Annotated in this window: 34 protein-coding genes (1 of these 34 only partly in view); 17 read left to right on the top strand and 17 right to left on the bottom strand. The window is 58.7% G+C overall.

The genetic code is table 11. The features are described 5' to 3' along the window. The 3 genes from der to ACIOMO_RS20170 all read left to right on the top strand — a co-directional run. The coding region (gene der, locus ACIOMO_RS20180) for a ribosome biogenesis GTPase Der (protein WP_401243157.1) at positions 1–1,367 on the top strand (1,367 nt) is incomplete at its 5' end. 235 nt (positions 1,368–1,602) lie between these two features. Next, a complete protein-coding gene (locus ACIOMO_RS20175) occupies positions 1,603–2,751 on the top strand; it encodes a pyridoxal phosphate-dependent aminotransferase (RefSeq protein WP_401243154.1) in 1,149 nt (382 codons plus the stop codon). Beyond that, a complete protein-coding gene (locus ACIOMO_RS20170; RefSeq protein ID WP_212548801.1) occupies positions 2,739–3,530 on the top strand; it encodes an amidohydrolase in 792 nt (263 codons plus the stop codon). The genes ACIOMO_RS20175 and ACIOMO_RS20170 overlap by 13 nt, the downstream gene beginning before the upstream one ends. A gap of 271 nt (positions 3,531–3,801) precedes the next feature. Here ACIOMO_RS20170 and leuA read toward each other — a convergent pair whose 3' ends face one another. From leuA to ACIOMO_RS20150, 4 genes are all read right to left on the bottom strand, one after another. Further along, positions 3,802–5,481: a 2-isopropylmalate synthase gene (gene leuA / locus ACIOMO_RS20165; RefSeq protein WP_053123514.1), complete on the bottom strand. Its 1,680-nt coding sequence runs from the start codon at positions 5,479–5,481 to the stop codon at positions 3,802–3,804. A gap of 463 nt (positions 5,482–5,944) precedes the next feature. Next, the gene (locus tag ACIOMO_RS20160) at positions 5,945–6,766 is read right to left on the bottom strand and encodes a peptidoglycan DD-metalloendopeptidase family protein (RefSeq protein WP_282354647.1); all 822 of its coding nucleotides are present in this window, start codon (positions 6,764–6,766) and stop codon (positions 5,945–5,947) included. 3 nt (positions 6,767–6,769) lie between these two features. After that, positions 6,770–8,149, bottom strand: coding sequence for an exodeoxyribonuclease VII large subunit (gene xseA, locus ACIOMO_RS20155; RefSeq protein ID WP_008082520.1), 1,380 nt, complete (start codon positions 8,147–8,149; stop codon positions 6,770–6,772). Positions 8,150–8,279: 130 nt separating this feature from the next. Further along, positions 8,280–9,167 (bottom strand): LysR family transcriptional regulator, encoded by an 888-nt coding sequence (locus ACIOMO_RS20150; RefSeq protein ID WP_401243152.1) that lies wholly within the window; start codon positions 9,165–9,167, stop codon positions 8,280–8,282. 100 nt (positions 9,168–9,267) lie between these two features. Between ACIOMO_RS20150 and ACIOMO_RS20145 the strand changes: the two genes are divergently transcribed. The 4 genes from ACIOMO_RS20145 (at position 9,268) to guaA (ending at position 14,103) form a co-directional block, all read left to right on the top strand. Continuing rightward, positions 9,268–10,035 (top strand): sulfite exporter TauE/SafE family protein, encoded by a 768-nt coding sequence (locus ACIOMO_RS20145; RefSeq protein WP_401243149.1) that lies wholly within the window; start codon positions 9,268–9,270, stop codon positions 10,033–10,035. A gap of 165 nt (positions 10,036–10,200) precedes the next feature. Then, positions 10,201–10,749: a sugar ABC transporter ATPase gene (locus ACIOMO_RS20140; protein ID WP_401243146.1), complete on the top strand. Its 549-nt coding sequence runs from the start codon at positions 10,201–10,203 to the stop codon at positions 10,747–10,749. A 207-nt stretch (positions 10,750–10,956) separates the two neighbouring features. Beyond that, a complete protein-coding gene (gene guaB / locus ACIOMO_RS20135) occupies positions 10,957–12,426 on the top strand; it encodes an IMP dehydrogenase (RefSeq protein ID WP_401243143.1) in 1,470 nt (489 codons plus the stop codon). 99 nt (positions 12,427–12,525) lie between these two features. Continuing rightward, the gene (gene guaA / locus ACIOMO_RS20130) at positions 12,526–14,103 is read left to right on the top strand and encodes a glutamine-hydrolyzing GMP synthase (RefSeq protein ID WP_212545604.1); all 1,578 of its coding nucleotides are present in this window, start codon (positions 12,526–12,528) and stop codon (positions 14,101–14,103) included. A 69-nt stretch (positions 14,104–14,172) separates the two neighbouring features. On the opposite strand, the gene ACIOMO_RS20125 is transcribed toward guaA, so the two are convergent. After that, positions 14,173–17,148, bottom strand: a complete 2,976-nt coding sequence (locus ACIOMO_RS20125) for a membrane-targeted effector domain-containing toxin (protein WP_401243140.1) — start codon at positions 17,146–17,148, stop codon at positions 14,173–14,175. A gap of 254 nt (positions 17,149–17,402) precedes the next feature. Here ACIOMO_RS20125 and ACIOMO_RS20120 point away from each other — a divergent pair, with 254 nt between their 5' ends. Together ACIOMO_RS20120 and tadA are read left to right on the top strand one after the other, a co-directional pair. Next, complete coding sequence (locus ACIOMO_RS20120) at positions 17,403–18,779, top strand: multicopper oxidase family protein (RefSeq protein WP_401243137.1); 1,377 nt, start codon at positions 17,403–17,405, stop codon at positions 18,777–18,779. Then, complete coding sequence (gene tadA / locus ACIOMO_RS20115) at positions 18,779–19,279, top strand: tRNA adenosine(34) deaminase TadA (protein ID WP_053123497.1); 501 nt, start codon at positions 18,779–18,781, stop codon at positions 19,277–19,279. Before ACIOMO_RS20120 ends, tadA begins: the two co-directional genes overlap by 1 nt. 268 nt (positions 19,280–19,547) lie before the next feature. Here the strand turns inward: tadA and cmoB are convergent, their stop codons facing one another. From cmoB to ACIOMO_RS20075, 8 genes are all read right to left on the bottom strand, one after another. Continuing rightward, complete coding sequence (gene cmoB, locus ACIOMO_RS20110) at positions 19,548–20,504, bottom strand: tRNA 5-methoxyuridine(34)/uridine 5-oxyacetic acid(34) synthase CmoB (protein ID WP_401243134.1); 957 nt, start codon at positions 20,502–20,504, stop codon at positions 19,548–19,550. Then, positions 20,501–21,244, bottom strand: a complete 744-nt coding sequence (gene cmoA, locus ACIOMO_RS20105; protein ID WP_007916813.1) for a carboxy-S-adenosyl-L-methionine synthase CmoA — start codon at positions 21,242–21,244, stop codon at positions 20,501–20,503. The genes cmoB and cmoA overlap by 4 nt, the downstream gene beginning before the upstream one ends. 234 nt (positions 21,245–21,478) lie before the next feature. Continuing rightward, on the bottom strand, positions 21,479–22,117 hold the full coding sequence (locus ACIOMO_RS20100; protein ID WP_178124192.1) for a lysoplasmalogenase: 639 nt from the start codon (positions 22,115–22,117) through the stop codon (positions 21,479–21,481). A 2-nt stretch (positions 22,118–22,119) separates the two neighbouring features. Then, positions 22,120–22,512, bottom strand: coding sequence for a protease inhibitor I42 family protein (locus ACIOMO_RS20095; RefSeq protein ID WP_053123491.1), 393 nt, complete (start codon positions 22,510–22,512; stop codon positions 22,120–22,122). 218 nt (positions 22,513–22,730) lie between these two features. After that, complete coding sequence (gene lon / locus ACIOMO_RS20090; RefSeq protein ID WP_282354601.1) at positions 22,731–25,148, bottom strand: endopeptidase La; 2,418 nt, start codon at positions 25,146–25,148, stop codon at positions 22,731–22,733. A gap of 795 nt (positions 25,149–25,943) precedes the next feature. After that, positions 25,944–26,309, bottom strand: a complete 366-nt coding sequence (locus ACIOMO_RS20085) for a DUF6124 family protein (RefSeq protein WP_401243130.1) — start codon at positions 26,307–26,309, stop codon at positions 25,944–25,946. Between the two features lie 506 nt (positions 26,310–26,815). After that, positions 26,816–29,227 carry a glucose/quinate/shikimate family membrane-bound PQQ-dependent dehydrogenase gene (locus ACIOMO_RS20080; RefSeq protein WP_053123485.1) on the bottom strand — a complete coding sequence of 804 codons (2,412 nt, stop codon included), beginning with the start codon at positions 29,225–29,227 and terminating at the stop codon, positions 26,816–26,818. 218 nt (positions 29,228–29,445) lie between these two features. Beyond that, a complete protein-coding gene (locus ACIOMO_RS20075) occupies positions 29,446–30,807 on the bottom strand; it encodes a carbohydrate porin (protein ID WP_401243127.1) in 1,362 nt (453 codons plus the stop codon). Between the two features lie 286 nt (positions 30,808–31,093). Between ACIOMO_RS20075 and ACIOMO_RS20070 the strand changes: the two genes are divergently transcribed. Further along, entirely contained in the window at positions 31,094–31,324 is a 231-nt protein-coding gene (locus ACIOMO_RS20070) for a VF530 family DNA-binding protein (protein ID WP_008088485.1), read from the top strand. Position 31,325: 1 nt separating this feature from the next. Beyond that, positions 31,326–31,952, top strand: a complete 627-nt coding sequence (locus ACIOMO_RS20065; RefSeq protein WP_401243124.1) for a Pr6Pr family membrane protein — start codon at positions 31,326–31,328, stop codon at positions 31,950–31,952. A gap of 147 nt (positions 31,953–32,099) precedes the next feature. Here the strand turns inward: ACIOMO_RS20065 and ACIOMO_RS20060 are convergent, their stop codons facing one another. Next, positions 32,100–32,885: a siderophore-interacting protein gene (locus ACIOMO_RS20060; protein WP_401243121.1), complete on the bottom strand. Its 786-nt coding sequence runs from the start codon at positions 32,883–32,885 to the stop codon at positions 32,100–32,102. Continuing rightward, positions 32,882–33,457: a PadR family transcriptional regulator gene (locus tag ACIOMO_RS20055; protein ID WP_053123477.1), complete on the bottom strand. Its 576-nt coding sequence runs from the start codon at positions 33,455–33,457 to the stop codon at positions 32,882–32,884. Before ACIOMO_RS20055 ends, ACIOMO_RS20060 begins: the two co-directional genes overlap by 4 nt. A gap of 534 nt (positions 33,458–33,991) precedes the next feature. On the opposite strand from ACIOMO_RS20055, the gene ACIOMO_RS20050 reads away from it, so the two are divergent. The 6 genes from ACIOMO_RS20050 to ACIOMO_RS20025 all read left to right on the top strand — a co-directional run bounded on the left by ACIOMO_RS20050 (position 33,992) and on the right by ACIOMO_RS20025 (position 41,009). Further along, on the top strand, positions 33,992–34,483 hold the full coding sequence (locus tag ACIOMO_RS20050) for a CS1 type fimbrial major subunit (RefSeq protein WP_053123475.1): 492 nt from the start codon (positions 33,992–33,994) through the stop codon (positions 34,481–34,483). A 107-nt stretch (positions 34,484–34,590) separates the two neighbouring features. Further along, positions 34,591–37,113: a CS1-pili formation C-terminal domain-containing protein gene (locus tag ACIOMO_RS20045; protein ID WP_401243117.1), complete on the top strand. Its 2,523-nt coding sequence runs from the start codon at positions 34,591–34,593 to the stop codon at positions 37,111–37,113. 28 nt (positions 37,114–37,141) lie between these two features. Further along, a complete protein-coding gene (locus ACIOMO_RS20040) occupies positions 37,142–38,395 on the top strand; it encodes a hypothetical protein (protein WP_401243114.1) in 1,254 nt (417 codons plus the stop codon). A 60-nt stretch (positions 38,396–38,455) separates the two neighbouring features. Further along, on the top strand, positions 38,456–39,193 hold the full coding sequence (locus ACIOMO_RS20035) for a molecular chaperone (protein ID WP_401243112.1): 738 nt from the start codon (positions 38,456–38,458) through the stop codon (positions 39,191–39,193). 33 nt (positions 39,194–39,226) lie between these two features. Continuing rightward, positions 39,227–39,727, top strand: coding sequence for a CS1 type fimbrial major subunit (locus ACIOMO_RS20030; RefSeq protein ID WP_401243109.1), 501 nt, complete (start codon positions 39,227–39,229; stop codon positions 39,725–39,727). Between the two features lie 34 nt (positions 39,728–39,761). Beyond that, a complete protein-coding gene (locus ACIOMO_RS20025) occupies positions 39,762–41,009 on the top strand; it encodes a hypothetical protein (RefSeq protein WP_401243106.1) in 1,248 nt (415 codons plus the stop codon). Positions 41,010–41,063: 54 nt separating this feature from the next. On the opposite strand, the gene ACIOMO_RS20020 is transcribed toward ACIOMO_RS20025, so the two are convergent. Next, complete coding sequence (locus tag ACIOMO_RS20020) at positions 41,064–46,160, bottom strand: NEL-type E3 ubiquitin ligase domain-containing protein (RefSeq protein WP_401243104.1); 5,097 nt, start codon at positions 46,158–46,160, stop codon at positions 41,064–41,066. A gap of 114 nt (positions 46,161–46,274) precedes the next feature. Continuing rightward, positions 46,275–46,325, bottom strand: partial view of a transglycosylase domain-containing protein gene (locus ACIOMO_RS20015; RefSeq protein ID WP_401243101.1) — the 3' portion only. The gene runs 3,063 nt beyond the window's last position; 51 of the gene's 3,114 nt are visible here — the last part of the coding sequence; its start codon lies off the right edge, out of view; its stop codon occupies positions 46,275–46,277.

The raw sequence follows: 46,325 nt of genomic DNA, 5'->3' as shown, positions 1-46,325 counted from the left end.
GTCTGACCCGTGATCGCCAGTACGGTGAGGCCAAGTGGCAAGGGCGTTCCTACATTCTGGTCGACACCGGTGGTATCTCCGGTGACGAGCACGGTATGGACGAAAAAATGGCCGAGCAGTCGCTGCTGGCCATTGAAGAAGCAGATGTTGTGCTGTTCCTGGTAGATGCCAAGGCCGGTTTCACCGCCGCCGACCAGATGATCGCCGAACACCTGCGCAAACGTAACAAGCGTTCCTACGTGGTTGCCAACAAGGTCGACAACATCGACCCGGAAATGGCCCGCGCTGAATTCGCACCACTGGGCATGGGCCACGCGATTCCAATCGCTGGTGCTCACGGCCGTGGCATCACGCAGATGCTGGAAATCGCCCTGGGTGATTTCCCGCGTGATGAAGAAGAGCCGGAAGACGGCGAAGAAGAAATCGTTGCCGAAGGTGAGGAAGCCAAGCGCATTCCTGGCCCGAGTGAAAAAGACGGGATCAAGATCGCCATCATCGGTCGTCCGAACGTCGGCAAATCGACCCTGGTCAACCGTATGCTCGGTGAAGACCGGGTAATCGTTTATGACCAGCCCGGTACCACCCGCGACAGTATCTACATCCCGTTCGAGCGGAATGAAGAGAAGTACACGCTGATCGACACCGCCGGTGTGCGCAAGCGCGGCAAGATCCACGAAGAAGTCGAAAAATTCTCCGTGGTCAAAACCCTGCAAGCGATCAAAGACGCCAACGTGGTGATCTTTGTGATGGACGCCCGTGAAGGTGTGGTCGACCACGACCTCAACCTGCTCGGCTTCGCCATCGAGTCGGGCCGTGCGCTGGTGATCGCGATCAACAAGTGGGACGGCATGACGCCGAGCGAGCGCGACTTCGTCAAGGTCGAGCTGCAGCGTCGTCTGTTCTTCGTTGATTACGCCGACATCCACTTCATCTCGGCACTGCACGGTACTGGCGTGGGCAACCTCTACGCATCCGTACAGAACTCGTTCAAGTCCGCGGTTACCCGCTGGCCGACCAACCGTCTGACCCAGATTCTGGAAGACGCGGTGGGCGAGCACGCGCCACCGATGGTCAACAACCGCCGGATCAAGCTGCGTTACGCCCACTTGGGTGGTGCTAACCCGCCGATCATCGTGATCCACGGTAACCAGATCGAGAAAGTGCCGAAGTCGTATGTGCGCTATCTGGAGAACACTTACCGTCGTGTGCTCAAACTGGTCGGTACGCCGATCCGCATCGAGTTCAAGGGCGGCGAGAACCCGTACGAAGGCAACAAAAACACCCTGACCGACCGCCAGGTCAACAGGAAGCGTCGGATGATGTCGCACAGCAAAAAAGCCGACAAAAAGCGCCGCGACAAGAAGTAAGGTCGCGGGTCATTGATCGTTCCCATGCTCCGCGTGGGAATGTATCCCGTGACGCTCTGCGTCACAAAAGCGGCGGACGCAGAGCGTCCAAGGCTGCATTCCCACGCAGAGCGTGGGAACGATCAACTTGAGAGAAGGGTGCCATCCGGCGCCCTTTTTTTATGGGCGCCGGATGGGCTATCCTCGGGCTCTCCCGCGCCGTCGTCAGAGCCGGGTGTTGAGCAGGGAACCCCCGATGATCACCAGTAAGCTGCCGAATGTCGGCATCACTATTTTCACGCAGATGTCTCAGCTCGCGGCGCAGACCGGCGCGATCAACCTGTCCCAGGGTTTTCCTGATTTCGACGGCCCGCAGTCGTTGCGCGATGCGGTCGGTCGGCACATTGCCAGTGGCCACAACCAGTATTCGCCGATGACCGGTTTGCCGGCGCTGCGCGAACAGATTGCGCTGAAAATCGCGCGCAGCTACGGCGTGCAGGTCAATGCCGACAGCGAAGTGACCGTCACTCCCGGTGCGACTCAAGCCATCTTCTGTGCGATTCAGGCGGTTATCCACAGCGGCGACGAAGTCATCGTGTTCGATCCATGCTACGACAGCTACGCACCGGCGACGGAATTGGCGGGCGGTCGTTGCGTGCATGTGCAACTGAACCCGGATGACTTCTCCATCGATTTCGAGCAACTCGCGGCGGCTCTGAGCCCGCGCACGAAAATGATCGTCATCAACACCCCGCACAACCCGAGCGGCGCCCTGATCACCCGCGCGGAACTGGATCAACTGGCAGCGCTGATCCGCGACCGCGACATCTACCTGATCAGCGATGAAGTCTACGAACACCTGGTCTTCGACGGCGTGCCCCACGTCAGCGTGCTCGCGCACGAAGAGCTGTATCAGCGCGCGTTCGTGGTCAGCTCGTTCGGCAAGACCTATCACGTCACGGGCTGGAAAACCGGCTATGTCGTCGCGCCGCCGGCACTGACCGCCGAACTGCGTAAAGTCCATCAGTACGTCAGCTTCTGCGGCGTGACACCGCTGCAATACGCGCTGGCCGATTACATGGCCGAGCACCCGGAGCACGTCGAAGAGTTGCCGGGTTTTTATCAGGCCAAACGCGACCTGTTCTGCGACCTGCTGGCCCCGTCGCGCTTCACCTTCAGCCGTGTCGCGGGCACCTATTTCCAACTGGTCGACTACTCGCAGATCCGTCCTGATTTGAACGACGTCGAGATGGCCATGTGGATGACCCGCGAACACGGCGTGGCAAGTATTCCGGTGTCGGTGTTCTATCAGAATCCACCGCAAGGCCAGCGCTTGGTGCGCCTGTGCTTTGCCAAGCGCGAGGAGACGCTGCGTGAAGCGGCGGCGAAACTATGCGTGATCTGAGTGCATTACCCGATCTGAATCTGGCGCTGATCCAGACCACCCTGGCCTGGCACGACCGTCAGGCCAACTTCGAGCATTTCGAGCAATTGCTGGAGCAAGCGCGTGGGGCGGATTTGATCATCCTGCCGGAAATGTTCACCACCGGTTTCTCCATGGAATCAGAAACGCTCGCCGAAGCCGAGAACGGCCCGACCAGCAAATGGCTGCGCGTTCAGGCGGCGAAACTCGATGCGGTGATTACCGGCAGCGTGATTATTCAGGCGGCAGACGGCAGCCATCGTAATCGTCTGTTGTGGGCGCGGCCGGACGGCGAAGTGCTGCATTACGACAAGCGTCACCTGTTCCGCATGGCCGGTGAGCACAACCACTACACCCCCGGCGAGCGGCAGGTGCAGTTCGAACTGAAGGGTTGGCGTGTGCGTCCGCTGATTTGCTACGACCTGCGCTTCCCGGTGTGGAGCCGTGATTCGCAGGATACGGATTTGCTGCTGTACACCGCGAACTGGCCGGGTGCGCGGCGTTTGCACTGGAACCGTTTGCTGCCAGCACGGGCGATCGAAAACCTTTGCTATGTGGCGGCGGTGAATCGCGTTGGCACTGATGGCAAGGGCTTCGCTTATACCGGTGACAGTCAGGTGCTGGATTTTCAGGGCGAGAGCTTGCTGGCGGCGGGGGAGGCGGACGGTGTGTTCAAGGTGGTGCTGGAAGCGGCGCCATTGGCGGCGTATCGCGAGCGCTTTCCGGCGAATCTGGATGCCGACACGTTCGAGTTCACCTGATTCCTGCAGCGCCTGACAGGACGCCTTCGCGAGCAGGCTCGCTCCCACATTTGCTGATCGTTCCCACGCTCTGCGTGGAAATGCAGCCCGTGACGCTCCGCGTCACTGGACGCAGAGCGTCCCTTGAGGCATTCCCACGCAGAGCGTGGGAACGATCGCACAGGGTGTACGAAATCCCAATGTAGGAGCTGCCGAAGGCTGCGATCTTTTGATCTTGAACAAAAAGGCCCCGAAGCTTTAGCTTCGGGGCCTTTTGCATTTCAGCAGTCGATTACGCCGCTTTCGCCTCAGGCTGGCTCAGCGAGCGGTTCAGCGCGCTGAACAAGGCCTTGAAGCTGGCCGTGGTGATGTTTTCATCGATACCCACGCCGTGTACCGCACGTTCGCCGTTCACACGCAGCTCGATGTACGCCGCCGCTTTGGCGTTGGTGCCGGCGCCGATTGCGTGTTCGTTGTAGTCCATGATCTCCACCGGAATCGGCAGGCCGGCGACCAGTGCTTCCAGCGCACCGTTGCCCTTGCCGCGCCAGTGCAGGTTGGTTTCGCCCTGACCCTTGCTCGCCACTTCCACTTCAACATTGCTGTTGCCGTTTTCTTCCTGCAGGCGATGGCTGACCAGCGCGTACGGGGTGTTGGCTTGCAGGTATTCGCTGATCAACAGCGAGTGAATCTGCTTGGCGGTCATCTCCAGACCGAGACGATCGGTTTCACGTTGCACGACCTGGCTGAATTCGATTTGCATGCGACGTGGCAGGCTGATGCCGTATTCCTGCTCCAGCAAGTACGCGATGCCGCCCTTGCCCGACTGGCTGTTGACGCGAATCACCGCCTCGTAGCTGCGGCCGATGTCGGCCGGGTCGATCGGCAAGTATGGCACTTCCCACAGTGCGTCCGGTTTCTGCTGGGAGAAACCTTTGCGGATCGCATCCTGGTGCGAGCCGGAGAACGCGGTGTGCACCAGGTCGCCAACGTACGGGTGACGCGGGTGAACCTGAATCTGGTTGCACTCTTCGACGACTTTGCGCACGCCGTCGATGTCGGAGAAGTCCAGCTGCGGGTCGAGGCCCTGGGTGTACATGTTCAGTGCGACGGTGACGAGGTCGACGTTACCGGTACGCTCGCCGTTGCCGAACAGGCAGCCTTCGACGCGATCGGCGCCCGCCATCAGGCCCAGCTCGGTTGCCGCGACGCCGGTGCCACGGTCGTTGTGGGTGTGCAGGCTGATGATCACGCTGTCACGACGGTTGATGTTGCGGCCGAACCACTCGATCTGATCGGCGTAGATGTTCGGCGTTGCGCACTCAACGGTGGCGGGCAGGTTGAGGATCATCTTGTGCTCAGGCGTCGGGTTCCACACCTCGATCACCGCGTCACAGACTTCCTTGGCGAATTCCAGCTCGGTAGCGCTGAAGGTTTCCGGCGAGTATTCGAACGTCCACTCGGTGTCCGGCTGCATCGCGGCGTATTTGACGAACAGCTTGGCGGCGTTCACGGCGATGGCCTTGATGCCGTCCTTGTCCTGGTTGAAGACGATGCGACGGAAAGACGGCGAGGTGGCGTTGTACAGGTGAACGATGGCTTTCTTCGCGCCGCGCAGGGATTCGAAGGTGCGCTCAATCAAGTCTTCACGACCCTGGGTCAGCACCTGAATGGTGGTGTCGTCCGGGATGTGGCCTTCTTCGATGAGGGTGCGCACGAAGTCGAAGTCGGTTTGCGAAGCGGCCGGGAACGAGGCTTCGATTTCCTTCACGCCGACTTGCACCAGGGTTTTCCAGAAGCGCAGCTTCTTCACCGCGTCCATCGGCTCGATCAGCGACTGGTTGCCGTCACGCAGGTCGGAGCTGCACCAGATCGGCGCGGTGTCGATGGTCTTCGACGGCCAGGTGCGATCCGGCAGGTTGATGACAGGAAACGCGCGGTATTTCGAAGACGGGTCTTTGAGCATGCTCATCGGGAAATTCCTTATTGTCTGGGCCGAAAAAAGGCGGCCTGCCGGTGTTACGAATATGTTGGGAAAAGCTCTGGGCGAGGCACAGCGATTCAGCTTGGCAGTCGTGCGCTGACGAGGCACAGGCTGCGGTGCTGGCGAAGCTGAATGAGGGTGTGAGAGGTTTTCATGCCTTCAACCCTAACCGCGAGGGGAGAGGATGGCAAGCAGTCGAAAAAAATTGAGAGGAATACTCGGAATGCGGGGTTTTGCAGGATTTTATTGCGAGTAAATCAGCGGATCTTGTTGAAGTTTGCGTGAGGTTAGATTGGGGCGCAATTGAGGGTGGTCGGGTGTCAGGGGGATTTGTGGGTTGGTCAGGCCGCCTTCGCGAGCAAGCCCGCTCCCACAGTGGATCGTGTTCACAACACAAATCCAATGTGGGAGCGGGCTTGCTCGCGAAGAGGCCGGTCGCCTCAATACATATTTAAGGCTGAAATGCACCAATGAAAATCGCCGGATCCACCCGCGCATCATTCAGGCTGACATTCCAGTGCATATGCGGCCCGGTCGCGCGGCCGGTCATGCCCACCTTGCCCACCACCGCGCCACGCGCCAGTTGCTGGCCGTCCTTCACATCAATCTTCGACATATGGCAGAACATGCTGATAAAGCCCTGCCCGTGGTCGACAAACACCGTGTTGCCATTAAAGAAGTAATTGCCGATCAGAATCACCTTTCCCGCCGCCGGGGTCTTGATCGGCGTGCCTGCCGGTACAGCGAAATCGAGACCGGCGTGCGGATTGCGTTCTTCACCATTAAAGAAGCGGCGCACACCAAACTTGCTCGACAGCGGCCCATTCACTGGTTTGTCCAACAACAGATTGCTCGGCGTATTCGGGCTGAAACTGCGATAGGCCTTGATCTGCACGGCCAGCTCACCCTCGATGCGCTTGAGGTTCGACTGATCCGGATTGACCTGCTGCTTGTTCTTCAGGGTGATGTGCTGTTCCGGGTATTTCTTGTTGCCGACAGTAAACGGCAGATTACGGCCGCCACTGCTGATCTGCTGCGCACCCGGTTTGACCGTCAACGGCACGCCGACGATTGCCAGCCAGTTGTCCTGTTCCTTGACCACCAGCACCGGTTTGCCTTGATAGGTGGCGGTCGGCGCCTGCGCGGCCGTGCCCAGATCAACCACGGCGACGCCACCCGGCACCGGTTTGTTGAGCATGCGGGTGATGTAGCTGTCGGCATGGGCGTTGAAGGTCAGGCAGAGCAAAAACAGTGGAGCCAGAAAACGCGGCATGGATCAGTCCAGTAAAGAAAGGGTGACAGGCGTCAGGTGATTGTCCTCGACGCGCACTTGCAGTTCGCCTTCGCCGAGTTTGGCTTTCAGGCGCTGGCCGGTGTGGGTCTGCGCGGCGTTACGAATCGCATGGCCGCGCTCATCGAGCAGAATGCTGTAACCACGACCGAGCGTTGCCAACGGGCTGACCACGTGCAGCGTCTGCATCTGACTGTGCAATTGCAGACGACGGTTTTTCAGGCCTTCACGCATGGCACGCGGCAGACGCTCGGCGAGGCTGTCTAGACGCTGGCGCAACATCGCCAACTGGCGGCCTGGGTGTTGCCCGGCGAGGCGGGTTTCCAGACGGATCAGCCGTTCGCGACGGGTATTGAGACTGCGCTCGAAGGCCCGGCGCATGCGCATGTCCAGATCATCCAGACGTTGCGCTTGCTGGCGCAGACGTTCGCCGGGATGACGCAGGCGACGCGCCATGCCTTCGAGGCGCAGACGATCACGCATCAAACGGTCACGCATGCGCATCACCAGGCGGCGATGCAGGCTTTCGACCTGGCGGATCAGATGGCTGGAATCAGGCGCGAGCAATTCGGCAGCCGCAGATGGCGTCGGTGCGCGAACGTCAGCAACAAAGTCACTGATCGACACATCGGTTTCATGGCCAACCGCGCTGACAATCGGTGTCACGCAGGCATCGACGGCGCGGGCCACGGCTTCTTCGTTGAAACACCACAGGTCTTCCAGCGAGCCGCCGCCACGGGCGAGGATCAGCGCATCGAAGCCACGGGCATCGGCCATTTTCAGCGCACGAACAATTTGTGCGGTGGCTTCGCGGCCCTGTACGGCGGTCGGAATCAGCGTCAACTGAACCTGCGGCGCCCGGCGGCGGAACACACTGATGATGTCGCGAATCACCGCGCCGGTCGGCGAACTGATAATGCCGATGCGCTGCGGATGCGCGGGCAGCGGCACTTTGCGCTCGGCACTGAACAGGCCTTCGGCGCTGAGTTTTTCTTTCAGCGCATCGAAGGCCAGACGTAGCGCGCCGTCACCGGCAGGCTCCACGGTGTCGAGGATCAACTGATAGTCGCCACGGCCTTCGAACAGCGAGACCTTGCCCCGCACCTTCACCGCCAAACCATCTTTCAGCGCCTGGCGCACGCGCGCGGCGTTCTGCCGGAACAGCGCGCAGCGCACCTGCGCGCCACTGTCCTTGAGCGTGAAGTAGATGTGGCCGGACGCCGGTCGGGCGAGGTTGGAGATTTCGCCTTCGACCCAGATGTTGCTGAATACGTCTTCGAGCAACACCCGCGCGCGGCCGTTGAGCTGGCTGACGGTCAGGACTTCACGGTCCAGGCCAAGTCTTGCAAAAGGATCTTTAATCATGGGGCGCAGTTTAAAGGCATTGTCCCGCTCATTGCACGATCCCCGTAGGAGCTGTCGAGTGAAACGAGGCTGCGATCTTTTGATCTGGTTTTTAAGATCAAGGTCAAAAGATCGCAGCCTTCGGCAGCTCCTACAGGGGAGTGGTGAAGGTCTGGAGGAAGTGGTGGATCAGGGGGCTGGGATTCTGGCGGTAGGCGAGGGCGACGGTGCTTTGGCAGTCGGGATCGCTCAGCGGCAGAAATTGTACGCCGCTCGGTGCAATGTCTTGCATTGATTCCGGCAGCAGGGCAATGCCGAATCCGCCCTGAATCAATTGTAACTGTGTGGTCTTGCGCGACATCACCCGCGCCGCTTTCGGGAAGAAACCCTGGCGCATGCACAGATCGGCGCACAAATAGCTCAGGCCGCCGCGCTGTGGATGGGGAATGGAGATGAAGGCTTCGTCCTTGAGCTGCGCCAGTTCCACCGTATCCAAGGAGGCCAATCGATGATCCGCCGGCACGGCCAGCAACAGGCGTTCACTAAACAGCGGCACGATCTGAATGCCTTCGCGCTGACGCAGCACTGGCAGGCGCAGCAAACCGACATCGAGGCGACCTTCGGCCAGTTCCTCCAATTGCGCCTCGGAAGACAGCTTGCCGATATCCAGCGACACGCCCGGTTGTTGCTGTAGATAAGCGCCGATATCGCTGAGCAAACGCCCACTGATCGGCACGGTGCTGGAATGGCTCAAACGTAGAGTGCCGAGTTGCCCGTTACCGACTTCGGTGGCCATGACGCTGGCCTTGTTCAGTTCGATCAGCAGATTACGCGCTCGCGGCAAAAACGCTTCGCCCGCCGCCGTGAGTCGCGGCTGACGTGCTGTGCGCTCGAACAACGGCGTTTGCAGGTGTGTCTCCATGGTCTTGATCTGCCGGCTTAGCGCCGATTGGGCAATGAACAAGCGCTCCGCCGCCGCACTGAAACTGCCGCATTCAGCGATTTCGACGAAGTAACGCAATTGACGGGTGGAAAGCATCAGGTATGCCTTTTCGAGATGACTTGGCGACTTTGAAGATATTAGTCGCAAGCGTTGGCGCTGGCTAAAGTCATCTCAAGCTTATTAAGGAAGCGCATCAATGAGCGTGGCGGGGTTGTTGAGTGAGTGGCCGTGGGGCGTGCAAGGCTGGGTGATTATCGGCTTGGGCATCGTGCTGGCTTATATCGTCTTCGGTATCGCCGGGTTCGGTACGGCGTTGGTGGCGGGGCCGATTCTGATTCTGTTCATGCCGTTGTCGAAGATCGTGCCGCTGCTGGTATTGCTGGATTTCGTCGCGGCGTTCGGCAATCTGCTGCCGTCGCGGCGCGATGTCGCTAAGCCGGAGCTGTTGCGGTTGCTGCCGTGTATGGCGGTCGGTTGTACGTTGGGGGTGATTTTCCTGCTCAACCTCAAGTCCGACCTGCTGTTGCTGTTGATGGGGCTGTTTATCAGCGCTTACGCGATTTACAGCCTGTGCGTGAAAGCGCGGCCGACGCAATTGTCGGCCGGTTGGGCAGTGCCGATGGGCACGGTGGGTGGGTTATTTGGTGCGCTGTTTGGCAGTGGCGGCTTTTTATATGCGATTTATTTGAACAGCCGATTGCCGAAGGAAGCGGCGCGAGCCACGCAAAGTGCGCTGATCAGTTGCAGCACGGTGGTGCGTTTGAGCTTGTTTGCCATCGCCGGGGTGTATGCCGAGCTACCCTTGTTGATGTTGGCGCTGTGTCTGTTGCCGGCCATGGCGTTGGGGTTGTGGGTCGGGCGGCGGTTGACCATGAAGTTGTCGCGCGAGGCGTTTGTGCGATTGGTGACGTGGCTGGTGCTGGCGAGTGGGCTGGCGTTGATCGGGCGCTATCTCAGCACTTGACCGGATTTTGTCAGGGATTAAGCTGCCGGCCGCAATTCCTTTGTAGGAGTGAGCCTGCTCGCGATAGCGGTGTATCAGTTGATCTTGATGTGTCTGACCCACCGCTATCGCGAGCAGGCTCACTCCTACAGAGGTAAATTTCAGTATCTGCAGCAGGCTTGCACCATGAATTCGCAAAGCATCATCGTCCCGAAAATCTCCACCCTGCCGGTGCACGAACCCCGGGCCCGGGCGATCTTGCGCTGGCTGGTGCGCAAAAACATCGTCAAGGAAGAGCTGAGCACCTGCGGCCGCACTGGCAATCGCATGGCTTACGCGATTGCCGATGGCGCGCGGGCTGTGGTGCTGCACCCGCAGGCGTTGCCGTTCGGCGAGCCCATCAACGGTCTGGAAATCGTCACCAAACGCTGCATCTATACCCCGGCCAAAGGGTTTCTCGGAGAGGCCGGTTGCGCCGAATGCCGTCGCGAGATCGGCGAGGCACTGTTCGAAAGCCTGGAAGACTGGATGCCTGGGCGCACCGACAACTTCACTTGCCCGGAATGCGGGCACGAAGACGACATCAACGGCTTTCTGTATTTGCAGGAGTGCGGGTTTTCCAACCTCGGCTTCATCTTCAACAATTGGCTGGAGGCGGGTTTCAAACAAAGCTTCCTCGACGAATTCGCCGACTGGCTCGATCTCCCCGTCAGTTGGGTAAAAGTAGAACTCTGACCCTCAAATATTCCCTGTAGGAGCTGCCGAAGGCTGCGATCTTTTGATCTGGTTATTAACAGACAACGTCAAAAGATCGCAGCCTCCGGCAGCTCCTACAAAAAACAGGGTTTTCCGTATATCAATTAGACTGAGTTTTACGTTGATCCGAAGGGGGTGTCTGACTATAATGGCGCGCTTCCATTTTCCCGCTCGGGAGCCCCCGCGATGCTGCGTATCAGCCAAGAAGCTCTGACATTCGACGACATTCTCCTAGTGCCCGGTTATTCCGAGGTGCTTCCTAACGAAGTCAGTCTCAAGACCCGCCTAACCCGTGGCATCGAGCTGAATATTCCTCTGGTTTCTGCCGCAATGGACACCGTTACTGAAGCCCGTCTGGCAATTGCCATGGCTCAGGAAGGTGGCATCGGCATTATCCACAAGAACATGACCATCGAGCAGCAAGCTGCCGAAGTTCGCAAGGTCAAGCGTTACGAAGCCGGTGTAGTCAAGGATCCGATCACCATCGAGGCTGATGCCACGGTGCGTGAACTGTTCGAACTGACCCGTCTGCACAACATTTCCGGCGTTCCGGTACTGCACGATGGCGACCTGGTCGGCATCGTCACTTCCCGTGACGTGCGTTTCGAAAACCGTCTGGAAGCCACCGTCCGTGAAGTGATGACGCCTAAAGAGCGTCTGGTCACGGTCAAGGAAGGCGCCGACAAGAACGACGTTCGCGAGTTGCTGCACAAAAACCGCATCGAACGCGTTCTGATCGTTGACGACAAATTTGCCCTCAAAGGCATGATGACCGTTAACGACATCGAAAAAGCCAAAGCCTACCCGCTGGCCAGCAAGGACGATCAAGGTCGTCTGCGCGTTGGCGCTGCTGTCGGTACCGGTAAAGACACCGGTGACCGCGTCGCCGCTCTGGTCAATGCCGGTGTGGACGTGGTGGTAGTCGATACCGCTCACGGTCACTCCAAAGGCGTGATCGACCGCGTTCGCTGGGTTAAACAGAATTTCCCTGAAGTGCAGGTGATCGGCGGCAACATCGCCACCGGCGCCGCTGCCAAGGCTCTGGCCGAAGCAGGCGCTGACGCAGTCAAGGTCGGTATCGGCCCTGGCTCGATCTGCACCACCCGCATCGTCGCCGGTGTCGGCGTCCCGCAAATCAGTGCCATCGCCAACGTTGCTGCTGCCCTTGAAGGCACTGGCGTACCGTTGATCGCCGACGGCGGCATCCGTTTCTCCGGTGACCTGTCCAAGGCCATCGTTGCCGGTGCTTCCTGCGTGATGATGGGCTCGATGTTCGCCGGTACTGAAGAAGCGCCGGGCGAAATCGAACTGTTCCAGGGCCGTTCGTACAAGGCGTATCGCGGCATGGGTTCGCTGGGCGCCATGTCCCAGGCTCAAGGGTCCTCCGAACGTTACTTCCAGGACTCCTCGGCAGGCGCCGAGAAACTCGTTCCGGAAGGCATCGAAGGCCGTGTGCCGTACAAAGGCACCCTGAGCGCGATCATTCACCAACTGATGGGCGGTCTGCGTTCCTCGATGGGTTACACCGGCAGCGCCGACATCGAAGAAATGCGCACCAAGCCTGAATTCGTGCGGATCACCGGCGCCGGCATGGCCGAATCCCACGTTCACGACGTGCAGATCACCAAAGAAGCGCCAAACTACCGCGTAGGTTGATGCTTCAAGCAAATCGTTAGACAACCGGGGCTGTTTTATTCAGCCCCGAGTTGTTTCTGTATCACGACTGTTTCTGAATGACTTAGACGAGACTGAATCATGGCCCTCGATATTCACGCTCACCGCATCCTGATCCTCGACTTCGGTTCGCAATACACCCAACTGATCGCCCGCCGCGTGCGCGAGATCGGTGTGTACTGCGAACTGCACCCGTTCGACATGGACGAAGATGCGATCCGCGAATTCGCTCCTAAAGGCGTCATCCTCGCCGGTGGCCCCGAGTCCGTGCACGTTGCCGACAGCCCGCGCTGCCCACAGGCAGTGTTCGATCTGGGCGTACCGGTTTTCGGTATCTGCTACGGCATGCAGACCATGGCCGAGCAACTGGGCGGCAAGGTTGAAGGTTCCGAGCTGCGTGAGTTCGGTTACGCCCGCGTTGATGTAGTCGGCAAGAGCCGCCTGCTCGACGGCATCGAAGACCACATCGACGCTGATGGCCTGTTCGGCCTCGACGTCTGGATGAGCCACGGTGACAAAGTCACCAAGATGCCGGAAGACTTCCACGTCCTCGCCAGCACCCCGAGCTGCCCGATCGCCGGTATGTTCAACGACGACCGTGGCTACTACGGCGTGCAGTTCCACCCGGAAGTGACCCACACCAAACAGGGCGGTCGCATCCTGTCGCGCTTCGTTCTCGACATCTGCGGCTGTGAAGCCCTGTGGACGCCGTCGAAGATCGCTGAAGACGCCATCGCCAACATCCGCGCACAAGTCGGCACCGACAACGTGCTGCTGGGTCTGTCCGGCGGCGTTGACTCCTCGGTGGTTGCCGCGCTCCTGCACAAAGCCATCGGCGACCAACTGACCTGCGTCTTCGTCGACAACGGCCTGCTGCGTCTGCACGAAGGCGAGCAAGTGATGGCCATGTTCGCCGAGAACATGGGCGTCAAGGTAATCCGCGCCAACGCTGAAGAGCAGTTCCTGAACAACCTGGCCGGCGAAGCCGATCCAGAGAAGAAGCGCAAAATCATCGGTCGCACCTTCATCGACGTATTCGATGCCCAGTCGAACAAACTGGACAACATCAAGTACCTCGCTCAGGGCACCATCTACCCGGACGTGATCGAGTCGGCTGGCGCGAAAAGCGGCAAGGCCCACGTGATCAAGTCGCACCACAACGTGGGCGGCCTGCCGGAAGAGATGAACCTGAAACTGGTCGAGCCACTGCGCGAACTGTTCAAGGACGAAGTCCGTCGTCTGGGTCTGGAACTCGGCCTGCCGTACGACATGGTCTACCGTCACCCGTTCCCGGGCCCGGGTCTGGGCGTGCGGATCCTCGGTGAAGTGAAAAAGGAATACGCCGACCTGCTGCGTCGTGCCGACCACATCTTCATCGAAGAACTGCGCAAAGCCGACTGGTACCACAAAGTCAGCCAGGCTTTCGTGGTGTTCCAGCCAGTGAAATCGGTTGGTGTTGTTGGTGATGGCCGTCGTTACGCCTGGGTCGTTGCCCTGCGTGCCGTAGAAACCATCGACTTCATGACCGCGCGTTGGGCGCACCTGCCTTACGAACTGCTGGAAACCGTCTCCGGCCGCATCATCAATGAAATCGAAGGCATTTCGCGCGTTACTTATGACGTGTCGAGCAAGCCGCCTGCGACGATTGAGTGGGAATAATCCCGGTCTGATTGATCGGTGTTAACCCCGAAAAGCCCCGTGAACGCGAGTTCACGGGGCTTTTTTACGTCAGCTGATTTTGATCGGTTTGAACCCCATGATCCTTAAGGCTGCCGATAGCTCCACAAGGCTCGAATACCGTCGGCCACTGATGGGCCAGGTCGGGCGTTCAACGGTGTACAAGCCGCCCTTGTTGAGGATCGGCGTGCGAACGATGTTGCCATCGCTGCTGCGATGAATCAGCGTGGCGACGTCGTCGATGTTCATCACCGTGCAATCGCCGGGATTGATCAGTGTTTTTTCCAGTGAGTCGGCCAAGGCAACGCTGGCGGGGGTGTCGATTTGCAGGCGCAGGTCGCTTTTGACGGGCGATAACGGGCGGGCAAACTCGTCGGTCGGAATGCGCCCGGGATCCGGCTCTATGCCTCGGGCAGTTCCTGCCGGGGTGCTTTCTATACGCAGGCCGATGCCGCCTTCCAGTTCGCTTAAACCCGGTACGCCTTCCCAGGCATTGGCATGGCTGTCGCCTACCAGCGCGATCCAGCGATGGGCGCCACGTGCGTTCTGATCCGCCGTGATCACCTCATGCGAAAAGTAATTCATCATCTTCTGGCGGAAAGTGCTTTTGTCGACACCGCTCATGCCGGTGCTTCTATAGCTGGCCAGGCAATCGATCGACTGGATACGGATATGGTTTTTTTGCGCCGCTTTGGCCAGTTCGAGGAAAGTGTACTGGCCGCTGGTGTCGGTTTTGAATCCCCCGTCCATGGTCTTCAGGTAGGTTTCCAGCGTCTCTGACATCTTCCCGGTGCGATTGAAAACATCCAGATCGGCTTGATGGAAGTCTGTCAGCACATGCTCCAGATACAGGGTTTTGACCTTCTGTTTACTGAGTGCCGCCATGTTGTCGATCAGAAACTGTTTGCTGCCGACACTGGAGTGATTTTCGCCAATGACCAGCCCGGACGCCGATTTATACAGCTTCTTGATGATCTCTTTCGGCGCGAGTTTCGCCGGCAATTCAGGGATTTCCGGGCGCGGTGGCAGCGTGTGGGACTCCAGAAAGGCATTGGCATCGCGATATAGCGTCTGGCGTAACGCCTTGAACTCAGCGTGCGGATTACTCCCGTCCGTTTTCGGCAAGGTGGCCATGTAATCTTTGAGCTCGTATTTGGTACCCCGGCCTTGAGCGAGTTCGTTCAGCGCATCGCGTGAAGCGGGTGGAATGTCGTAGGCGGTCGGCGGACTGTCCACGTCCGGTAGCGGTGTTCGGGCGCGACCCCATGGCCACAGCCCGATGCACTTGCCGCCGCCCATCAGGCCCGGACGATTGATCGGTTGCCATTCCCCAGCCTCATCCAGACGAATCGGCAAACTGCGATAGAACGAGTGAGGATTTGCCGGATCAATGATCGCCCAGCCCTTGAGCTCTTTGATGAAGCGAACCAGGTAATAACTGTCGTTGATCAGTACGTAGTGCCCACCACCCGGTGGTTGAAAGATCCCTTGATACTGGCCTTCTTGCGAGACAGGCGATAATCCGTCCAGCACTTCATTGGTCTCGAAAGACTCCAGTAAGTCTGTGCCTTGTTGCGCATAAGCGGGGCCCGGGGCATAACGCGCAATTGGCGGGACATCTGCAATATCTGCGGTCGATTCGTCGATGAGTGGTTCGGTAAACTCGTCCTGAACGTTAAACATTTCGCTCGCTTCGCCAACTTCCGCGACTTCTGCTGCTCCACGCAGGTACGACAGGTTGAACAGCACATCGATGCCGCTGGCGATCGCTCCGATGACTCCGGCCTTGCGATCTGCCTTGCTGGTGCCATTGATGGCTTGATCGATGTTCATGCCCATGTCGGCCAGTCCCGCACCGACCACTGCCAGCGCAACGGGCCAGCCCACGGCGGCCATGGAGCCGAACACCCGGAGAAAGGCGTTCAGGTAGCCGATCCACATCTTCTTGCGCAGTTCGCCATTGGAATGCAGCGAAAGGTCAGCATCGCTGTGCATGCGCGCCTTGACCGAGTCGCGTAGCCAACTGAACGCGTCACCTGTGATTGCGGTGGTGTTTTGGTTGATCAAGTGGTGATCGCTGGCGCCCCACGTCGAGTACAACAAGTCGATCATGGCATTCAGACCGATATTGCCATCGTCCTGTTGCTGGGCGGCCAAGGGGAAATGCGCCATGAAGCGTGCGCGATTTTCCGCGTGGTTGTTTTGCATCAACAACCACCAATGCAGATCGGACTCAGTGGCGAGCACATGGAAGCAGTCAAGCTCACCGGGGGTGTAGAGAATCTGCACGCCATTGCTGTCAGCGATGCACAAAATATCCGTGGCGCTGTAGCCGCCGATGTTCAGGGCGCTCACTCGCAGTCCGTCAGCAATGGGCGTTTCGCGTTGCAGAAATGCCAGCGAAACCGGCCAAGTGATATCGCTCGCCACAGCCTTGATCAATGTTTTGAGGTTTTCATTGTTCAGCCGTTCGCCGTCGTGTTCGTCGAGGGCCTTGGCGAGGAAATTCAGTTTGGCCAACGTGCGGAAATCGTCGGCGTGCAGCGTCCAGAACTGCTGCATTTTCGTTCGATAGAGTTCGCTGAAGTTGATCGCCCAAAGGTCTTTCAGCACTTCGCTGGGGCGCAGGCGAACCTCGTTGGTCTCGTTGAAGACCGATGCGTCTGCGCCTTCGCTGTAAAAGCCGCCGTAGCCGTCGAGGAGGTCGGCATTGTCCTGATCGGGAGCGTGAAAGCGTTTGACCACTAGCTCCGCCAGCGTCAGTGACTCCGAAGGTGACGGGTAATGCTCCCAGCCCAGAAAGGCTTTGTCGCTGCTGACCGAGGTGTTGTTGAAGCGGTGCCACCAGACATTTTCGGGATCGATGTCTTTGATACCGTACTTGTCGAGAATGCCCTGGGCCGCTTCGTGGGCCATGTCGTGCAGGTCGGGGCAAGCCTCGGTAAACGGCAGCACCAGCGCGTGCAGTGACTGTTCATCGGCAGGGTTTGGAAGCAGAGATGGGGGCAGGGTTACAGAAATATTCACTTCTCGCTCCTTGAGAAATGGGGGGTAAAAAACTGATCAACACTATGGCTTTTTCAGCGGCGCGAATCTGTAGGGCTGAGGCCATCTGAGCGTGAAGGAAGCAGGGACGCGATCTGTACGAAAGTGTCCCGCAGACATGGCGAACCTGTGTCGCATTGCCACGCCGGCCTTACTGTTTCGCAGTTGCGGGTGTATCGTATTCGCCTTTTAACGGGCCCCCGGGCCTGTCGCTGATACGTGAGGTAGTTGAGTTCATGTCCTTTACCCGTCGCCAAATACTCGGTGGCCTGGCCGGTCTAGTTGTCGTTGGCGTTGGCGCTGGGGGCGCGTCGCGTTACTGGCTGGGCAAGATGGCCGACGCTGAGGCGGGTCACGATTACGAGCTGATCGCCGCGCCACTGGACGTTGAGCTGGTGCCAGGGCACAAGACTGAGGCGTGGGCGTTCGGCCCGTCGGCGCCGGGTACCGAATTACGCGTGCGTCAGGGTGAATGGCTGCGAGTGCGCTTCATCAACCATTTGCCGGTGGCGACCACCATTCACTGGCACGGCATCCGCCTGCCGCTGGAAATGGATGGCGTACCGTACGTCTCGCAACTGCCGGTGTTGCCGGGCGAGTACTTTGATTACAAATTCCGTGTTCCGGATGCCGGCAGCTATTGGTATCACCCGCACGTCAGCAGCAGCGAAGAACTCGGGCGCGGGTTGGTCGGGCCGCTGATCATTGAAGAGCGCGAGCCGACCGGTTTCATCTACGAAAAGACCCTGAGCCTGAAGAATTGGCACATTGATGACGTAGGCAATTTCGTCGAGTTCAGCATTCCACGCGAAGCGGCGCGGGGCGGTACGGCAGGGCGTTTGTCGACGATCAATGGTGTGCCGACCCCGGTGATTGAATTGCCGGCGGGACAGATCACCCGGGTGCGGCTGCTCAATCTGGATAACACCCTCACGTATCGCATCAATATTCCCGGCGTCGAAGCGAAAATTTATGCGCTGGACGGCAACCCGGTCGAGCCACGGCCATTGGGCAAGGAATATTGGCTGGGCCCGGGCATGCGCATTTGTCTGGCGATCAAGGCACCGGCGGCGGGCGAAGAGTTGTCGTTGCGTAATGGCCCGGTGCGTTTGGGCACATTGCGTTCGGTGGCCAATACCGACGCGTCGACCGACTGGCCGAAAACCTTGCCGGCCAACCCGGTGGCCGAACCAGATCTGGCGAATGCCGAGAAACTCAACTTCAATTTCGAATGGGTCGGTTCGGTGTCGGTCGACGTCGACAACGGGCGGCCGCCGAGCCTGTGGCAGATCAACGGCAAGGCTTGGGACATCACCGACAAGACCTGCGCTGATCGGCCGATCGCCAGTTTGAAGCTGGGGCAGAGCTATATTTTCGAACTGAAAAACATGACCCAGTATCAGCACCCGATTCACCTGCACGGCATGAGCTTCAAAGTGTTGTCGTCGAACCGGCACAAGGTCATTCCGTATTTCACCGACACCTATCTGCTGGGCAAGAACGAGCGCGCGCAAGTGGCGTTGGTGGCCGATAATCCGGGGGTGTGGATGTTCCACTGCCACGTGATCGACCACATGGAAACCGGCCTGATGGCCGCCATCGAGGTGAAGTGATGCGCCAGATTCGCCCCGCGGCGATCATCGACCGCAGCCGTGATCGCGATTTCATGCGTGAAGCCTTGGCGCTCGCGGCGCAAGGTGCAGCGCTGGGCGAAGTGCCGGTGGGCGCGGTGTTGGTGCAAGATGGCGAGATTATCGGGCGTGGGTTTAATTGCCCGATCAGTGCCAGCGACCCGAGTGCCCATGCCGAAATGGTCGCGATCCGCGCGGCGGCGCAGGCAGTGGATAACTATCGGCTGCCGGGCAGCACGCTGTATGTGACGCTCGAGCCGTGCAGCATGTGCGCGGGGTTGATCGTGCATTCGCGGGTGGCGCGTGTGGTGTATGGCGCGCTGGAGCCGAAGGCCGGGATTGTGCAGAGTCAAGGGCAGTTTTTTACCCAGGGCTTTTTGAATCACCGGGTGTTGTATGAAGGCGGGGTGTTGGCGGAGGAGTGTGGTGCGGTGCTGACTGAATTCTTCCGCGCCCGCCGAGCAAAAAGCCCCTCACCCTAACCCTCTCCCGGAGGGAGAGGGGACTGACCGGGTTGGATGGTCGAGATCCGCCGACCTGAGTTATCGAGTCGAACTCAAGTTTCGAAAAGCCCAAGGATCGGCTCCCTCTCCTGGAGGGAGAGGGACTGACCGGGTTGGATGGTCGAGATCCGCCGACCTGAGTTATCGAGTCGAACTCAAGTTTTGAAAAGCCCAAAGATCGGCTCCCTCTCCTTGGGGAGAGGGCTGGGGTGAGGGGTGAATTCACCGCGGTGTTTGAGAGGTTGGGTTACTTCTTGGCGACAATCACCGCACGCATCGGTGCCGGCAGGCCTTCGATGGTTTTGCTGTGGTCTTCCGGATCAAGGAAGTCGCTCAGCGACTGATACTTCATCCATTCGGTACCGCGCTGCTCTTCAACAGTCGTGGTGCTCACATCCACACAACGAATGTCGGTAAACCCCGCACGACGCAACCACAACTCCAACGCCGGCACCGACGGCAGGAACCAGACGTTACGCATCTGCGCATAACGGTCTTCCGGCACCAGCACCTGATGCTTGTCGCCTTCCACCACCAACGTTTCCAGCACCAGTTCACCACCCTTGACCAGGCAATCCTTCAGCGCCAGCAAGTGCTCGATGGGCGAGCGACGGTGATAAAAAACGCCCATCGAAAACACCGTATCAAAGCCTTCCAGATTCGCCGGCAGGTCTTCGAACGGGAACGGCAGGTGCCAGGCATTCGGCTCGTACAGATAACGTTGCACCGCCTGGAACTGGCAGAAGAACAACCAGTTCGGATCGACACCAATCACGCTGTTGGCGCCGGCGCCGAGCATGCGCCACATGTAGTAGCCGTTGCCGCAGCCGACATCGAGGATGCGTTTGCCTTTCAGATCCAGATGCGGGGCGACTCGCGACCACTTCCAGTCCGAGCGCCATTCGGTGTCGACGTGCACGCCGAACAAATCGAACGGCCCTTTGCGCCACGGCGACAGTCCCATCAACGCAGTACGCATCTGCGCGCGGGTTTCGTCGTCGCAATCGGTGTCGAGCTTCAAGCCGTTGAGCAGATCGATTTCGCTTGGCTGGATCTTCGGCAAGGCATCCAGCGCACTTTGCCAGCGCTCAAGGTCGCCGTGGCCTTTCTCCATTTTCTTGTCGAGTTGAGCTTGCAGGGTGTTGGCCCATTCGGCCAGCGGCGTGCCTGCCAGACGGCGGGCGAGGGGGGACAGATCAATCATGGCAAGGCAATCAACGAGGCAAAGTTAAGACACTGGAACCACGGCACGACTTTCGAGAACCCGGCCGCCAACAGGCGCTCGCGGTGTTCTTCGAGGCTGTCGGGCTTCATGACGTTTTCGATGGCGCTGCGCTTCTGGGCGATTTCCAGTTCGCTGTAACCGTTGGCGCGTTTGAAGGCGACGTGCAGATCGGTGAGCAGCGCGTGCTCTTCGGCATCATTGAAGCGCAGCTTCTCCGAGAGGATCAGCGCGCCGCCCGGCAGCAACGATTGGCGGATGCGTGAAAGCAACGCGGTGCGCTGATCGGGGGCGATGAATTGCAGGGTGAAGTTCAGCGCCACCACCGAGGCGGGCTGGAAGTCGAGGGCGAGAATGTCGCCTTCGATGACCTCCACCGGCAGCAACTCCTGAAACATCGAGTCCTGACCGTTGAGGTATTCGCGGCAGCGTTCGACCATCGCGGCAGAGTTATCCACCGCGATCACCCGGCAACCGTCGGTGCGCACGTGGCGGCGCAGGGCTTGAGTGACCGCACCCAGCGATGAGCCGAGGTCGTAGAGCACGCTGTTCGGCTGAGCGAATTGCGCCGCGAGTACGCCAAGGTTTTCGACGATGGTCGGGTAACCCGGCACCGAGCGCTTGATCATGTCCGGGAACACCCGCACCACGTCTTCGTTGAAGGCGAAGTCGGGTACCTGGGCCAGAGGCTTGGCGAAAATGCGATCGGGTTCTTTGCTCACGGCGGTTCCGGCGGTGTAAATGGAAAGGCCGGCATTTTAGCCAAAAGGGCGCGGGGATGCTTGGGTTGTCTGATAAAGCGGTAAATCAAAAGATCGCAGCCTGCGGCAGCTCCTGCAGAGATCGGCTGATCGTTCCCACGCTCGGCGTGGGAATGCCGCCCCGGACGCTCTGCGTCCCTGCGCAAGTGACGCAGAGCGTCACAGGATGCATTCCCACGCGGAGCGTGGGAATGATCAGATCCGTTTGGTTTGGGAGAACGCCGAGGCGGCGATGCCCCACTGGCCGAGCCAATAGCTGAGGATGATGACGTATGGCGCAGCGTGAAATGGCGATACGAAACGATCGATGCCAATCACGCTGTCGGAGAATACAAACGCCAGCGCACCGCCGGCCGCGAGCAACGCCGAACGTTTCGGCACATCGGTGCCGAGCCGCGCAAGGGCGCGCCAAAGCATCGCGCTGATTGCTGTGCCATAGACGATCACCGGCACCAGCAATGGCCCGAGCCCGCTGGAAATCAGCATCCCCAACAGCACCGCGCCAACAGCGAGGGCAAGCACCAGCGGCACAATCGCCAGACGTTTGCAGTCACTCAGATAAGCCTTCAGATACGCCAGATGCGCGACCAGAAACGCGCCAAGGCCAAACACGAACAAATCCCCCGGCCACGCCAGCAGCACATCACCGAGCAACGAGAAAATCAGCCCCAGACTGATCCAGCGCCGATAGTCGCTGGGCGGCGCATCATGCAGCCAGCCGAGCAGCGCCAGCACTGGCAGTGGTTTGACCAACAAACACAGGAGCGCCGCGTGGGTGCTCAAACCATAAAGAAACGTCACCGCGCCCATCAGCGCCAGAATCAACCAACCCACGATCAGTTCACCGAAATCGCGCAATCAAAGGTTTCCACCGGCAGCACTTCCGGCGCCCACGGCTGTTGCGAGGTCAGACGCAGACGCCCGGTGCCGGGCGCGAACGCCTGGAAGCGCCAGGTTGAAATTCCGGCGGCACCGACCACCCCGGCATCTTCCGGATTGCTGTAAACCTCAGGGCTGAGTGCGCGCAGCACGCCGCCGGCGGAATCCTGAATGGCCCAGCGGTAGCCGGTGGTTGGATTGCTTGGCAGGGTGATGATCAAGTTTTGCCCGTTAGTGAGTTGCACCGGGCATTCGCTTTGTTTTTCCACGGTCACGTTCTGTTTCGGTTGGCTGGCGCAAGCGGCCAGCAACGAGAGGGCGAGGGGGACAAACAGGCGAGTGGGGGACATAAGGTCAGCGGCTCCGGGCGTTCACGACGAACGGCGAGCATAACTGAAGATGAGACAAAGTGTGACAGTCTGGGAATCCAGTGTTGTCAGAGCTGACGCCTTCGCGAGCAGGCTCACTCCTACAGTGGGTTGTGGCGTCCACAAATCAACTGTTCACCATAGAACCCTGTAGGAGTGAGCCTGCTCGCGATAGCGGTAGTCATGTCACCGCAGAACTGTCAGAACAGGATCTTCGCCACATCGGCAAATTTCTTCGCGAAATGCACGGTAATCCCTTCCTTCAGATAATCCGGCAATTCCTCGAAATTACCCCGGTTCGGCTCGGGCAAAATCAACTCGAAAATCTTCTGCCGACGCGCCGCAATCACCTTCTCGCGCACCCCGCCAATCGGCAGTACATGCCCGGTCAACGTCAGTTCGCCGGTCATGGCTACGCCTTTTTTCGGCGGCTGATTACGTGCGAGCGAGAGCAGCGCACTGGCCATGGTCACACCGGCGCTCGGGCCGTCTTTCGGGGTGGCGCCTTCGGGTACGTGCAGGTGGACGAAGGCTTCGTCGAAGAACTTCGCGTCGCCGCCAAACTGTTTCAAGTGCGAGCTTACGTAGCTGTAGGCGATCTCCGCCGACTCCTTCATCACATCACCGAGTTGCCCGGTGAGTTTGAAACCGCGATTGAGCGTGTGAATGCGCGTCGCTTCGATCGGCAAGGTCGCGCCGCCCATGCTGGTCCACGCCAGACCGGTAATCACACCGGTGCCGGACAGCACTTGTTCGTTGCGGAACACTGGATGACCCAGTGACGCTTCCAAATCTTTCGGCCCGAGTTTGATCACCGCTTTCGGGTCGTCGATCAGCTTCATCACCGCTTTGCGCACCAGTTTGCCCATCTGTTTTTCCAGCTGGCGCACGCCGGCTTCACGGGCGTAACCATCGATCAGGGACTTGAGCGCGCTGTCGCTGATGCTCAGGCTGCCCTTGGACACGCCGGCCTTTTCCAGCAATTTCGGCCACAGGTGACGCTTGGCGATGGCGACTTTTTCTTCAGTGATGTAACCAGACAGGCGAATCACTTCCATCCGGTCCAACAGTGGGCCGGGGATCGAATCGAGGGTGTTGGCGGTGCAGACGAACAGGACTTTCGACAAGTCCATGCGCAGGTCGAGGTAGTGGTCGAGGAATTCGACGTTCTGTTCCGGGTCGAGGGTTTCCAGCAGCGCCGAGGCCGGGTCGCCCTGGTAGCTCTGGCCCATCTTGTCGATCTCGTCGAGCATGATCACCGGGTTCATCACTTCAACGTCTTTCAACGCCTGCACCAGCTTACCCGGCTGCGCGCCGATGTAGGTGCGGCGATGGCCCTTGATCTCGGCTTCGTCGCGCATGCCGCCGAGGCTGAAGCGGTAGAACGGTCGGCCAAGGGATTCGGCGATGGATTTGCCGACGCTGGTTTTACCCACGCCCGGCGGGCCGACCAGCAGCACGATGGAGCCGCTGATTTCACCTTTATAAGCACCGACGGCGAGGAACTCGAGGATGCGATCCTTGATGTCGTCGAGGCCGGCGTGGTGTTTGTCGAGGACTTTGCGCGCGTGCTTGAGGTCGAGTTTGTCCTCGCCATACACGCCCCACGGCACCGAGGTCGCCCAGTCGAGGTAGTTGCGGGTGACCGCGTACTCCGGCGAGCCGGTTTCGAGGATCGACAGTTTGTTCATTTCCTCTTCGAGGCGTTTCTGCACCTGCGCGGGGAGGACTTTGCCTTCGAGGCGTTGTTCGAACTGTTCGAGGTCGGCGCTGCGGTCGTCCTTGGTCAGACCGAGTTCCTGCTGGATGACCTTGAGTTGTTCCTTGAGGAAGAACTCGCGCTGATGCTCGCCGATCTTGCGGTTAACTTCCGCCGAGATCTCTTTTTGCAGGCGCGCGACTTCGACTTCCTTGCGCAGCATCGGCAGGACTTTTTCCATGCGCTTGAGCATCGGCACGCAGTCGAGCACTTCTTGCAGCTCGGGGCCAGTGGCGGAGGTCAGCGCGGCGGCGAAGTCGGTCAGCGGCGACGGGTCGTTGGGGCTGAAGCGATTGAGGTAGTTTTTCAGCTCTTCGCTGTACAGCGGGTTGAGCGGCAGCAGTTCCTTGATCGCGTTGATCAGTGCCATGCCGTAGGCCTTGACCTCGTCGGTCGGCTCGGTCGGCTGGTGCGGGTATTCGACTTCGACCAGGTACGGTGGGCGGTGGTGTTTGAGCCAGGTTTTGATGCGTACGCGGCTCAGGCCTTGGGCGACGAATTGCAGTTTGCCGTTTTCGCGGCTGGCGTGGTGGACTTTGACCAGGGTGCCGTATTCGGGGAGGGCGCCGGTGTTGAAGTGACGCGGGTCTTCCTGGGGCGTGTCCATGAAGAACAGGGCCAGGGAGTGGTGGTCGGATTTGCTGACGAGGTCGAGGGTTTCGGCCCAGGGTTCTTCGTTGACGATGACCGGCAGGACTTGGGCCGGGAAGAACGGGCGGTTGTGGATCGGGATGATGTAGACCTTGTCCGGCAGGTTTTGGCCTGGCAGGGCGAGGCCTTTGCCGGAGGAGGTGTGTTCGATGTGGTCGTCTTCGGTGTAGTCGTCGGGGTGATCGGGGAATTCTTGCTGGTCGCTCATGGGGCACCTGCGCAATGGGGTATGGGTCTTAGATGGGGCAGGCTTTCGGTGGTTTCAATGGTGGGCGATGTTTCTGCTTGTGTGTTCAGGGTTTTGACAGGCGTCACGCTTTGGGCTTGGCGGCCTTTGGGCCGACCATGTTGTGGGTGTTCGGTGTGTATATCCGTTTCTTCGGTAACGGCTGCTTAGGGTTTCGCCCTGACGGCGACTCACTTTTTTGACAAACGCCTCAAAAAAGTAAGCAAAAAAACGCTTGCTCCTACGTGCGGCCCGCTCGCTGGGGCTCGGGGTTCCTTCGCTGCGGGATTGATCCGGGGGGCATCGCCTACGGTTTGCTTCGCTGCACCTCCTCTCGATGTGTTTGGCTGCGCCAAACGGTCGCTGCGCTCCCACCCCCGGATCAATCCCTCCACTCAGCCTTCCGACGTCGCTCGTGGATCAAGATCAAAAGCTTCACCCGAGCTTGCGCTCATCGTGTTGAGTGGTGAAGAGCGGGCGCGATGCGAAAATTTATCGGGTGAACTCAATTCCTGTGGCTTGCCAGCGATGGCGGCCTGACAGCCGACCTGGTTCTGGCGGATGACCTCGATTCAAATGTAGGAGCTGCCGAAGGCTGCGATCTTTTGATCTTGCTTTTGTAGGAGTAAAGCTTGCTCGCGATGGCGGCCTGCCAGCCGACCTGTGTCTGGCGGATGAACTCGATTCACATGTAGGAGCTGCCGAAGGCTGCGATCTTTTGATTTTAAAAATCCAGATCAACAGATCGCAGCCTTCGGCAGCTCCTACAGGTCGGTGTCAGTTTTGGGTGGGGAGTTCGTGGTTATCCAGTGCGCGGTTCACCGCGAGTTCGGCGAGCATGATGATTTGCTGGATCGCCAGAATCGTGCGTCGCTGCGGCAGTTCGATGTAGGCGGCGATGTCGCTGGTCATGAGGCTGGCTTGGGCCAGGGATTCGCAGGCGTGTACCAGCAGGCTTTCGTTGTCTTGATCGGGGGCGACCTGGAACATGGTGCTGGGTTTGTGGAAGCGCAGGGTCAAGTCGTTGGGTTTGAGGTAGTGGTCGAGGGCGCGTTCGGCGGCGTCGTGGAATCTTTTTGAGCCGGGGAATTCGTAGGGGGTGGTGTCGTCCGCTGTGGGCGGATTGGGTGTTGGTTTGATCATGGTGAATACTCAGTTGGTGAAAGTGGAGCTGCCTTCGATTGCCGCGACGCAATCTGAGGTGGCAGCTGTACGCGGGTTCGCGGACCGATAACTGAGAAATCGGCATACCTCCAAGGACGGTATCCCGCGCACAGCCGCCATGACACAAGCTACAGGCACCGAGGTGCCGTGAGGTTGGCGATTATGCATCAGTTATCGGGCCGCGACGCCCGTTCGCTGAATTTGCAGCGACCCTCAGAGCCTATCCACCCCACTTCCGATGCACAACCGACGCGACTTGTGGGAAAAACTCCGTTCAATCACCAGCATTTGTAGGACGAGCAAATTTCCCACAGCCAACCCATTCCACCCTGTAGGAGCTGCCGAAGGCTGCGATCTTTTGATCTGGCTTTTAAAAATCAAAGTCAACAGATCGCAGCCTTCGGCAGCTCCTACATGGATATGTGGTGCACAAAAAAGGCGATGTCCCTCACGAGACATCGCCTTTGTTTTACCGCCGTTAAAGCTTATTCCGGCAGTTTGTAGGCAATGATGTAGTCGCCCATTTTGGTGCCCAGCGAGCCGTGACCGCCGACAACGAGCAGCACGTATTGCTTGCCGTCCTTGCCGGTGTAAGTCATCGGGGTCGCTTGACCACCCGCCGGCAGACGCGATTTCCACAGCTCTTTACCGCTGTTGACGTCGTACGCGCGCAGGTATTGGTCGAGGGTGCCGCTGAGGAAGCCGACGCCGCCAGCCGTGACCATCGAGCCGCCCATGCTAGGCACGCCCAGGGTGAAGCCGATCGGGATTGGCGAGCTGTCGCGGCTGGTGCCGTTTTTGCGTTTCCACACGACTTTGCCGGTGGTCAGGTCGATACCGGCAACGTAGCCCCAGGCCGGGGCCTGGCACGGTACGCCGAGTGGCGACATGAACGGGTGCATGATCACGGCGTATGGCGCGCCAGTGTTCGGTTGCACGCCAGCGGTTTCGCTTTCGCGTTTGCTGCCGGCGGCGACTTGCTCGCGTGGCACCATTTTCGAAACGAAGGCCATGTAGTTCGGGCTGGTGAACAACATTTGGCGAACCGGATCGACCGAAACGCCGCCCCAGTTGAACACGCCGACGTTACCCGGGTAGATCAGGCTGCCCTGTTCCGACGGCGGGGTGTACTGGCCTTCATAACGCAGTTCTTTGAACTGGATGCGGCACAGCATCTGGTCGAACGGGCTCGCGCCCCACATGGCTTTTTCGGTCAGTTCCGGGGCCAGCAGGTTGAGATCCGAACGCGCCTGGGTCGGTGCGGTGTGGTCGCCTTTCACGGCGCCTTGCGGTACCGGGATTTCCTTGATCGGAATGATCGGCGTGCCGTCACGACGGTCGAGGACGTACAGGCTGCCCTGTTTGGTCGGGGCGATCAGCGCCGGTTTCACGCCGTCGGCGGTTTTCATGTCGAGCAGGGTTGGCTGGCTGCCAACGTCCATGTCCCACAGGTCGTGGTGGGTGAACTGGTAGTTCCAGCGCACTTTACCGGTGGCCAGATCCAGAGCAACGATACCGGCGCTGAATTTCTCGGCGCCCGGGGTGCGGTCAGCGCCCCACTGGTCTGGAGTCTGGTTGCCCAGTGGCAGGTAAACCATGCCGAGTTTTTCGTCGACACTGGCCAGCGACCACATGTTCGCCGAGTTGCGGCTGTAGGTTTCGCCCGGTGCCAAAGGCTCGGTGGCGTCTGGCTTGTCGCTGTCCCAGTTCCATACGAGGTGGCCGTCGTGCACGTCGAAGGCGCGGATCACGCCCGATGGCTCGTTGGTCGATTCGTTGTCGGTGACGTGACCGCCCATGATCACCAGATCACGAGTAATCGCGGCCGGCGAGGTGGAGTAGTAGCCACCAGCGGTGAACGGGCCGATGCCTTGGGTCAGGTCAACCACACCGTTGGTGCCGAAGCCTTCGCAGATTTTGCCGGTGTCGGCGTTCAAGGCGATCAGGCGGGCATCAGCGGTTGGCAGGTACAGACGACGCGGGCAGGCCTGAGCAACAGCTTTGCCGGCTTCGGAAATCACCGCGGAAGCTGCGTTTTCAGTTTTGGCGTACGCGGCTTCGTCGTAGTACGACACGCCACGGCAAGTCATGTGGGCGAAGCCTTTGAAGCCGACCGGGCTCTTGATCTGCGGGTCGAAGCGCCACAGTTCTTTGCCGGTGTCCGGATCCAGTGCCAACACTTTGCTGTGCGCGGTGCAGGCGTAGACCATGCCGTTGGCTTTCAGCGGGGTGTTTTCGTTGGTCAGTTCAACCGGGTCATCAGCGGTCGGCAGGTCGCCGGTCTGGATGCGCCAGGCTTCTTGCAGCTTGCCGACGTTGGCCGGGGTGATCTGTTTCAGCGGCGAGTAACGGTCACCGAATTCGGTGCGGCCATAGGCCTGCCAGTCGCCATCTGGCATCGCTGGTGCGGTGCTGGTGGTGTCGGCGGTGTCGCGGCCCAGTTCGCCGAAGGTTTCGCCCGGGTGGGTGAACAGGCTGATCAGCGCGGTGAGGCCGGCCAGAACCACGGCCACGGTCAGACCGCGAGTGCCCATCGGCGCCGGGCCGTCAAGCAGCAGCGGACGACGGAACCACGGCAGCAACATCACGAAGCCGAGGACAAACCACAGAGCCAGACGTGGCACCAGTTGCCACCAGTCCAGACCGACTTCCCACAGCGCCCAAACGGTGCTGGCAAACAGGACGATGGCGTACAGGCCCAGCGCCGCACGCCGGCCCAGCAGCAACAGGATGCCGGACAGCGCAATGCCGATACCGGCCAGCAGGTAGTACAGCGAGCCGCCGAGCATGCTCAGCTTGACCCCACCGGCCAACATGGCCAGGCCCATCAGCAGAAGCAGAATGCCGAGCAGACTCGGTAGCAGACGGCTTCGACTCGAAGCACTTTCGGTGCTCATAGTGTGATTCTCCGTGACGTTTCAAGTAGTCCCGCGCAGTAGTCACTGTAGATGACGATTGAGCGCGGGCATGGTTCAGATAAAAACTTGTCTAGCTAACGAATTTCATCTGTAGGAGTGAGCCTGCTCGCGATAGCGCTGTTTCAGTCACTGGAGATGTCGCCTGAAACACCGCTATCGCGAGCAGGCTCACTCCTACAGGGGATCTGTGTGGTTCTTTAGAACGACGACTGGATTTTGATCCCGCCGATCAGGGCGTCGTCGACGTTGTTCACGCCACCGGGGTGGCGGATGTATTGCAGGTTCGGACGTATGGTCAGCCAATTTGTTACATGCACGCCGTAATACAACTCGGCGCTGTATTCGGTGTCTTGCGGTGGCAAGAACGCCGGATCGTCATAGTCGTAAACGGCATTGGCCTGATTCGTCGCTTCGGCGTTTTTGCGGTACGCCGGGTTGACGTGCACGCGGGCGAGGGCGAAACCGATGTCGTCCTTGGCGCGCGCGTCGAACGGGCCTTTGTAGGTGATGCCGGCCTGCACGTAGTTGTCGATCGCGTTGGTTTTCTTGTCGTGCATTGTGCCGTTGGCGAACACGCTCAAACCGCGACTGTTATCGCTGGCCACGCTGGTGATTTGCTGCTGAATGCCCAGCCACACGCCGTGTTTGCTCGACGCGCTGCGATAGGCTTCGCCGCTGAGGGCCGCCGGTTGGCCGTTCTGATCTTTATAAGCGTCAGTGGCTTTGGCGTTGCTGTAGTAGTAACCGGCGCGGTATTCGCCCGGCAGGCCGTTGAGCTTCGGCGTCCACACCAGTTCGATCGGCAGGATCGCGCCCTGGGTGCCGCTGCCGCTGAGTTTGAAGCCGTTGCCGCGATCAAGGTTTGACGGGTTCTGCTCGTAGGCGCCGACCTGCGCGTACAACTCTGGGGTCAGGTGATATTTGACGCGCAGCGCCCACTGGCTGACCGGCCAGTTGTACCAGATGCCGCCGACCCAGTTGCCGACCTGCGAGCCGCAGAACGCGAGGTTCTGGAAGTCGCACGGGAAGCTGTTGAAGTCTTCGCCTTCGCCGAAACGGCCGGCTTTGATGTCGAGTTTCTGATCGAAGAATTTCTGCTGATACCACATCTGCGTCAGGCGCGTGGTCTGGCCACGGCCCCAGACTTCCTGGGCCGAAGTGAAGCCGCCGACGCGCGGATCGTTGATGCGGTCGTTGCTGATGTTGTTGCCGCTGCGTTTGGTGATGGTCAGTTGAAACTCGGCGTCGTCCCAGCCGAGGATCTTTTGCAGATCCAGGTGTGTGCCCAAACCGAACTGATCGCTGTAACGCGCGGTGCGGTCATGGTCATAGCCACCGTGCAGGTTGCTGCCCATTTCGCCGGTGTAATCGAGCTTGAAGTCGTAGCCTTTTTCCGAGAGTTCGGTGCGCGTGCCGTTCCAGTCACCGAGCATGTACGGTGATTCGCTGTCGAACGCGGGCGCCGCTTGGACGCAAGTGGCGAGGCCAAGGGCGGTGCAGCCACCGATGGCGCGCAGGGCTGAGATAGCGCTGTCTCGGGAGAAGGAAAAATCGGGCATGAATAAGTCTTTTTTTGGTGTTTTCGGGGTGCAAACTGAGCGCTTCAATATGTCGCAGGCAGTGAAGCGATTCAGCTGAAGGGCGGCAGGATAATGATCTGTAACAAAAAGACAAAGGCCTTTTATAAACATGCATCCTTTCGGATTCGGTAACAGTCCCTGTAGGAGCTGCCGAAGGCGGCGATCTTTTGACCTTGACCTACATTTGAAGGAAGCCCTTCCACCGAACCACCCCCTCGGCTAAGGTGCGCGGCTTCTGCATATTCACTTCGCCCAAAGGCCTGGCATGAACGACCAAACCCCCGATCCGCTGCACGGCGTCACCCTTGAACAGATCCTCAACGCTTTGGTGACTCATTACGAATGGTCGGGGCTGGCCGAGCGCATTGATATTCGCTGCTTCAAAAGCGATCCGAGCATCAAGTCGAGCCTGACGTTTCTGCGCAAAACCCCGTGGGCGCGGGAGAAGGTCGAGCGTCTGTACGTGAAGCTGATGCGCACCAAGCGACCACTCTGAGATGGACGCCGTCTGGCGCCATCGCCTGATCACCTGCGCGGCCATATTGGGCTGGGCGGGGTTGGCTATTCAGCTGTACCTGATTTTCTTCGCACGCTTGAGCGTCAGCGCCAGTCTGTTAGGCGGGCTGGTGAGCTTTTTCAGTTACTTCACGATATGGACGAATACGCTGGTGGCGACGGTGCTGACCTGCGCCGTGACCGAGCGTGAGTCCGCCGCACGCCGTTGGTTTCTACAGCCGTGGGTGAGCAGTGGGATTGCCGTGAGCATTGTCGTGGTCGGCCTGGCCTACAGCATTTTGCTGCGGCATTTGTGGCACCCGGAAGGTTGGCAGTTTGTTGCCGATGAATTGCTGCACGACGTGATGCCGCTGCTATTTCTGGGGTATTGGTGGGTGTGCGTGCCCAAGCGCACGTTGCGCCTGTGGCATCTGCCGTTGTGGCTGATTTATCCGCTGGTGTACTTCATCTACGCCTTGCTGCGTGGGCATTTGCTCGGCGCGTATGCGTATCCGTTCATTGATGTGGCGGTGTTGGGTTATCCACAGGTGTTCGTCAATGCCGGGGGGATATTGCTGGGGTTCGTGGTGATTGGGTTGCTGGTGATCGGCCTCGACCGATCTCGGTGATGAACGTCAAAAGATCGCAGCCTTCGGCAGCTCCTACATTGGAATGCGTACTTCTGTAGGAGCTGCGGCACGCTGCGATCTTTTGATCTTGTTTTTGAACAATCAACGTCAAAAGATCGCAGCCTGCGGCAGCTCCTACAGGGGATATCACTCTTCTTCGGAACCTTCGGCGCGCCAGTAGCCGACGGCTTTGATCAGTTGTTCATCCAGCCCGTGCTCATCGATCAGGACACGGCGAATCTGCCGTGACACCTTGGTCTCCGTCGCCACCCACGCGTACAGATTGCCCTTCGGCACCTGCAACTGCTTCACGGTGGTCAGCAGGTTATCCTGGCCGCCCTCACGCAACACCCAGATCACATTGACCTGCGCCGCGCTCTCCAGCACTTGCTGTTCAGCACCGTTTTCCACCTCGATCACGACCAAGGCTTTGCGATTCGCCGCCAGACCTTCGAGGCGGCGGGCGATGGCGGGCAGGGCGGTTTCGTCGCCGATCAGCAAATAGCTGTCGAAGATGTTCGGCACGATCATCGAGCCACGCGGCCCACCGATGTGCAGGAATTGTCCCGGTGCAGCTTGCTCAGCCCAGGTCGACGCAGGGCCGTCACCGTGCAGCACAAAATCGATGTCCAGTTCCAGTGCATCCAGGTCGTAACGGCGCGGCGTGTAGTCGCGCATCTCTGGCTTCGGCCCATCGTCCTTGCCGGCGCCGAGCACCATGGTTTCCAGCGCGGCGGCCTGCTCGGCGTTCTGCGGGAACAGCAGTTTGACGTGATCGTCCGTGCCCAGGCTGATAAACCCGGCCAGCTCCGGCCCGCCGAGGGTGATGCGGCGCATGCGCGGCGTCAGGTCAACCACGCGCAACACTTCAAGCTTGCGGCGTTTGATTTCGTGCATCACGCGGTGAATGGTTTGGGTATCGACTGCAGTCATTCGGCTTTCTCCGAGGCAGGTTGAACGGCGGGGCCGTCGACGATGGCTTTCGCGGTGTCGTTGAGCAGGTCACGCACACGCAGGATTTCTTCCGGGCTCCAGCGCCCGTGGTGCATTTGCAGGGCGTGGCGCAAGTTGTGCACGGCTTCATGGATTTCGGCAGGGCGGTCATGGCCGCGCAGCGAGCGTTTGCTCACATCAATGCGCATGCGCACGCCATCGAGTGCCACGGCTTGTTCGCTTAAAGACAAACGACCGGCCTCGGTGACGCTGTAGCGTTTTTTGCCGCCCTCGGCGTCACCGGCAATCAGGTCGCTTTCTTCGAGGAAGGTCAGGGTCGGGTAGATCACGCCGGGGCTCGGGCTGTAAGCGCCGTCGAACATGCCTTCGATCTGGCGGATCAGGTCGTAGCCGTGGCACGGCTGTTCCGCGATCAACGCTAACAGCAGCAATTTCAAATCGCCGGGGGCAAAAACCCGTGGGCCGCGGCCGCCGCGTTCGCGACCGGGGCGTTTTTCGAAGCCGTCACGGCCGTCGCCATGTTCGCGGTGGGGGGAATGATGGTCTCTCATTTCAGTCTTCTCTCGTCGTGTTTAGATACAACTTAAGATATATCTTATGGCGTAATCAAGCTGAAATGACCAACGGTCGTGCGGGTCTGCACGAGCTCGCAGAAGGCGCAAGGGGCACCTGAGCAGGATTTTTTCGCCGCGCCGGTAACAATAAATGCCTATACAACTTTCAGTTAGTTTGGTTAATTACTCTAAAGCATTGATCACATCCTTATTTTGTTGTGCGTGTAGTTTGGTTCTTACAGAAGTTGCATAGCCTGCCACTTTTTCATTTTGTCCTGATGTAGTACCGGTCTTACAGTTGCTCAGGTGTTTTTCTTGAAAGTAGCTGTTTTTCTTTCAAGTCAAATAGCACTTGGGCTACGCGTGCGTCAGAAACGCCCTGCTTATTTCGTGGTGGGAATAGCGGAATATTCCCCGGCGTTGAACGTCCACTTTCTTACATGTCTGAGCCCAGCTGGCTTTGTTATTCAGACCTGTAATGAGGTGCAGGACTTCAGCCAACTCCCACAACGAAATGACAGGAAGTTAATCATGCTCAAGCAACTTGCAATCGCTACTCCTCTGGCCATGCTGACACTGGGTGCTTCGGTGGCCTTTGCGGCTGAAGAATCGCGCACCGCCATCAATATCGTCGCGGACATTCCGAGCAAGGTGTTCCACGCACAGCCGGTCGATCCGAACTTCGGTAAAAACGAAGAAATGCGCTACATCATTGGCTCCGGAACATTGTCCGCGGTGCGCGGCACCTATGACATCCAGCACACTCAGGGCTCGGTAGGGGCTTACGTTGAAGGCGGGCCGCAGCCGCTGTTCAACGGTGCCAACACCATCGCCCTGGCCTACACCTTCAACGGTAAAACCCTGACCGGTGCCTCTCAAGAAGTAGTGGGTGACACCGAATCCAACGGCGGCATGCGTGCCGATCTGGTGATCACCGCGGCCAAACCGGCCGAGGGCCAATCCGGTCTTTACACCGCCGCCCCGGTCGTGATGTTCGACGCCATTCCGCGCGTTACGCCTTAACGCGCTGTCGGTCATTGCCAGTTTTGGCAATGGGTTCGTCCGGTCGAACGCTAACAATAGTGATCGACCGGCGTTTGGCCAATCAAACAAAAAGAGTAACTAAGTTCATGTTTCCGATGACACCCATCGCGGCAGCGCTTGCACTTTTTTTATGTGCCAATGCCTTGGCTGCGCCTACGGATGACCGTCATACGCCACGTAACTTGCTGGCGCAGGCAAAAGGGTTGCCGAGTGAATTCGAAGAGCACTTCTTTGATGTGCCACTTGCGGTGCGTGTGGAGTTGGATCAACAGTTTCTGGGCGAAGCGATGATTGTTCTATCACGCGATGATCGCATCACCCTGCTCGAATTTACCGAGAGCACCGACAGTAACTTCACTGCCATCGAACGCGATGTCTGGGCCGACTATCTCGGTCGGGGTGTGGTGCTGGGCAACTGTCAGAGCAGTTGCCCGGCGCAGATGCTCGCCGTGCACTACAACCTGGAAAATTCGCTGGTATCGATCGTCACCGAGAATGCTGAGCGCGATAGCCAGGCGCCGCGCTATTACCTGCAACCGAAGTCCGGCAGCACCGGGTTGATCGTGCGCAACCAGCTCAACCTCAACGGCGGTCAGGATCAGGATCTTGGTGGTCGTTACGGTCTGGTCACCAGCAGCAGCCTCGGCAATTGGACACAAAGCCTGAACGTACAAATGGCCCGTCTGGGCGGTTCGGATGAGCAGATGTATCACGCCGTGCAAGAGCTCTACAGCCAGAAAGAGCTGCAGGGCAGTTTTGTTCGCCTGGGCTATTTCATGCCCGATTCCGAAGGCCTGACTCGCCAGCCGCGTTCGTTCGGTGTCAGCCCGGACACGGCAGTGGGCGCCATGTACGGCAGCTCCGACAGCCTCGCGATCGACAATCCGAAACCCAGCGTTTATCCGCTCTACGTCACCGCGAACCGCCAGGCTTCGGTGGAGATTTATCGCAACGGCATGTTGATCAACACGCAACCGGTCGACGCCGGTCTGCAAACTCTGGACACCCGACCATTACCCGGCGGCATCTATGAAGTTGAAGTGCGCCTGATCGAAGACGGCCAGATCACCTCCACCACGTCCGAGCTGATCTACAAACCGAACAACTGGCGCAATCATGACGAGCGCTGGCGCTACAACGTGTTCGCCGGGCGCGAGAGCAAATTGTGGAGCAACTGGGACGATCAGGCGTCCGGCGGCATGACGGCGGGCGCAGCGTTCAACTACTTGCTGCATCCACGCGTCATCGTCGGATTTTCCGGGCGGCAGATCAGCGAAGAACTGCAGTACGGCACCTCGATCGACTGGACGCTGGCCAACAACAGCAGTGTGTTTGGCAATGTTTATCAAACCGAAGACCACGGCACCGGCCTCGATCTGCAAGGCATGTACAGCTACGGCTCGGGCAGTATTTTCCTGACCCACAACCGCAGCTGGCTCGACACCACCAACACCTACGAAACCCTGCCCGACGGCACGCGAGTACGGCAGCGCAACGTGTTCATCGGCCAGACCAGCAACTCGGCGCTGTCGGTGAATCATCGGGTCAGCAACAAAAGTTCGATCAACGCGCGGGTCTCGCACAGCGACGGCAATATCGAAGGTGTCGGTCTCGATCTCGGCTGGACGCAGCGCGGCGAATTGTTTGGCAGCGATGCCAACTGGCGATTTTCGGTGTTCGATCGTCCGGGCAGTTTCAGCAGCGGCGATGCGCGCAATCGCGGGGTCGACCTGAGTGTCAGCCTGGCGCTGGGCGGGCCGGGCGAGCAGATTTCCGGCAGCCTCGGTTCGCGAACTTCGCGCGATGGCGGGCGTGACAACAATGCGTCCGTCACCTATCGCAAAGACTTGCAGGATCACTTGTTGCAGAGCGTCTCGGCCACGGCGATCACCGACACTTACGGTCTGGGGCTTTCCGGGACTGGCAGCTTTCAGAGCGACGCAGTCAACGGCGACGGCTTCATTCAGCGCTCTTCGTATAACAACAATTTTTCCGGCGGTTTGAACCTCGACAGCACCGTGGCGCTGAGTGGCCAATACATCGCCATGACCAGCCAACACGATCGAGGTGGCGCCGGGATGATCGTTGATGTCGAGTCTGATCTGGACGACATCGCCCTGCGCGCCGATGACTTGAGCGGTGGCAGCGCCAACCTGCGGCCGGGGCGCAACTTCATCCCGATCACCGCTTACAAAAACGGCACGGTGAGCTTCGATTTCGAAGGCAACGACGTCCCGGCCGCGGCGATTCAACCGGCACGCACGAGTTACCACTTGAACAAGGGCGGCGTGGACTATCGAAAAATCCGCGTGATGAAAACCCTGACGGTGCTTGGCCGCTTGATCGACCCCAAAGGCCAGCCGCTCAAGGGCCACCACATCATCAACCACGCCAGCCGTGGCGTGAGCGAAGTCGACGGGTTCTTCTCGATGGAAATGAACGCCGGCGCGCCGACCCTGGAGGTGCGTCAGGGCGATCAATTGCTCTGCCGGTTCCGTTTGAACACCGATGCCGCCCGGGTGGAAAACAACGTGCTGATGATTGGCGATTTGCGCTGCACGCCGGATACGTTGGCGGACAACGCTATTGCTCTTGAAACCGCAGGTTGATCAGGGAGTGTTGAACGTGCGAATACTTGTGAAAGCCAAACGCGTGGCAGTCCATTTGATGTGCCTTGGAATGTTGCTGACGACTTCGCCAATCTCAGAGGCGATCAGCAAAAACATCACCGCAGACTTTAAAGTCGACCCTGCCAAGCCTAACCAGAACATCTTCGTCAATACCACACCGCAGGAAGGCTACTGCGTCAGGTATCCCACCAACTGCATCGCAAACAAAACGTTCAGTCTGCAATTGCCGATCAAGTTTTCTTCCGTTGCCGCCATAGAAGCCAATCACAGCGACCAGCGCCAAGGCGCGATGTTCAAAGTCCCTGCGGATTGGCGTGCGGTGGAGGTGATCAACAAAAAGAACAATCAGCGCGAAACGGTCGAGGTGCGTATCTCCGGCATTGGCGTGCTGTGGATGACTGATGAACGCGTGGATGTCCTGACCGGGATCGAGAATGGTGACTGGGCACAAGGCCATCGAGTGTTGTGGACAGGGAGTAGTTGGCAAAACCCGCCTCTTGGCTGCGGATATAGCGGCTCGGCCGATTGGGGGCCAAAGCACTACGCGTCGTTTTGGACAGTGCCCAGCGATATCGTCTGTGCAAAGCAGGCGAGGTTCCGTATTCCCGCCTTCAGTTACGACTATGTCGATTTTGCCTACGAACTTCGCACACCCAACCCGTTGGGTATGTCCGATGGCGATTATGAAGGGCAGATCACCTACCGCATCGGCCCGAACATGGATTTCGACATGGGCGACATCATGGTCAGCACGGAATCGGAAGTGACGCTGGAGCTGAAACTGAATGTGCAACACACCCTCAAAGTGACAATTCCCCCGGGCGGCAACACAGTTGAATTACTGCCTGCAGGTGGCTGGCAGCAATGGCTCAGCCAGGGCCGTAAGCCGACCCGTTTGTTTCGTGACCAGACCTTCAATATTTCAACGTCATCGCGCTTCCGAATGTGGCTTGAGTGCCCTGACTCCGGTGATAACGCCTGCCATATTCGCGATCCCGTGTCCGGTCATTCAGTGCCGGTGAGTGTCAGCGTGAGTTTGCCGTACGGGCTGGTGGATGAGGCTGAACGCCCGGTCAATCGGCGTCCCTTGCACCTTGAAGGCAGTAACGCCGACATCTTTCAGCCGGGTTTCTATCTGGATCGCCGGGCCGGCACCTTGCACTTCGAAATTGCTGCCAGTCACGTCGCGCAAATGCTTGAGACGGATCAGGCGCGGGATTACTCCGGCACGGTGACGATGGTCTGGGATTCAGAGGTTTAATCCATTTACTCGCTGTTACAGCCGCCAGCGGCTGTGTTGCATCTACAGAGGCAGAACTGAATGAAACGTTTATTGGCCGTTGGTTTTTGGTTGTTTGCACCTCTCGCTTTTGCCGCTCCGCAGATCAACGTCGGCGTGGTCTACGACTATCTGGATGCTGACAAAAGCACCTATCTGAAACGCATCTTCAATGGCGGCGACAGCACCGCGTTTATCAAGATCAACATCCTTGAAATGATCTTCGACGAGCAGGGCACTGCCCGTGAAATTCCACTGCAATCCCAGGCCGGTGCCACGGCACGCGACGGCTTGATGGCCAGCCCGGCGCGGCTGATCGTGCCCGCCAATGGCACTCAAGGCACGCGCTTGTTGTACATGGGCGCGCGCGATCAGGAGCGTTATTTCCGCGTCCGTTTTGTGCCGGTGGTGCCTGAAGCGGCCGATGAGTTTGCGCTCACGGATGAAGAGCAGGCCGACTACAAAAAAGACTTTGCCGCTGGCGTTACGGTGTTGGCCGGTTACGGCACGGTGTTCTTTGTCCGCCCTAAAAACACCCGGTTCGACAGCGTGGTTGATGACGGCAGCGGCCAATATCAAATCCGCAATAACGGCAATAGCGTGGTGGTCATCGACGAGTTCAAGGACTGTGCCGTGGGCAATGACCAGGACTGTCAGCCGACCACCAAACACCACATTCTGGCCGGACGCACTTTCCGTTTCGACAAGCAGGCCGGGCGCAATTACCGCTTCACGGTAGTTGAAGGCGCGGCGAAAAAGAAAGTCGAAGTGAAGGGTTAGGCCCACCGCGATTTGGATGGCAGAGGAACGATCATGAGCAGGCGAAAAATTGCACTGGTGACGCTGACCGGTTTGTTGCTGGCCTGCACCTGTGCCCACGCGGCGCGCGAGGTGCAGGAGTTTGAAGTGTCGGTGAGCATTCCCTCTTCAGGGTTCCATGTGTTGCCGGCAGACCCCGGCTGGATCAGTCGCGAGCAACGGCTGCCGTGGAGTCTGCTTAACTCGACGCTCGGTGGGTTGCGCAAGGATTTTGATGTGAAAAACGAGGGCGGGGCGATTGAGGCGCAACTGGATGGTGTGGCTTATCTGTCCAGTGGCGAGAGCCGGCACGATATCAATCTGCAGGTGGTGTTCAACGGCAGAGTGCTGAAAGTCGGCGAGGCGGTCGAGGTGGTTTCTTCGGTGGACGCCAAGCAGGGGCGACGAGTGTTGCTGGAAATCACCCCGCAGGTCCCGGACGACGGAATTTATAAACCGGGCAGTTATTTCGGCAACGTCAACATGATGTTCAACGCCGTTTTACCCGGTGCTTGATCGCCCTTACTCCGACCCGAAGCGGTAAAAAATCATGATCAACTTGTACCTACGCGTGGCGGTGGCGCTAGCGGTGAGTTTCACCGTCGTATCGGCGTCTGCAGCGGTCAAAGACATCGAAGCGTTGTTTCGACCTGACTCCTCAAACCCACAAATCAATGAGTTTATTAATCAGACACCTTCGGAAGGGTTTTGCCTGCAGTTGCCCATTGTTTGCAAGCCGGCAGGTTTGTTCACGCTGATTGCGCCAATTACTTTCAACGCCAGTCACACGATTCAGGCGTTTCACACCGACCCGCGCCAGGGCGGCATGGCCAAAGTACCTTCCCATTGGCAGCAGATCGAAGTGACCCATGAATCCGGCGCCCGGGAAACACTGGAGCTTCGCATCGCCGGCGTAGGTCATGAGGCAGGTGTCAGAACACCGGTAATGGATCTTGTGGAGGGCCAGGCAGGCGACAGCATTCGTGACGCCTGGAATCTTTTGTGGACGGGAGGCGGATGGGCATACGCACCAGCACCTTGTGATGGTGTGGGCTGGTACACGCTGGGTCCCTTCGGTTACAACAGTTTCTGGAGAGTTCCGGTCAATGCTGGTGTATGTGCCAAGCAGGCGCGGTTTGCGATTCCTGACTTCTACTATCACTACTTTGTTTTCGGTTATGAATTGCGTACGCCCAATCCGTTGACGATGCGATCCGGTCGTTACTACGGTAGCGTCGAGTACATGGTGGGCCCAGGCAAGGATTTCGACATGGGTGACCTCATGATCCCCAATGACGATCTGCTTCAGCTCAACTTCACCCTGGTCGTCGAGCACATGCTCAAGGTCGAAATTCCCCCGGGGGGCAACAAAGTTGAATTGACGCCTGAAGGTGGCTGGCAGGCCTGGCTCAATCAGGGACGCAGGCCAACACGATTGTTCCGCGATCAGACCTTTAATCTCTGGACCAGCTCGCAATTCAAAATGCAGATGCAATGTCAGTACACCGTCGGTGATACCTGTGGAATAAGAGAGTCGGGTGGCGTTGTCGTGCCATTGCAGGTGGCGGTGACATTGCCCTCCGGCCTGACCTCGGCCGGCGGTCGCCCTGTGGTTCGACAACCGTTGCGGGTAAGCGGTGAGGGTACCGGACTGTTTGAGCCGGGTATCTACATCGATCGCAAACCGGGTGTATTGCACTTTGGTGTCGATCAGGTTGATGTCGAGCGCATGTTGTCCAGTGGGGCTTCGACTTACAAAGGCATTGTCACGGTTATCTGGGATTCAGAAGTCGGTTGAGTTTGCGTAACCGATTGCGAGCGCGCCCTTGCTCGAAATCGGTTCGCTTTGGGGTCAGAGCCCGGCTGTTTTCAACGCATCGCGGGTCTGCTGGCGGCTGAGTTGCTGTTCCTGATCACCGAGGTCATTGATCAGTCGTTCGTACATCGAATCGGCCATGGGTTGTCGTGTCAGCACTTGCTCTTTGGGCACCCGGAGAATTTTCGCCAGCTCCTTGATCTTTTCACGTAGCGCGGCTTTTTCCAGGTAGGTCGAATTGGCACTGGCCCATTCGTCCTGCGCGGTGCGCAGGTCGTCGAGTTGCGAGGCTTTCTCCTCGAAGCGCGCTTTGTTGGCGTAGTAGCTTTCGGGGTAGGTTTCGCGCAAATAGTTCGTCCAGAACGGTTGCTCGAGCATGCGATTGATCAAACCATCGCCAGCCTCCATCGCGATCACCGTCTCGAATGCCGAATCAATCTTTATCTGATCTACGCCAGCAGTGATGCGAAACAGCATGTTCTGCGATTGCCAAGGCAAGTCGAGGCGCCGGGCCAGCCCGGTTTGATACGCCAGGTACACCTCGACCACATCCGGATTACCGCCCCGGCTCTGAATATCGGCCTGGGCTATGTCATCAACTTGTTCCAGACGTGCCGCACCTCGGGCCAATGTCACCAGTTTTTGCTCAAGCACCTCTCTGGAGGTTGATAAAAGCCGGGCTTCGGCGGCCATCACCTTGATGCCCATTTGATTGAATACCTGCGCACCGGCATCCCGACAATTGACCGGTGAGGTGGCCATGTCGAACAAGTCCTGACGCAGATCCTTGTCGATGTCGATAGCGTGGATCATCCGCCAGACACGATCACTTAATTGCTCCAGCGCTGAACCGCCAGCCCGGTAATCGGCCGATTGGGTAAGGTCGTTAATGATTTTAAAGAAGCCTCTGGAGTTGGGTTCCGAGGCCAGATCCGGCCAGGCTTCGGGGCGGTAAATGCCCAGCCCGGGTATGCGGGTAAACAGTGCTTCGGTTTTTAGCGGCCAACGCCTGAGCATGTCGGTGGTGGTCGCTGACGCAATGTGCTCGGGAATCAGCCCGACCGAAGTGCGGTACTGTTCGTACAGCAAGCGATTGATGTCAGACAGCTCGTTGGCCATCAGACGGGTGCGCGCGACGATGTAGGCATTATTGGAACCCGGCGCCACTTGCGGAATGTCCTCGATCGGGTTTCCCAGCATGTCGAGGAAAAATAGTCGGGGCCGGTGCTTTTCGAAGAGACCCTTGGGCCAGGTTGTCAGGCCGGTATCGTTCAGCGACAAAACACTCAGGCGTGGCATCCGACCGACATCGGGTGTCAGGCCCAGTGGATTTTCGTCCAGACGCAGGGTTTGCAGGCGGGTGAGGTTTCTCAGTTCCTCTGCGGATTGGGGCGTCAATTTGATGCGGTTACCGGACAGGCGCAGATTCTCCAGTTGGCGCATTTTGCCAATGCTGGTCGGCAGGCTTTTCAGCTCACAGTTGCGCGCGCTGAGTTCGCGCAGGTGAGAGAAGTCCTTGAGCAGCCCTGTCGGCCCCTCGACCAGCGGCACGTTATCGAGCGAGAGGCTGGTGATCTGCTCGAGATACGGTTTGATGTCGGGAAGTTTTTTCCACCAGTGCTCAAGATTGTAGCGGCGCAACTCCGATGAAAGATCGAGTCTGAAACCGGCTGATGGGCCGACACTGCGCTCGCCAAATACCACGGATTTGCGCTCGAAGCAGGCTATCAGTCGCTCGGAAAGATGCGCGCCACCGTCCAGCATGAACGCCAGGTTATGCGTGCCGCCATTCCCGGCATTGAAGTTGACGACTTCTTCAAAACGCCAGGTGTCGAGGATGATCCGTAATGTGTCGAGGTCATGTTCAATTCGACGTATGCCAGCCTCGGCGTCACCCTGCGCCGTCAGTGACTGGGCGAATCCTTGCACCTCGGATTCATTTAAGTGTGGGTAAATATCCTGAATGCGTTGCTGTAGGGTTTCGCCGACTCTGGAGTAGCCAGGGCCACCGAGCAGCACCAGGGTTTCTCTGGGTACAACGGAGCTGACCGGAGGCTCGACCAGAAGTGTGCGACGGACGTTGGCAGGTTCGGTTTTGGCCATGACCCACTGTTTGAATCCTGCCGCATCGTTGAGCCGATAACCCAGAGTCTGACGTTGTTGCGTGGGCAGGGCCGCGAGAATTGACTCAAACAGATCAGTGCTGCTTTCTTGCAGAGGCTGCCCCTGATTGTCATGGGCCCGGTACTGAAAGTCTTCGTCCTTGATCAGCGTACGAACCGTGGTGGCGTCTTCGGCCCCTGCGCTGCAACTCAACTCGCCATCCAGCGACAGTTGGCGAACGTAGATACGCAGTTCAGCCAGTACATCGCTGTTGATGCGCAGGGCATTGAGCGCCAGGCGCTCGGTATCGGCGGTCGCCAGCCAGTCGTGATGGAAACCCTGCCAGGCATGGGTCGCGCGGGTTTCGAATTGCAGTTCTCGGGCGAGATGTTTCAGCCGCAGAGGCAGATGCTGATGTTCACTCATCAAGTCCAGTTCGGCTGGCGTTGCGTCGCCCAGCAGAGTATCGACCATCGTCACCGGCAATGCCGGGAAGGCCTGCTTGACCAGTTGTCGGGTGGGACTGAGGGGCGTTTGGTCGAATTCGTAGCGTTGATTGAACAGTTCGTTGCGCAGGCCTTTCGCGGTGTTAGCGATGTGCGCTTGCAACTGCGCTTCACTTTCGACAGTGATCGGTGTGCCGTTGGCTTCCAGCGTTTGCATGACGTTGTGCAAACCCTGACCGCCGGCAATCTGCTGGTCGCTCAACTGCACCACCAGTTTTTTACCGCGAGCGACTTTCGCCGCCGCTGACTGCCAGAGCGTGTTGCCTCGCCCGTCACTCACGCGTAACGGCACTTCGACTGGCCATAGACCTTGCGCCTCGATAATTTGCAGTTGGCTGGCCGGGTCTCGCCGAGCCTGCCCCTGCGGTAACGGATCATCGCTGGTGACGTTGTCGATGAAGGTCTGCACATCGCGTTCGATATTGAACCGATGCACCGTGTCCGCGAGCAGCGGCGGTAGCCCGGCATTGTCGTGATACATGCGACGCAAAACGTCGGGCGACGTGCCACTGGTTTTTCGGATCAGTTCCAGTTGCTGCGGGTCGCTCCAGGGTTCAACTGTATGGCCTAACCTGCGCATCAGGGTCGCGTTGTCCCAATTTCGCGGCGTTTCACCTTCCAGCACAAAACTGCCGGCGCCGTTGTGTTTGACCGGTATTGCAAAAGCATCCGGCCGTGAGGGATGCCGCACTATCAACTCCCCGGTCGGGGATTGTTTTGAAAGCTCGTAATGATGCTCATCGACGCGCAGCAGGGTTTTATCCTGATGCTGATACAAGCCTTGGCTATCGCGCGGGATGTCTTGCGCCAACTTGCCTTTGAATCGGTAAGGCTCGAGATCCGGTTTCCACAGTTTTATTTTGCCGCTCGGCAACCGTATTGCTTTCAGATTCTCGATGAAGGGAGAAACGGTGAAGTGAAAAACCGGCGCCAGAGCGATGCTGGTGGCGAGATTCTCGATGACATCCGTCAGGTGTGCCCAGCCCGCTTCGCGGTCTCCTTCACTCAACTCCACAGCACCTTCGAGTACTTCGTAGAGCATTTGACCGGCGGTTGCGACCAGCATCAGTTCGCCCAAACCGGGCAGGACCAGTGCAAAAGCACCCAAGGCAATGAAACCGATGTTGAGGTAATTGGCCCAGCGCTCGGCTCTGGCCTTGGCATCTTCATCGGCGTTGGGTACGGCGACGGTTCGGGCGTCGTTGATCAACTTGTTCAGTGTGGCTTCGTGAAGCTCTGGCCACAGTTCGAAGTCTTCCCATAAACCTTTGCCGGGCAAATTGCAGTCGATGACATCGAAGTTGGGTGCTTCCAGCGGATCCTGACGAGTCCCGACTTCACGCGGTGGTGGAATGTCGAGATGGAACATCAACCGTTCGCCCAACTGTACCAGTTCATGATGGCGCCATTTCTCCACAAAGGTTTTTGGCGGGCCATCGCTGATGGTTTCGGTAAAGCGTTTGAAGTAATAGGGCTTGTCTTTCTGCGCAACAAATCGGCTGAAGAACATTTGATAAGCGCTAGGCTTGCTTGCGTCAGGGCCGATATCACCCGAGGGGCGAGCGCTCAGCTGGCGAGTCAGCTCCTGCTCGAACGCCTGAAAGTTGGCGTAACGTTTAATCGGGTGTTCCGGATCGTCCGGGATCCAGGCGATCAGTGATCCGGTGCTGTAGCGATGGAACTCGCTGGGAATGAACAACACGCAATCAGTCAGCCGCAGCCCCATGATGCTTAAACCGCGCATACGCACTTGTTTGTTGCCGTCCATGATGACGCTGTCGCCTCTGACGACTTTCATCAGTTGATCGTATTCGGCCTTGCCGATGTCTTTTTTGATCAGCGCCAGGAGGGCTGCGGCGTGCAACGATTGCTTGTAGTAAGCACCGTTGATCTGGCGCAACAGGTTCTCGACGAGACGGTTGCCGGGCGGGCGGAGGAAGTCTTTCAGGTAGTTTTGATACTGTTCGCCGATGTTCAGACGCCGGCACAGGCGGGCAAAAGTGTCGACGCTGACCGCTGTGTTGATCGTTTCGAAATGACCGTCGGCGTCCGGTCTGCTGATGAAGCAGGAGCTCTCCTTGTAGAAGCCTGGCCGGGTTTCCTCGTATTCAAAGTTATGCAGAGCCGCTTGTAGCAGTGACAGGGTCTTGACCGCCATTCCACCACTCTTGATACCAAAAATACCGAGGCTTTTGGGCGCGTAGAGCCGTATCCAGGTGGCGTCAGCGTCGAAACTCGCATCGAGCTTGTGCAGCTCTGGCTCGAGTAGTTTTTTCGCAAATGTTTCAATGTCCTGGATCTTGTCGAACAGGGCATCCCGTTCGTTTTGTCGAAGATGCAGCGCTTCGGTGACGGCTTTCAAATCGTCTTTTTGATGACTCGTAGCCTTGGTAAACCAATTCGGCAGCACCGACGGGGTTTCGCGCAGCTCGGCGCGGCGTTTCGCCGAGGCCTTGATCAGCACGGATGGAATAGCCTTTTTCAAGGTCTCGAAGTGAATGCCCTGTGCTCCAGAGTCAGACATGCGCAAAATCCTTTTGGCGTAGAAAGGATGTCAGTTTGCGCGGCCGCTCAGGAGGGCATGCGATACATAGTTATCGTTTGTGTATCGCAGTGTTTGCAGGGTTTACCGAATATTTCAATTGCGCTGGGCGACGACAGGCACCTCGCAGCGGGTGTGGGAGTCAGG

The sequence above is a fragment of the Pseudomonas sp. NPDC087804 genome (assembly GCF_044742965.1).
Taxonomy (GTDB): domain Bacteria; phylum Pseudomonadota; class Gammaproteobacteria; order Pseudomonadales; family Pseudomonadaceae; genus Aquipseudomonas; species Aquipseudomonas rustica.
The sequence above is the reverse complement of the archived record's forward strand: the minus strand, read 5'-3'. Positions and strand labels throughout refer to the sequence as shown.

Excerpts from the sequence above, each read along its gene's own strand:
- ACIOMO_RS20175 (WP_401243154.1), top strand. The coding sequence starts at position 1,603 with ATGATCACCAGTAAGCTGCCGAATGTCGGCATCACTATTTTCACGCAG.
- ACIOMO_RS20170 (WP_212548801.1), top strand. The coding sequence starts at position 2,739 with ATGCGTGATCTGAGTGCATTACCCGATCTGAATCTGGCGCTGATCCAG.
- leuA (WP_053123514.1), bottom strand. The coding sequence starts at position 5,481 with ATGAGCATGCTCAAAGACCCGTCTTCGAAATACCGCGCGTTTCCTGTC.
- ACIOMO_RS20160 (WP_282354647.1), bottom strand. The coding sequence starts at position 6,766 with ATGCCGCGTTTTCTGGCTCCACTGTTTTTGCTCTGCCTGACCTTCAAC.
- xseA (WP_008082520.1), bottom strand. The coding sequence starts at position 8,149 with ATGATTAAAGATCCTTTTGCAAGACTTGGCCTGGACCGTGAAGTCCTG.
- ACIOMO_RS20150 (WP_401243152.1), bottom strand. The coding sequence starts at position 9,167 with ATGCTTTCCACCCGTCAATTGCGTTACTTCGTCGAAATCGCTGAATGC.
- ACIOMO_RS20145 (WP_401243149.1), top strand. The coding sequence starts at position 9,268 with ATGAGCGTGGCGGGGTTGTTGAGTGAGTGGCCGTGGGGCGTGCAAGGC.
- ACIOMO_RS20140 (WP_401243146.1), top strand. The coding sequence starts at position 10,201 with ATGAATTCGCAAAGCATCATCGTCCCGAAAATCTCCACCCTGCCGGTG.
- guaB (WP_401243143.1), top strand. The coding sequence starts at position 10,957 with ATGCTGCGTATCAGCCAAGAAGCTCTGACATTCGACGACATTCTCCTA.
- guaA (WP_212545604.1), top strand. The coding sequence starts at position 12,526 with ATGGCCCTCGATATTCACGCTCACCGCATCCTGATCCTCGACTTCGGT.
- ACIOMO_RS20120 (WP_401243137.1), top strand. The coding sequence starts at position 17,403 with ATGTCCTTTACCCGTCGCCAAATACTCGGTGGCCTGGCCGGTCTAGTT.
- tadA (WP_053123497.1), top strand. The coding sequence starts at position 18,779 with ATGCGCCAGATTCGCCCCGCGGCGATCATCGACCGCAGCCGTGATCGC.
- cmoB (WP_401243134.1), bottom strand. The coding sequence starts at position 20,504 with ATGATTGATCTGTCCCCCCTCGCCCGCCGTCTGGCAGGCACGCCGCTG.
- ACIOMO_RS20095 (WP_053123491.1), bottom strand. The coding sequence starts at position 22,512 with ATGTCCCCCACTCGCCTGTTTGTCCCCCTCGCCCTCTCGTTGCTGGCC.
- lon (WP_282354601.1), bottom strand. The coding sequence starts at position 25,148 with ATGAGCGACCAGCAAGAATTCCCCGATCACCCCGACGACTACACCGAA.
- ACIOMO_RS20085 (WP_401243130.1), bottom strand. The coding sequence starts at position 26,309 with ATGATCAAACCAACACCCAATCCGCCCACAGCGGACGACACCACCCCC.
- ACIOMO_RS20080 (WP_053123485.1), bottom strand. The coding sequence starts at position 29,227 with ATGAGCACCGAAAGTGCTTCGAGTCGAAGCCGTCTGCTACCGAGTCTG.
- ACIOMO_RS20075 (WP_401243127.1), bottom strand. The coding sequence starts at position 30,807 with ATGCCCGATTTTTCCTTCTCCCGAGACAGCGCTATCTCAGCCCTGCGC.
- ACIOMO_RS20070 (WP_008088485.1), top strand. The coding sequence starts at position 31,094 with ATGAACGACCAAACCCCCGATCCGCTGCACGGCGTCACCCTTGAACAG.
- ACIOMO_RS20065 (WP_401243124.1), top strand. The coding sequence starts at position 31,326 with ATGGACGCCGTCTGGCGCCATCGCCTGATCACCTGCGCGGCCATATTG.
- ACIOMO_RS20060 (WP_401243121.1), bottom strand. The coding sequence starts at position 32,885 with ATGACTGCAGTCGATACCCAAACCATTCACCGCGTGATGCACGAAATC.
- ACIOMO_RS20055 (WP_053123477.1), bottom strand. The coding sequence starts at position 33,457 with ATGAGAGACCATCATTCCCCCCACCGCGAACATGGCGACGGCCGTGAC.
- ACIOMO_RS20050 (WP_053123475.1), top strand. The coding sequence starts at position 33,992 with ATGCTCAAGCAACTTGCAATCGCTACTCCTCTGGCCATGCTGACACTG.
- ACIOMO_RS20045 (WP_401243117.1), top strand. The coding sequence starts at position 34,591 with ATGTTTCCGATGACACCCATCGCGGCAGCGCTTGCACTTTTTTTATGT.
- ACIOMO_RS20035 (WP_401243112.1), top strand. The coding sequence starts at position 38,456 with ATGAAACGTTTATTGGCCGTTGGTTTTTGGTTGTTTGCACCTCTCGCT.
- ACIOMO_RS20030 (WP_401243109.1), top strand. The coding sequence starts at position 39,227 with ATGAGCAGGCGAAAAATTGCACTGGTGACGCTGACCGGTTTGTTGCTG.
- ACIOMO_RS20025 (WP_401243106.1), top strand. The coding sequence starts at position 39,762 with ATGATCAACTTGTACCTACGCGTGGCGGTGGCGCTAGCGGTGAGTTTC.
- ACIOMO_RS20020 (WP_401243104.1), bottom strand. The coding sequence starts at position 46,160 with ATGTCTGACTCTGGAGCACAGGGCATTCACTTCGAGACCTTGAAAAAG.